This is a genomic window from Ruegeria sp. CE6 (assembly GCF_056537485.1).
Window position 1 is genome coordinate 678,850 of sequence record NZ_JBQFRR010000002.1, and the last position, 56,650, is coordinate 735,499.

The following is a 56,650-nucleotide window of genomic DNA, read 5'->3' on the forward strand; positions in this document are numbered from 1 at the left end:
ATTGCATCTCAAACACCGCGCCACCCTGTTGGCCGTTGCGCGCGGTCAGCCGTCCGCCATGGTCGTTCACGATCCCGGACGAGATGGCAAGCCCCAGACCAACGCCGTCCCCCGGGCGTTTGGTCGTATAAAACGGCTCGAACAGGTTTTCGATATCCTCGATCCCGTGGCCATTGTCCCGCACGGTCAGTACCGCAGTTTCACCTGCAGCGAGAATGATCTCGACATCCGGCTCATCCACAGACTTGGTCGCATCCAGCGCATTGCGCAAGAGATTGACCATAACCTGTTCGATCCGCATCCGATCACCCATCACTATAACAGGTTCTTCGGGCAAAATCTGGGTTATCTTCACATGCCGCTGACGCAGCTGCGGTTCCATCATCGACAGGGACGAGGCCAGCGCTTCGCCAAGATTTACTGGCGAAAACGCATCTGCACCTTTGCGCGCATAGGATTTGAGCTGGCGCGTGATCGCTCCCATCCGCTCGATCAATCCGTCGATCCGCCCAAAGCTGGCCAACGCCTCTTCGGGCCGGTTTCGACGCAAAAGCAGACGCGCGCCGGCCAGATAAGTTTTCATCGCAGCCAGAGGTTGATTTAACTCGTGACTGACTGCCGCAGACATCTCGCCAAGTGCTGCCAGTTTTGAGCTCTGGGCAAGGGTTTGTTCGGCAACTTCCAGCGTCTTTTCAACACGTTCACGCTCAGCGATTTCCCGCTGCAGCCTTACGTTCAATGCGCGAAGCTCCGCCGACTCGCGCTGGAACAAGGTCATGCGCAACGTCGCTCTGCGGCTGAGCGCATAGAAGGTCAGCGCCAGAAGAATCGCAAATGCCATGATCTCAAGCGCCAGAACGCTGTTCACCCGCTCGCGGATCGACGAATAGGTGGTGAACGAGGTCATTTGCCAGCCCCGGAACGGAATGCGGGTCTCCATCCGCATCACAGCCTCGCCCTGAAGATAGGCATCGGGGGGCAAAGCGCTCCAATCGGTTGTGGCCCGGATTGCGCGCTGAATCGCGTTCTGAGGGGGCTGGCGCAACATGGCACCGCTTTCATCTAGACCTCGCCACTGAGGCTCGGTCGAGAGGATGATCGTACCAGTGCTGTCTGTGACCATCACCGCGTCAGAAATACCAGCCCAGGCGCGTTCAAATTTCTGCAAATCAACTTCGACTACGATCACGCCAAGGATCTCTGCATTCGCCTCGATTCGCCGCGAGTAGACAAAGCTGTAACCGCCGGATTCACGTGGAATGACCGAGAATATAGTGGCATTCGACCGGATAGCATCGATGAAGTAAGGCGAGTTCCGGTGGCTTTCCTGCAACCGGTTCCGGTCGGTTGCAGCACGTGTCAGGCCATCCCCATCCAGCAAAACCAGCGAGGCCGCCCCAATTTCTTCAACGAAAGAGATCAGACGCTGGCTAGACAGCGTGTAATCGCTGGATTGCAGGGCCGAAATCAGGGTGGGGTCACGGGCAAGCAACTGCGGCACGATGGCGTTGCGCCGCAACTCACTCAGCAGGTTGCCGGAATACAAGGCTAACCGCAGTTCGGCGCGGTTTCTGGTCGATTCGGTGAAGCGACTGGTTAGCAGACTGTTGGTGATCCACACTGTGGCGACGGTAGCAAGCAGCAACAAAAACACGGCAAGACGCAGCCGCCAGCCCATAGGCGCGCCGCGAAACCGGTTCAGAAACCCTTTGCTGTCTGCTTGATCTTCCGCGCTCATGTACTGACGCTACGCGTCTCGACTGATGACCTCAAGTCACGCGGGCGTCAGCACCCCGGCCAATGCGCGGAAGAGCGCCGTCCCGTCAGTGCCTCCGTGGCCCGAATCCGCCGCTCGTTCTGGGTGGGGCATCATGCCTAACACGCGCCGGTTGTGCGATAAAATCCCTGCAATATCGTCGCGCGAACCATTGGGATTTTCGGCATATGTGAAGGCAATGCGATCCTGATCCTTCAACTCGGCCAAGGTCTCATCGTCTGCGAAATAATTGCCATCGTGATGCGCAATCGGGATATCGATCACATCCCCGGCATTGTATCCTTCAGTAAAGGCGCTATCGCTGGTTTCGACCTTGAGTCCGATCGTTTTGCAGATGTATTTCAGACCGGCATTGCGCAACAGCGCGCCAGGTAGAATTCCGGTTTCGGTCAGAACCTGAAAACCGTTGCAGATGCCGACGGCATAGCCACCACGCTCGGTATGCGCGGCCAGCGCTTTACAAATGGGCGATTGCGCCGCAATCGCGCCGCAGCGCAGATAATCGCCGTAAGAAAACCCACCCGGCACACCGACGATATCTATACCCTCGGGCAGCGCGGCATCCTTGTGCCAGACCATATCGACGGAAAAACCGGCCTGCTCGAAGGCAACAGCAAGATCACGATCGCAGTTGGAACCGGGGAAAACGATGACGGCTGCGCGCATGGCGGACCCTCCTAGGTCAGAAAAACTTAGAGCAGTTCGATCTCAAAGCGTTCGATGACCGTGTTGGCCAACAGCTTTTCGCACATCTTGGTTACGTCCGCCTCGGTCGCGCCGTCTGCCAGTTCCAGATCGATCACCTTGCCCTGACGGACACCTTCGACCTGATCAAAGCCCATCGCACCCAATGCGTGACGCACAGCCTCGCCCTGCGGGTCCAGAACCCCGTTCTTGAGCATCACATGCACACGTGCTTTCATTTTCGAGAACTCCACTGATGGACCGCGCATCGATCCGTTTCGTTGGGCGCGGGATACCCCGCTTGGGCTTGTCGGACAACCCTGTCGATATGAGACAGGATCAGTTGATCAGCGTTGGTTTTGTGACATTGCTTTTGGGCAGAACGCCAAGACGGCGGGCGACCTCAGAATATGCATCAGTCAGACTACCCAGATCACGGCGGAACACATCCTTGTCCAGCTTCTGACCGGTTTCGATATCCCATAGACGGCAGCTATCGGGGCTGATTTCGTCCGCAATGATCAGTCGTTGAAAATCGCCTTCGAACACGCGCCCGATCTCGATTTTGAAATCGACCAGACGAATACCAACCGCCAGCATCACGCCGCTCATGAAATCATTAACGCGCAGTGCAAGGCTCAGGATATCGTCCATATCCTGCTGGCTCGCCCAGCCGAATGCCGCAATGTGCTCTTCGGTCACCAACGGATCACCCAGCGCATCGTCCTTGTAGCAGTATTCAACAATCGGGCGCGGCAGTTGAGTACCCTCGGCGATACCGAGGCGTTTGGACATCGATCCGGCGGCATAGTTGCGGACGATCACTTCCAGTGGAATGATCTCACAATTCCGCACAAGTTGCTCCCGCATGTTCAGACGGCGAATGAAGTGCGTCGGAACTCCGATCTGGGCCAGACCGGTCATGAAGAATTCGCTCAACCGGTTGTTCAGAACGCCCTTTCCATCGATCACGTCTTTCTTCTCGGCGTTGAAAGCTGTGGCGTCATCCTTGAAGTACTGCACGATGGTGCCCGGCTCGGGACCTTCATACAGGATCTTGGCTTTACCTTCGTAAATCTTCTTGCGACGCGCCATGAGCGACCTTTCCAGTCTGGGGAAAGGGAATGAGTCCCTTCACGTTGGCGCCCTCATAGTGCAAGCCCCGCTTTCCCGCAAGTTCGCAACCCCGAGAGGCTTTGACGCAGCGCAAATACCTTGCGCACAGGGCGTCGTATAGTCATATCATCAGAAAAGAACATCTAACCCAAGAGGTCCCCAACCAATGACCACATTCGACGAACGTGAAGCCGCGTTTGAAAACAAATTCGCTCATGACGAAAAGATGCAGTTCATCGCTCGGATGCGCCGCAACCGATTTATGGCTGTATGGGCCTCGGCGCTGAAAGGCGAGACTGTGGAACAGGCGCGTAAATACGGGCAGGAACTTGTCCACACCGACCTGCAAAATGTCAGCGAAGACGATGTTGTCGAGGCGGTCAAAGGGTACCTCGGTGATCTCGCGGATGAGGCTAAAATCCGCGAGAAGATGGTCGAACTTCTGGTCGAAGCCAAAGAGCAGGTGATGGCAGAAGCCGAGTCCTGATGCCTGAGCTGCAAAACTCATGATCTTCATGAGTTTTATGAATTTGATTTGACGCCCCGGTCGTGAGACACGGGGCGTCTCATATTTTTACGGGCTGTGGCCCCAATTTTGGAATACTCCAATGACAAACGCGCTCAGCAACCTTCTGGAAACCGTAGACGTCATTCTGGCGGATGGCGCGACCGGGACGAACCTGTTCAACATGGGCCTGCAATCAGGCGATGCGCCGGAATTGTGGAATGTCGATGCGCCTGACAAGATTCGTGCTCTGTATCAGAGCTCGGTCGATGCCGGCAGTGATCTGTTTTTGACAAACACATTTGGTGGAACAGCCGCGCGTTTGAAGTTACACGACGCCCAGAACCGCGTGGCCGAGCTGAACCGTACTGGCGCTGAACTGGGTCGCGAAGTCGCTGACAAGGCAGGTCGCCCGATCATCGTGGCCGGCTCTGTTGGCCCGACCGGCGAGATCATGGAACCTGTCGGCAGTCTTTCACACGCCGAAGCCGTCGAGATGTTTCATGAACAGGCTGCGGCGCTAAAGGCTGGAGGCGCAGATGTTCTGTGGCTTGAGACCATAAGCGCGCCGGAAGAATTCCGGGCTGCGGCAGAAGCGTTCGCTCTGGCAGATATGCCGTGGTGCGGCACCATGAGTTTTGACACGGCTGGCCGCACAATGATGGGTGTTACATCTTCTGATCTGGCAATGATCGTGGAAACTCTGCCCAATCCTCCGGTTGCGTTCGGGGCGAATTGCGGCACTGGTGCCTCGGATATACTGCGGACGGTGCTTGGGTTCGCTGCCCAAGGAAACGAACGTCCACTGATTTCCAAGGGCAACGCAGGGATCCCGAAATATGTGGACGGTCATATCCATTATGATGGAACGCCTGAACTGATGGGCCAGTACGCCGCCATGGCGCGCGACGCAGGTGCAACGATCATTGGCGGTTGCTGTGGCACCATGCCTGCGCATTTGCGCAAAATGCGCGAGGCGTTAGACAACGGCCCGCGCGGCGAACGCCCGACCCTGGATCAGATCGTATCGGCACTTGGTCCGTTTACCTCAGCCTCAGATGGCACTGGGGACGAGGCCGTTCCCGAACGGCGCACTCGTCGCCGCCGCCGGGCCTGATTGAATGATCAGCGCCCTTCGAATTTCGCAGGGCGCTTTTCCAGAAAGGCTACGACGCCTTCGGCAAAGTCTCGGGTACGTCCGCATTCGCCCTGCAGGTGGGCTTCGGCTGTAAGTTGCTGAGGTAACGTTCTATCGTAAGTTCCCCGGATCGCTTTTTTGATCGCGCGAAACCCAGAGGTTGGGCCATTCGCCAAATACGCAGCTCTCTTGCGCCAATGAGCGTCGAACTCATCATCTGCAACCGCTTCCCAGATCAATCCCCATTCATCCGCCTGTCGCGCACTGATCTTGTCTGCAAACAGCGCTGCACCCATCGCTTTGGCAAACCCCATCTGACGCGGCATGAACCAGGTGCCGCCTGCATCAGGCAGCAGACCGATCCGAGCGAAAGCTTGCAGGAAATAGGCACTCTCGGTTGCTATCACCACATCGGCACAAAGTGCCAGGTTAGCCCCCGCCCCCGCTGCAGGCCCGTTAACAGCCGCTATTGTTGGCACGGGGCAATCATAGACAGCCTCAAGCATCGGTTCATATTCATCGCGAAGCGCGCGTTCGAGGTCGATCTTTCCTGTGCTCGACGCGTCACCCAAATCCTGACCTGAACAAAAGGCAGGACCAGCACCCGTCAGGACAATCGCGCGGGCGTGTTGCGCGGCGTCTTTCATTGCGTAGGTGATCTCGGCCCGCATCTGCGTCGTCAACGCATTCATCTTATCCGGCCGGTTCAATGTCAAAACCGCCAAATTACCAGTAATGTCCAGAAGGACCGCTTCGTATTCCATGCAAAACCTCAGCTGCGCAGCGTTCTGCAAAACACTGACGCAAATGCGGAAAAAGGAAAAGAAGAACCGCGCGTCAGTCTTCCAGAATTCGGCGCAGACGCTCTTGTTCTTCCTCACTAAGGCCTTCTGAATGCGCTACTTCCTGATGCTGCGAACGCTTGCGCAAAAAGTTCCACCCCATGCCGGCCGCTATCAGCAGCATGACAGGAGCCGACAGCCATAACAACAGATTGGCGCCGGTCGCGGTAGGTTTCAGCAGCACATATTCGCCATAGCGATCAACGATGAAGTCCACAACCTCTTGATCAGTATCCCCCGCAACCAGACGTTCTCGCACCAAGATACGCAGATCACGCGCAAGTTCAGCATTGCTTTCGTCAATGCTTTCGTTCCGGCACACCAAGCAGCGCAGACCGGTACTGATATCCCGTGCTCGTGTCTCGAGCGCCGGGTCGTCAAGCACTTCATCCGGCTGAATAGCCATGATCGGGGATGCAATCAGCAGCAGGATAACAAGCAGGCGCTTCATTCGGCAGGAACCCCGCTTGCAGGCGTTTTCCGTGCACCGGCTGCAACACGGAAACGGCGATCCGACAGGCTGAGCACACCGCCCAGAGCCATGAGGATACATCCGCCCCAAATCCAGTTGGCCAGAGGTTTGATATAGGTTCGCATCACCCAGCCGCCATCAGCTTGTTGATCCCCGATCACAACATATAGATCGCGCAGAAAGCGGTAGTCGATCGCAGCCTCAGTTGTCGGCATCCGTGCCACAGGGTAGTCGCGCTTTTCCGGGTTAAGAGTCGCGATATAGCGCCCGTCCTTCTCAACAAGCACATCCGCCATGGTTGAGAAATAGTTCGGCCCCTGTACCTGACGCACATCTTGCAACGTCAACGTAAACTGCCCCACTTCAAAAGGCTGACCCGGTTGAGCGACACGAATATCCTCGACTTCCCAAGCGGTTAAGCCTGCGATGGCAAACATGGTGACACCCAAACCACTATGGGCCACCGCCTTACCCCAGTCTGCGCCGGGCAGTCGAAACAGGCGTCCAAAACTGCCTTTGCGGCCAGTGCGGCTCCAAAGATCGACGATGGCGCCGAAGGTGATCCACGCCCCCAGGAACAAACCTACGGGTCCCAATGCGCTGCGTCCGGTCTGTATCACCCAGACCAGTATCGCGATCGTGACCGCCAGCACAAATGCATAGCGCAAAGACCATGCCGCCCGGCTTAGCTTGCCCCGCTTCCACGGCAGCATCGCGCCGACGGGAAGAACGATTCCGAGGGCGACCATGAATGGGGTAAATGCCGCATTGAAGAACGGCGCGCCCACCGAGAGTTTTCTATCGAACGCCATCTCGGCCACCATTGGCCACATTGTGCCAAAAAACACGACAAAGCAGCTAACTGCCAACAAGATGTTGTTCAGAACCAATGCACTTTCGCGGCTGACCATTCCGAAGACACCCTTCGCCTCCATCGCCTGCGCGCGTGCAGCAAACAGGGTCAACGCACCGCCGGTAAAGATGATCAGGATGAACAGGATAAATACGCCACGCTCAGGATCATTGGCAAAAGCATGGACCGAAGTCAGCAGCCCCGATCTCACGATAAAGGTCCCGATCAGAGAAAACCCAAACGCGATAATCGCAAGCAAGATCGTCCAGCTTTTCAACGCCTCGCGTTTTTCCACCACGATGGAGGAATGCAATAGAGCGGCCGCCAGTAGCCAAGGCATAAAGCTGGCGTTCTCAACAGGATCCCAGAACCAGAACCCGCCCCAGCCCAATTCGTAGTAGGCCCACCAGGATCCAAGCGCGATACCGATCGTCAGGAAGACCCAAGCCGCCAATGTCCAAGGCCGTACCCAACGCCCCCAAGCCGCGTCCACCCGGCCCTCGATCAATGCAGCAACGGCAAAACTGAACGCCATGCTGAGGCCGACATAGCCCAGATACAGGAATGGCGGATGGAAGGCCAAACCGGGGTCCTGCAGCAGCGGGTTCAGGTCCCGTCCATCGAACGGAGGAACAGGCAGTCGGTCAAACGGGTTCGATGTGAAGAGGATAAAGGCATAGAAAGCCACTCCGATCGCGGCCTGAACGGCCAGCACCCGCGCCTTTAAGGTCGGAGGCAAGCCAGCGCCGAATATGGCGGCCATCGCGCCGAATATCGCTACAATCAGGACCCATAACAGCATCGAACCTTCATGGTTTCCCCAGGTCCCGGTAATCTTGTAGAGCATCGGTTTTGCCGAATGGCTATTCTCCACCACGATCCGTAACGAGAAGTCAGACGTGGTAAACGCCCAGACCAGTGCACCGAAGGAAAAGGCGGCCAAAATGAACTGCGTGATGGCGGCCGGTTCAGCGAAAACCATCCACCCGTTCCAACGGTTGGCAGCCCCGATCAACGGCACCACAGTTTGGACGATGGCAACGAGGAAGGCTAAGATAAGTGCGAAATGGCCGAGTTCTGTAATCATGGCCTGCTTATACTGCGGCACCGGTGCAAGTGCCATTCACATTCGCCTCGGATCACCGCACATAATGTCGCGCCTCAGGTCTTTCGAAGCCGCTTCCAGTCCTCCAATGCAGGGTTCGATTCCGGCTGGTTGACTGCTTCGGCCAACGATGCGTCCGAGCCAGTATCGGCGGCACCCGGACTGTCATCGCGCAACCCGCGGATCGTTTCAAGATTGGCGATCACCTCAGGCGCCCTCAGCATTGTCGCGCTGATTTCTCTTTGAAAATCCTGCGCTTTGATCTGATGCCGCGCGCCAAAGTAAAACGACACGATCACCCCTAACAGCCACCACAGTGGCTCTGGCACCAGCGCAATTCCCTGCATACGTGCTGCGAACCACAGCGGATCGATCATGGCGGCCAGAAACAAACCCAATGTTCCCAAAGCCAGCGCCGGTCGCGGAAGGCGATTCAGCCCATCCATGAATCGATCAAACCTGGTTTTGCTTGGAGCTTGGAATTCAGTGCCGAATTGCGCCATGGCCGCACCGCGCAGTTCGACAGAACGCTCGGCACCGCTTTCTACATTTTCGCGAAACACTTCCGCAGTTTCGCGAACCACATTGCGACCTCCGCCAAACAAGAGCGCCAACAAACCCGAGATCAAACCCATCCTGAAACCCTTTTCTGAAACGCGTCCTCGCTCAGATGATACTTGGGCGATAAAAACTCTTCGGCACGCTTGATCCATCCGCCTTTGCCGCCCGCGCGAGTTCTGGCATATTTGCGAAGAGCGATCCGCCGGTCTGCTAAACGGAAGTAATAGTTTCGTCTTGCGACCCCATAGGCATCGCGAAACACCAGAGGCTTTGGACTGGCCGCCTCGCGGCTTGCCTGCGCAGTCTGAGGGCCGATGACCCCGTCAACCGTAACGTCATACTCCATCTGCCGCAGCAGGTTCTGCAGGATTTTCACCGCTTGAGCTCCTGCATTGACGTACATGTCGAACACGGATGCCTGTACGGCTTTCGGCAGCACCTGAAGGCGTGGTTTCTCAAAATAGTGTTCCAGAAAAATATCGACGGCCTGCGCTTTGCTAAGCATGCGCACGTCTTGTTGCGTCACCGAACCATCTCGGTCCAGATCGAGACCCAATCGGCGCATGGTATGGATCGTCACCCCGTATTTCGTGGCACCGCCGGGATCATCGGGGTCATCCACAAAACCACCTTCCCGCGCCACGATCCCTTTTGCAATCTGCCGCACTGTCCGCATTGCCGCCCCCTCTGCCAAACTTTGGTAAACGGTCGGACAATTTCGTTAACACCACTGCAAAACAAAGGGCGCTGCCTACCTCTCGCACGCAACGCCCCGCTTCTTCTGTTTAGAAATTTTAACGCTGATGGCATTCAGCCATCGCCTGATTCCTGATAGACGCCTTGCTCTTTTAATGCGTCCACAACCTCTTTGGGCATGTAGGTTTCATCGTGTTTCGCAAGGATTTCAGTGGCTTCAAAGACTCCATTCACATAACTTCCGGTGCCCACCATACCCTGATTTTCCGAGAATAGATCGGGCAGAACACCGGTAAAAGCGACCTTTACGCTTTCACCGCCGTCGGTCACGACGAAATGCACAGTCTCACCCTGCCCGCGAATGATCGAACCTTCTTCGACCAATCCACCTATACGGAACACCTCGGTCGGTTTCGGCGGTTCTGCAATCACCTGACTGGGTGAGCGGAAAAAGTTGATGCCATCACGCATCGCATATCCGATCAGACCCGTCGCCAGTATCAGGGCCGCAACAGCCACTAGAATGACTTGTACACGACGACGTTTCTTAAGCGTTTTCATACCGTCCTCACGGGAACAAGGGGGCCATCATCAGACCCAGGGTTTCATCCTCACCTAACATCAGGTTGGCGTTCTGCAAGGCTTGCCCACTGCTACCTTTTGTCAGGTTATCCAATGCTGCCGCCACGATTGCACGGCGTTCGATCCGATCTCCAACGACACCGATATGGCAGAAGTTCGACCCCCGCACATGGTGGGTCGAGGGCGTCTCGCCAAATGGCAGCATCTCAATGAAGGGCTCGGCTTCATAGGCCGATTGAAGTGTCTCATACACGCTCTGCGGGTCACCCTTTACATAGGTTGTGGCCAGAATACCCCGGTTGGCTGGGATCAGGTGCGGTGTGAACTGCACATGCACCGTCCGTCCAGCCAGTTCCGTGAATTCCTGATCAAACTCGCCCAGATGCCGGTGCGTCCCGCCAACGGCATATGCGTTCGCCCCTTCACTGAGTTCTGCGTGCAATAGATTCTCTTTCAGCGCCCGACCTGCGCCCGAGACCGCGCATTTCAGGTCCAGAATGATGTCATCCAGATCAATCACACCCGCCGAAATCAGCGGACGCAGCACATACTGACCCGTCGCGGCATTGCATCCGGTCCCGGCAACCAGCCGAGCGCCGCGGATTTCGTCACGGTAGAACTCGGTCAGACCATAAACCGCCTCTTCCTGATGCCCAAGCGCGGCATGTGAATTCCCATACCACTTCTTGTATTCGTCGCCATCGCGAAGTCGAAAATCTGCTGACAGGTCAACAATTTTCAAGGTGTTGGGCAGTTCGCGAATGACTTCCTGACTGGTCTTGTGCGGCAGAGCGCAGAAACACAGGTCGATTTGGCTAAAGTCGATCTCGGAAATCTTGCAAAGCACCGGCAAATCCATATGGCGCAGATGCGGAAATACCTGCGCCATTGTCTGTCCAGCCTTCCGCTCGGCGGCCAGAGCTTTGATTTCCATATTCGGATGCCCGGCGATCAGCCGCACGAGTTCCGCGCCGGTGTAACCAGAAGCGCCAAGAATTGCGATTTTGTGGGTCATGTCAGACCTCTTTCATTCATGTGTCACATGGGGTGACCGCCGCTGTGACGGTCAACGAATTACGGAATCGGAAAAGCGCCGTCCTTGACCTAGGTCAGGCGGCTTCAAAGGTGATTTGTCGTCGGAGGAACTGAGTCGCGCGATCCGTCACAACGCCCGGCGCACCCGTTGTCAGGAAGCCATCAGTGCCCTCACCCAGCATATTCGGATGCCGTTGCAAGTAGTCTGCAAGGCTTTCCGCAACCAGATCACCCTGGCTATAGACTTTCACATCCGGTCCGAGCGCCTGCTGAAACGTCTCTGCCATCAGCGGGTAATGCGTACAGCCCAGAATGGCTGCTTGCGGTTCCGGCATCTTGCGCTTCAGAGCATCCACATGGCTGCGTACCAAGGCCTCGGCCAAGATCATGTCGCCCTCTTCGATGGCGTCCACCACCCCGCCGCAGGCTTGCGCCTCGACATCAACCCCGATCGCCCGAAACGCCAGCTCCCGCTGAAACGCACGGCTCGACACAGTCGCGGGCGTCGCAAACAGCGCAACATGCTGCACCTGAACCTCACGCGGCGGAGAGTTGTCGCCCCATTGCCGTTCAGTCAGCGCCTCAATCAAAGGCACAAATACGCCCAGTACACGCTTTCCTTCTGGCACGCCCGCTTCTTGCATCCGACGCAGGGCGGCGGCGCTTGCGGTATTGCAGGCGAGAATCACCAGATTGCAGCCTCGATCCCAAAGGTCCTGCACAGCGTTTCGTGTCAGGTTAAAGATATCTTCGGCATCGCGCACACCATAAGGCGCATGCGCGCTGTCCGCGAAATAAAGAAAATCAACGTCGGGCAGACGTTTCTGCGCGGCGTTCAGGACGGTCAAACCACCCAATCCGGAATCAAAGATACCTACTGCCATTTGCCCCTTCAGGCGCGATGCCGTTCCTCGAATTCATAGCCATAGTCATAAGACTTCAATGGCTCTGGAGACAGCTCATACGTGGCTTTGCGCAGGAAATCCATCATCTTGCGCGTATCCTTGCCCAGCGGGTCCAGAATGTCGCGCCCAATGGGGTCTCCTACAACTACGCGGACGGGGGTATCGACACGTTTCTTGAACTCTTTGATCAGCAACCCCATCCGCAGAGTGTTGTGCAGATGGCTGGCAATCTGGAACAAACGCGAGGTGTGACCATCGAAGAAAACCGGCACAACGGTCGCATTGGATTTGGCAACCATCCGCGCTGTAAATCCGCGCCACCCTGGATCCATCGGATGAGAAAATGGCTTGGCCGCAGTGCTGACGGTGCCACCCGGGAAGATCCCGATTGCACCACCATCGCTTAGGTAGTTCAGAGCGGTTTTGCGGGTCGCAAGATTCAGCTTCATCGCATCTTTTGTGGCATCAAACGAAATTGGCAGCACGATGCTGTTCAGGTCTTCAGCTTTGCGAAAAACATGATTGGCGAGAATGCGAAAGTCTGTCCGAGTCTGAGACAGGATGTGTCCCATCATTAGCCCGTCTAGAATGCCGTAAGGATGGTTCGCAATCAGGATCAATGGCCCATCTTTTGGGATGTTCGACAACGCACCGCCAACCACGTCTAATGTCAGCCCATATCGATCCACCATTACGGACCAAAAATCACGCCCCTGTGCGACCTCCTGCTCATACCCGTCAGCGCGGCGGATAAGACGCAGACGACCGGTCGTGTTTTCCATCAGCTTGATCACTATACGCCCGCTCCGCGTTTCTGCGGAATGGGCGTAAGAGATGTCACGAGCGACGTGATGGCGCGAGGGCATAGGCTACTCCGGTTTGCTGCCGCTGAGATAAGGCCGGGTAGACATTTTGCATAGGTTTGATGACAAGCTTGTAAAGCCTCACTCTGCCGCAGCTTTCATCTGAGGCCCGCCATCGCGAATAACAGCCAACAATTCCTCGCGCCGTTTCGCAGCCTTAGCCTCATTGGCGACCAAAACCGGACCGAAACCGCGAATGTCCAATGGCAGAGCCGCAAGGGCCGCGATCGCATCACTGGTTTCGGGCGTCAGACTGGGCAAAACCTCTTTCATGTCCTTTTCATACTGGCGGATCAGAGCACGCTCCATTTTGCGCTCTGTCGTGTAGCCAAAGATATCCAGCGGAGTGCCGCGCAAACCTTTCAGCTTGGCTAGAACCTTCAACGGACCAAGAAACCACTCTCCGAACGCTTTCTTGGCCGGGCGTCCATTGTCGCCCTTCGTCCCCAGGGTTGGCGGCGCAAGATGGAAGGTCATCTTAAAGTCACCATCAAACTCGGCCTCCGCCTTCTGGCGACTGTCGAGCAGCAATCGGGCGACTTCATATTCATCCTTATATGACAAAAGCTTATGGTAGCCTTTGGCAATAGCCTCACGAACGTGTTGATCTGCAACGCTGTCGACCAGCTTGCGATAACGTTTCGCCAACCGCTTGTTCTGATAGTCGATCAGGTGCGCAGCGCGGAAATCGATCACTTGATCGAGGGTCTTTGGTAACTCTGCTACGTTGGGGCGCAAAATATTGGCCACGTCGTCGGGGTGGGTCACCGCCCAGCGACCAACTTCAAAGGCGCGTTTGTTGCGCTCGACCGCCGCACCATTCAACTCAATAGCACCCATTATCGCTTGGTGACTGATCGGTAGCAGACCACGCTGCCAGGCTGCGCCAAAGACCATCATATTGGAATAGATCGAGTCGCCCATCACGGCTCGCGCCAGATCGGTGGCATCGAAAAGGGCCACCCCATCTTTCAACCGCGCCTGCAGCGCAAGCTGCAATTGATCGCTGGGGATTGTGAATTCTGTATCGCGCGTGAAGTCACCGGTGATAATCTCATGACTGTTCACAACGGCGCCGGTCTGGCCGGTTTGCGTGAGGCCAAGCGTCTTGGCCCCGGCCGATACCACCAGATCACCGCCGATCAGCGCATGCGCCTCGCCAGTGGCAACACGGATCGCGCTGATATCTTCGGGCCGGTTGGCCAGACGGCAATGGATATGTACGGCGCCACCCTTCTGTGCGAGGCCGGCCATTTCCATCATACCGGCACCCTTGCCGTCGATTTGTGCGGCTTGCGCCAGAACCGCCCCGATGGTGACAACGCCTGTGCCACCAACGCCGGTGATCACGACATTATGGGTGCCGTTGATCTGTGGCAAAACGGGGTCCGGTAGGTCGGGCAAGTCGAGGTCGGTCGTCGCCTCTTTGCGGATTTTCGCCCCTTCAACGGTTACAAAAGACGGGCAGAACCCGTTCAAGCAGGAAAAATCCTTGTTGCAGCTTGACTGATCAATCGCACGCTTGCGGCCAAGTTCGGTCTCTTTCGGTACGATGGAAACGCAGTTCGACTGAACGCCGCAATCTCCGCAACCCTCACAGATATCGGTATTTATGAACACTCGCTTATCGGGGTCGGGGAACGTGCCGCGCTTGCGTCTCCTGCGCTTTTCAGCTGCGCAAGTCTGAACATAAACAATGACCGATACACCCTCGATTTCGCGGAATCTTTCCTGAACCTGCATCAGTTTTGAACGCTCGAACGTCTCAACGCCCGAAGGCAACGCACCAAAATTCACATCTTCTTTTTCGTCGTAAACGACGGCAACGTTGCTGACTCCCATCGCGCGGACCTCGGCGACGATGCGTTCGGCACTTAGCCCACCTTCGTTCTCCTGACCTCCGGTCATCGCAACGGCGTCGTTATAGAGGATCTTAAAGGTGATATTTGTGCCCGCAGCCAGTGCCGCCCGGATCGCCTGCACGCCGGAATGGTTATAGGTGCCATCGCCGAGGTTTTGGAAAACATGTTGTGTGGTCGAAAACGGAGCCTCGCCAATCCAGTTCGCCCCTTCGCCGCCCATCTGGGTGAAACCGGTGGTTTCGCGATCCATCCACTGCACCATGTAGTGACAGCCAATCCCGGCATAGGCTCGGCTGCCATCAGGCAGCTTGGTTGAACTGTTATGCGGACATCCTGAACAAAAGTATGGTAAACGCGCCGCGATTTCCTGCGCATTGTCAGCCCGGCGCGCTTCGGACAGCGCCTCCAGTCCGGCACGAACGCCATCTGTATCGCGCCCCTCTTCGATTAGGATCTCACCCAGCTTCTCGGCAATCATGATCGGGTCAAGCGCCCCTCGGGTCGGGAACAGTTCTTCGCGGTGCAGCGTCCCCGCGCCGCCTTTGTACCAGCCATAAACACGGCGCCCACGACGGTCGTCAAAGATCGCTTCTTTAACCTGAACTTCGATCAGCTTGCGCTTTTCCTCGACGATCACGATCAGATCCAGCCCCTCAGCCCAATCGTGGAAGCCCTTCATATCCAAAGGGAAAGTCTGACCGATCTTATAGGTGGTAATGCCTAGCCGTTCGGCCTCATCCGCGTTGATGTTCAGCAGCGACATGGCATGAGTCAGATCAAGCCAGTTCTTACCCGCCGCCACAAACCCAATCTTGGCGCCCGGTTTTCCCCAGACCCGCTTGTCCAACTTGTTGGCGTGCGAAAAGACCTCTGCCGCAAAGCGCTTGTGGTCGATTACGCGCGCTTCCTGCAGATGCGGCGTATCACCCAGCCGAATATTCAGCCCACCCTCTGGCATATCGAATTGAGGGGTGACCAGCTGCATTCGGTCAGGGCGGCCATCTACGACGGAAGTCACTTCGATCGTGTCTTTCATCGTTTTCAGCCCGACCCAGACCCCGGCGAACCGGCTGAGCGCGAATCCGTAAATGCCATAGTCCAGAATTTCTTGCACACCTGCCGGGCTGACCACGGGCATATACATGTCCACCAGTGACCATTCCGACTGATGTAAAACGGTCGAGCTTTCACCCGTGTGATCATCGCCCATGGCCATCAATACACCGCCATGTTGCGCCGTGCCCGCCATATTGGCATGGCGCATCACATCACCGGATCGATCTACGCCCGGCCCCTTGCCATACCAGAGCCCAAAAACACCATCGAATTTTCCGTCGCCACGCAGCCCCGCCTGTTGGCTGCCCCATAATGCGGTTGCGGCCAGATCTTCGTTCAATCCGAATTGAAAGGTGACATCCTTTTCGGCGAGTTGCTTTTCTGCACGAGACATCTGAAGGTCTACAGCCCCAAGCGGAGACCCCCGATAGCCTGTGACCAGACCCGCTGTGTTCAATTCCGCCGCAGTGTCTCGTACTTTTTGCATCAGCATCAAACGCACCAGTGCCTGCGTTCCGTTCAAAAGAACCGGGCTTTTGGACAGGTCGAACCGGTCGTTGAGTGAAATTTTCGGCTGACTCATCTGACGTCTCCCCTCGTCGGATTAGTGTGCTTTATTCTCGTGCATATTAGGTCATAAATACTGACCTGTATAGTGATTTTACTCTATTCCGTAACGATTTCCGGGTTTCATTGTGGAATTTGTTACCTGTTTCATATAGGGCTGCGCGAGGATAACGAAAGTTGCGGCGATGGATTGGGACAAGCTTAGAATATTTCACGCGGTTGCAGACGCTGGCAGCCTCACACACGCGGGAGACAAGCTCAATTTATCTCAATCCGCGGTGAGCCGTCAGATCCGCGCGCTTGAAGAATCACTCGATGCAACTTTGTTCCACCGCCATGCACGCGGTCTGATTCTGACAGAACAAGGCGAATTGCTGTTCGATGCCACGACGGCCATGCTGAAACGTCTGGATGCCGCTGCAGCGCGTATCCGGGATAGTGAAGATGAGGTCTTTGGCGTACTGAGGGTGACCACCACCTTCGGGTTCGGCACGCTGTGGCTCGCACCGCGCCTACCAAAGCTCTATGAACAGTATCCCGACCTTAATATCGACCTCATGCTTGAAGAGCGGGTATTGGATCTGCCAATGCGTGAAGCCGATGTGGCCATCCGCATGAAAGAGCCCAGCCAGGCCGATCTCGTGCGCAAACGTCTGATGACAGTGCAGATGCTGCTCTATGCAACGCGCAGCTATTTGGATGCTCATGGTGGGGCGCCTGAAACGCTGGAAGACATTTCCAAGCACCGATTGATCTGCCAAACGCCCGCAGCCCCTCAGGTTGGGGCAAGCGCGTCGATGGTTCGTCACCTTATGACATACAATCCCGGCTCGTTGCTGACCGTGAACAACTATTTCGGCGTTCTTCAGGGCGTGCTGCATGATCTGGGTATCGGAGTACTTCCTGATTATGTGACTGAGGACTTCCCGGATCTGGTCCCCGTCATGTCAGACATCGAAAGTGCTGATGTCCCGGTTTACCTCGCCTACCCCGAAGAATTGCGTCATTCCAAACGGATAGCGGCATTTCGGGACTTTGTGCAGGATGAGATAATCGCCCATCGCAAACAGCTGAGGCAATTGGGCAAGCTATAGCCATGCACTCAGAGCATAGCGGGCATGACGCCGGGGTCTGTTAATAGACCTTGATCGTTAGTAAACTGATCCCTAAATGAGCACATGAAGGCGGTGATGCTGAAACGCTCATCATCTTCATACCTCCCTGTTGGACTACGGCCGAGCTTAGTGCTCGGCCTTTTTTTTTCGCCAGGCTGATGCAATTCAGTGGAAAGCACTGGGAAAATCCAACGCGTAGGCCTATGATCCCGAAAAAACACCTAAATTTCGTGTTCGAGGGCTAATTCATGTTCCACTCATTCCGCCTATTGTTGGCGATGATTTCAGTCTTGTTCCTGGCCGTGCCACTTCATGCACAAGACACAAGCACAACCGCTACAGTTGAAATTCCCGAAGATCTGACGCCAGAACAGGTTGATGATCTGGTTGCGCGCATGTCTGACGACCAGGTACGGGCAATCCTTCTGGAACGCCTTGACGCTGTTGCCGAAAAGCAAGCGGCGGAAAAGGAAGGTCAGGAAGACCCGCTGACCGAGCTCAATGAGATCTGGGCAGAAATGGTCGCATCCTGGACACATGTTCTGACCACAGTTCCCAATATCATCAGTGCGCAAATCACTGCATTTAGCAATTTCTCTGACAAATTGGGGGGCGCTGGTGTTCTGACGCTAATGGGGCTGGTGCTCTCGGTCTTGATAGTCGGCTTCATTGCGGAGAAGCTATTTATTTTTCTGACCCGCCGCTGGCATGAGGCAACCGAGCCCTCGGGTGACGCTGATCTCAGAGGCGCTGTGAACTACCTGTTCCGCCGATTTTGCCGCGAAATTGCCGGGCTTATCGTATTCTACGTCGTCATTCGGGCGATTGGCCGAGGATTGCTGAGCCCCGAGCAGATCATCTATGCAGCCCCATTTGTATTCTACCTAATCTGGGTGCCGCGTCTGGGGGCAGCAGTCTCGCGCTTTGTTCTTGCGCCGCAAAAGCCACAATTCCGATTGGTAAACATTGACGACCACTGGGCAAAATACCTGCATCGCAACCTGATCGGTCTGCTGATCCTGATCGGCTTTACCTTGTTCGTACTAAGGTTCAATGCGCTGAACGGGGTTACCGGCGATCAGACGCGCATCGGTTTCTGGCTGAACGCAGCAATCCACGTCTATATTGGCATAATCGCCTGGACAGCGCGCGAAGGTTTGTCACAGATGATGCTGGGTACCGACCCGGACCACACCAAGTTCGACGAAGAAGTCGCGCGGTATTACCCGTATTTTGCAATCGGCGTTTCTGTCGTGATTTGGCTGCTGGTCGAATTCCTAGTGGCACAACGCAACCCGGCGCTGATCCGCGTGCTGTCCGGTGGAGCGCATTTCACAACCATGTTCTGGCTGTTGATTGCACCTGCACTTGATACATTAATACGTGGTTTGGTGCGCCACCTGCAGCCGCCAATGTCGGGCGAAGGGCCATTAGCAGAACGCGCCTATCGATCGGCCAAGCGCAGCTATATTCGCATCGGTCGGGTGATTGCTGGCCTCTTCGTCGTCTTCATGATTTCCCGTGTTTGGCAGCTAGATCTGCGCCATGTTGCGTCCGCAGGTATCGGTGCCGAAGTTGGCGGCGCAATCATCGAGTTCCTGCTGATCATCGCTGTCGGCTACATCCTGAACGAGATCGTCTCGCTATGGATTAACCGTCGTCTGGCCAAGGAACAGACAGCGGCCGAGGAGCTGGATGAAGAAGCCGGCGGAGAAGGTGGCGGCGCGGGTGGTTCGCGTCTGGCGACCGTCCTGCCCTTGTTGCGGATTACCGCACAAGTCACAATCTCGGTGATCTTCGGCCTACTTGCCCTGAGCGCCTTGGGCATCAACATCACGCCGCTGCTGGCTGGTGCTGGTGTTTTGGGTCTGGCCATCGGCTTTGGTGCGCAGAAACTGGTGGCCGATATCGTAGGCGGCATCTTCTTCCTGATCGATGACGCATTCCGCGTCGGCGAATATGTCGATGTCGGCGGGACCATGGGAACGGTCGAGAAAATTTCGATCCGCTCAATGCAGCTTCGCCACCATCGTGGTCCGGTGCACACTATACCTTATGGCGAGATTCAAAAGCTCACCAACTTCAGCCGTGACTGGGTGATCATGAAGTTGAAATTTACTGTGCCGTTCGACACCGACCCCAACAAGGTCAAGAAGATCTTCAAGAAGATCGGTGCCGAGATGATGCAGGACGAGGTTCACAAAGATGGCTTCCTGCAGCCCTTCAAATCTCAGGGTGTGTTCGACTTCGACGATGTCGGTATGATCATCCGAGGCAAGTTCATGGCCAAGCCCGGCAAGCAATTCACACTGCGTAAGGAAATCTTTAACCGTGTGAAGGCCGAATTCAACGCAAATGGTATCGACTTCGCCCGCCGCGAGGTGCGCGTCGCCATCCCGGGGTTGGATGAGGCTGAGAACATAACTGAAGAACAAAAAGCTGCCGCCGGCGCAGCCGCCGCAGATGCGGTCAACAAAGGGCAAAACCCCGCCTGACACTTAGGCTTCGACACGTTTCAGCCGCTGGCTGAACCAAATCAGCACGCCTCTGAAATCGGAACCGGTCTTATGGCCGGTTCCGTTTTTTATTGCCCGATGACCCCTGTGCGGGTTTGGCTCTTTCCTCAAGCGGCCCATTGCCCTAAAAGGCCCGCAATCTCGGCCCACTTGGACACAGGACAGAAGATGCAAGAGCCCGCCATCACACCCGATCTGATTGCCGCACATGGGCTCAAGCCCGAGGAATACGACATGATCCTTGAGATCATCGGGCGTGAGCCGACCTTTACCGAGCTTGGCATCTTTTCAGCGATGTGGAACGAGCATTGTTCTTATAAGTCATCCAAGAAATGGTTGCGCACCCTTCCGACCTCTGGCCCTCAGGTTATCTGCGGCCCAGGCGAGAATGCGGGTGTCGTCGATATCGGCGACGGTCAGGCCGTGGTGTTCAAGATGGAAAGTCACAACCACCCCTCGTATATCGAACCCTATCAGGGCGCGGCGACCGGTGTGGGCGGCATCCTGCGGGATGTCTTCACCATGGGCGCACGGCCCATCGCCTCGATGAACGCACTGTCCTTTGGCGAGCCGGGCCACCATAAGACGCGCCAATTGGTGAACGGAGTGGTCGAGGGGATTGGCGGCTACGGCAACTGCTTCGGCGTGCCTTGCGTGGGTGGCGAAGTTCGGTTCCACCCGGCCTATAACGGCAACTGCCTTGTGAACGCGTTTGCCGCTGGTTTGGCTGACAGTGACAAGATTTTCTACTCGGCCGCTTCGGGCGTTGGGATGCCCGTCGTCTATCTGGGCGCAAAAACCGGTCGTGACGGTGTGGGCGGAGCAACCATGGCATCGGCCGAATTCGATGACACCATCGAAGAAAAACGCCCCACCGTTCAGGTCGGCGACCCCTTCACCGAAAAGCGCCTTATGGAAGCAACGCTGGAACTGATGCAGACCGGTGCCGTGATCTCGATCCAGGACATGGGCGCAGCGGGCTTGACCTGCTCGGCTGTAGAGATGGGCGACAAAGGTGGTCTGGGCGTGCGTTTGGACCTCGAGAATGTCCCGCAGCGCGAAGAGAACATGACAGCCTATGAAATGATGCTGTCGGAATCTCAGGAACGGATGCTGATGGTCCTCAAACCTGAGCTTGAGGCCGAGGCCCGCGCCGTGTTCGAAAAATGGGACCTCGATTTTGCCATCGTAGGCGAAACCATTGCCGAAGACCGTTTCCTGATCATGCACAATGGTGAGATCAAAGCCGATCTGGTCCTGTCTAAACTGTCCTCGACCGCGCCTGAATACGACCGCCCGTGGGAACCGACCCCTGAGTCCGCGCCACTGGAAGACGTACCACAGATCGATCCGATCGACGGTCTGCGCGCCCTGCTCTCTTCACCCAATTACGCAGGCAAACAATGGGTCTATGAGCAATACGACACCATGGTCATGGCGGATTCAACTCGCACGCCGGGTCTGGGCGCTGGCATGGTCCGCGTACATGGCACCGACAAGGTGCTAGCCTTTACCAGCGACGTAACCCCACGCTATGTCCGTGCAAACCCGGTGGAAGGCGGCAAACAAGCGGTGGCCGAGGCCTATCGCAACCTGACCGCCGTGGGGGCCAAACCACTTGCCACCACAGACAACCTGAACTTCGGGAACCCCGAAAAGCCCGAGATCATGGGTCAGTTCGTCGGCGCGATCCAAGGTATCGGTGCCGCCGTTGGTGCGCTGGATATGCCAATCGTGTCGGGCAACGTCTCGCTTTATAACGAGACTGACGGCCAGGCGATCCTGCCAACCCCCACCATCGGCGCGGTTGGTCTTCTTGCTCATAGCGACGAGATAATCGGAAACGAAGTTCGGGATGGCCATGTTGCGCTGGTCATCGGCGAAACCAACGGCCATATGGGTCAGTCCGCCCTGCTGGCCGAGGTATTCAACCGCGAGGACGGAGACGCGCCGCATGTTGATCTGGCTGCAGAGGCGCGCAACGGGGAATTCATCCGGGCCAATCGCGAGATGATCAAAGCATGTACTGATCTTAGCGATGGCGGCCTTGCACTGGCTGCGTTTGAACTTGCTGAAGCTGCAGGCGTCGGCGTTTGCCTGGATGATGCATCATCCGAGTTCCTATTCGGCGAAGACCAGGCCCGTTATCTTGTGGCATGCAACTTCGATCAAGCCGAGGCGCTGATGATCGCTGCCGGTCAGGCTGGTGTCCCGCTGGTCTCGGTTGGTCGATTTACCGGTGACAGCGTGAAGATCGGCAATTCCGAAGCTCCTTTGGCGGAACTGACCGAGACCTTCCGCCAGAGCTTTGCCGCCGCGGTCGCCTGATAAATCGTCTCTTCCGAATTCCAGAATTCCCGCGTCTTCCATAGGCGCGGGATTCGCGTATCTGAAAGATGCTCGACATCTTGCACGCCCGCTCCCATCACTCTACATCTTGGGAAAGACCTACAGGAGTGAACCTACATGCCGATGAGCGCCCACGAGATTGAAACCCTGCTGCGCGAAAGCTTTCCCAATGCGGAAATTCAGGTTGGTGGCAGCGATGGCGTGCACATGTCCGCCATGGTCGTGGACGAAAGCTTTCGCGGCAAAAACCGCGTTCAGCAACAGCGTGCGGTTTACGCTGCGCTGAAAGGCAAGATGGATGGATCTGATGGGGAATTGCACGCGCTGGCGTTGACGACGAAGGTACCTGAATGACACAGCACTACTTTCAAAAAAGCGCCTAAGTGGCTTTGAAAAGATGAGTGGCTGGCCCTTCTGGATATCTCTTCTTGGTGCATTGATAGTTGTCGCCGCCCTCATCGAAGCCTATGTCAAACGCAACAGAAAACGAAAACTGTCGGATATGCGCCCTGACCCCGATACGCTTAGCAAGGTTGGGGGAATTGAACGATACGGGCTTGATCCGGTGACGCTTGCACAAGCAGAACACCGGCGGCTTGAAGAAGAAGGATGGGCACCTGAACCGCCCGATAACCGAACGACCGCCGCGCAAGCGGATGAAAAGGAAAAGCAAGATGAGCGACGTTAAGACCCAGATCGACGAAACCGTCAAAGCCAACGATGTGGTGCTTTACATGAAAGGCACCAAAGAGATGCCGCAGTGCGGGTTCTCATCCCGGGTGGCCGGTGTTCTGAATTACATGGGTGTCGAATACACCGATGTGAACGTTCTGGCTGACGAAGCTGTGCGCCAGGGCATCAAGGACTACTCCGACTGGCCAACCGTGCCTCAGCTTTATGTCAAAGGCGAGTTTGTCGGCGGTTGCGACATTATCACTGAAATGACGCTGTCGGGTGAGCTAGACACACTGTTCGATGAAAACAGTGTGGGCTATAACAAAGACGCTGCGGACAAAATCCGCGAAGCAAACGCGTAAGCTATCGGCTGCTACAGTCCTTGAACAATACGAGTTCCGGGGCTGTGTCGCCTTCGGCCTGATGGCTGATCGTGGCATCCCACCCCTTGGAGCGCAGGGTGTATGTCCCTGCCCCTCCGACGGATTCATACCGGATGCCCGAGCCGCTTGGAACCTGTTTCATAGGGATCAACTGATCATCGATCATCATCGCAGCCGCCCCATCGCCATTTGAGGCGTTAAAGTAGGACACCGGCACTTGCGTGTTGTTCTCACAGGTAAACGTCACGGACAGAATGTCGATATCGGCCTTTGCCATCGTGCCAGTCAGCGAGACGACGGCCGCGCAATAGGCCATTCGGGCGATCGGCATTAGGCCGTCCTTTCTTCAATGACTGCCGCCAGGGCTTCGGCGCGCGCCGCCATTTCAGCCAGCGTATCCGTGACAGATGGCGGCACTACCGCGACCTCGATCCGTTCAGGTTCCGGCTGTGGTTGGCTGCGGAGCCGCTTCAATTCGGTCTCCAATTCAACCAGCTTGGCCTCGGCCAGTTTCATGCGATCTTCATGCGCGGCTGCCTTGTCTGCCAACATGAGTCCCGCCATCAGCAGCATCCGCGATTCCGGCATACGTCCGATCTGGTCCGACAAAACCTGAGCCTCATCATCCAGCAGTCTGGCTGCCGCTTGCAGAAACGGTTCTTCACCGTCCTGGCACGAGACATCAAAGCCGCGGCCACCGATATGAATGGTTACTTCGGGCATTATTCCACCTCTCCCTCGGCCAGATTGGCATGACTTAGCAATGGCTCAAGCCGAGCCAGGACCGCATGCGCTTCGGCTGCGTCCGACGCGCGCGCGGCACGTATGGCTTCTAATTCGGCTGTCGTGGCCCGGTTCAGCATGTCAGCATCCGTGACACCGTCCTCTGCGGCGGCGCGTAATTCATCGACAGCGCTCCGGAGCTGATCGTTTGCATTGCGAAGCCGTTGCAAATCATCATCCAACCGGGACATCGCGGCCCCATGGCTAGCCCGTTCCGCGCGCAGCATCTCAAGCTCGGCATTGAGTTCGGTTAACCGCTCGCTATCGACCAGTTCAGCCCGCAGACGCGCCAATTCGGCCTCCATCTCTTCCGCGCGATCCGCGATTGGGGTCAGTTTCTCGACCTGCGCGCGCAACGTATTGGCCTCTTCTGCGGCGCCCTGATGTGATCGCAGAGTCTCAATCTCAGCCTTCAAGCCCTCGACTTCGTCCGTGTTTTCAAGCGCAGCCTTGGCATCCGCCAACTCGGCCCGCGCAGCCTCAACCGTGGCGAGCTGAAAGGTCGCCTCGGCCAATTGCGCACGCAGCGCATCCACTTCCGAACTCGGTGCCGGTTGCGCACGCAGCGCGTCAATCTCTTGCGCGTGTCTCTCTTTGATCGTTTTCAGCCGTTCCTCAAGCTGGGCATTGGCCACCCGCTCTTCTTCAAGCGCCGTTCGCAGCGACGTGTCATCACCGGCTGCGGATCCAGCATCGTGCAAGGCCTCGACACCATTACCGATCCGCTCCATCGCGGTGATAATACGGCGTTGTAGTTCTTCGATCTGACTCATGCCTGTGTCACCTCTTTATCAAGGTTCGTTCTGATATTCGCCTACCCGAATCAAAAGCGGCGGCGCTCAGCCCTAGTCTAACGGAATGCGACAGAAAATACCCACTGTTTGGTTTCAACCACTTGCACACCGCTCTTGAAGCGCCAATTCGGTGTGCCACGCGGTTCTGCTTGCACTTTGACAATCGGATGGTATTCAGCGCCCATCTGCCCGTAAACCAAAGGAACTACGCCCGTGGACCTGACTGCGCTGCGCAATGCCAACCCCGAACACTGGGACAAGGCTGCGGCCATCCGCACCCTGACCCTCGACGCTGTCGCCGCCGCCAATTCCGGCCATTCCGGTATGCCGATGGGCATGGCCGATGTTGCGACCGTATTGTTCGAAAAGCACCTCAAATTCGACGCCACTGCCCCGAACTGGCCGGACCGCGATCGGTTCATCCTATCGGCGGGTCACGGTTCGATGCTGGTCTATTCGCTGCTGTATCTCACCGGTCATGGCGATGTTACGCTGGAAGAGATCAAGAACTTCCGTCAATTGGGCGCCAAAACTGCCGGGCACCCCGAGAACTTCCTGATCGATGGTGTCGAAACCACTACCGGACCTTTGGGTCAGGGCATTTCGAATGCCGTTGGCTTTGCGATGGCCGAGGAAATTCAGCGTGCGCATTATGGCAAGAAGATCGTTGATCACTATACCTACGTGATTGCGGGCGACGGCTGCCTGATGGAAGGCGTCAGCCAAGAGGCGATCACTTTGGCCGGTCGCCACGAGCTAAGCAAACTGATCGTCTTCTGGGATAACAACAACATCACCATCGACGGCACAGTCGACATCGCCGACCGCACCGATCAGGTACGCCGTTTTGCGGCCTCGGGCTGGCATGTGCTTGAGATTGACGGCCACGACCCCAAGGCCATCGATGCGGCCATCGTGCAGGCGAAGAAGTCGAACAAACCGACGATGATTGCTTGTGAAAGCCACATTGCACTGGGTCACGCGGCGCAGGACACTTCAAAAGGCCATGGCGCTCTGACCGATCAGGATCAGTTGAACGCCGCCAAAGAAGCATATGACTGGCCGCATGATGCGTTCGTCATCCCTGCTGAGGTCAAAGCCGCTTGGGAGGCCATTGGTGCACGTGGCAAAGCCGAGCGCGCAGCGTGGGAGGAGCGTTTTGCGCAAGTCTCCGAACGTAAACAAGCCGAATTCAACCGCGCCTATGCGTTTGAGGCACCAAAGAAGCTGGCCGGCGCCATCCGGTCGTTCAAGAAACAGATGTCGGAAGACCAGCCAAAGCTGGCCACACGCGCCTCTTCAGAGAAGGTGTTGAATGTCGTTAACCCGATCATGCCCGAAACCATTGGCGGCTCGGCTGACCTGACTGGATCGAACAACACCAAATCGGCTGATATGGGCGTGTTCCTTCCGGAAAACCGCAATGGTCGGTATATCCATTACGGCATTCGTGAACACGGTATGGCCGCTGCTATGAACGGTATGGCGCTGCATGGTGGCATTCGCCCGTATGGCGGTACGTTCATGGCCTTCACCGACTATGCGCGGCCCTCGATGCGTTTGGCTGCACTTATGAAGATCCCGACGGTGTTCGTGATGACCCACGACTCGATTGGTCTGGGCGAAGACGGTCCGACGCACCAACCGGTGGAACATCTGGCGATCTCGCGCGCGACGCCGAACACTTATGTGTTCCGCCCCGCGGATACGGTTGAGACCGCCGAAGCCTGGGAATTGGCGCTGACCTTCAAGGACAGCCCCTCGGTTTTGTCGCTGACCCGTCAAGGCGTGCCAACTGTTCGGACCCAGCACAAAGCCAAAAACCTGACCGCGCAAGGCGCCTATGTATTGGCTGACGCAGAAAACAAGCGTCAGGCGATTCTGATTGCCACAGGTTCCGAGGTTTCGCTGGCGATGGAAGCTAAAGCAATACTTGAGGCCGAAGGCATCGGCACTCGGGTCGTTTCCATGCCCTGTATGGAGCTGTTTGCCGAACAAGACGAAGCCTACCGCAAGCGCGTATTGCCTGCGGGAGCCGTCCGCGTCGGTATCGAGGCTGCGGTTCGCGCCGGAGGCTGGGACCGTTGGCTTCTGGGCGAGCGTGGTCGCGAGGCCAAGGCTGGGTTCATCGGCATGTCCAGCTTTGGTGCGTCGGCACCCGCCGGAGAGCTCTACAAGCATTTTGGCATCACGACCGAGGCAACAGTCGCCAAGGTCAAAGAACTGCTGGGTTGAACCTACCCAAATTAGTCAAAAGGCCTCGGTTAAAACCGGGGCCTTTTTTGTTAGACGAAAATTATTACTGACTGCATACCATCGACAATTAGATCACCATCGGTGTTCCACATCCGCATGACCTGAGAGCTGTAGCCGTCATGTCCAGCTGTCAATTGATGTTCCATCAACCACCATCCATCGCGAGTATGAATATCCTCGGACAGCACGTTGAAAATCCAGTTCATTGATGAGTTGTTTCCCGGCTTCTTCAATGTCGGGAATATGGCCGGTGGCAACAGGTCCGCAATTGCGATCAACCCTTCGATCCTATCGCGCATATCGGCATCATTATGGCGCGCCCAAACCTTCACATAGCCACGCTCTGCACCAGCAAATGGCCGCGCCCCGTCGATCAACCGAACGTCGAAGTTCTCAAGAAATGCGATGGGAAGTTTTGGCAAATCTGGCGGGAAATAGTGTTCTGTGATCTCTGGCTGTATCTCTGCCTTAGCCGGATGTTCGAACGCCACATGGCTGTCCTGTGCCTTGCCAAACGTAAATGTCCCAAGTGCGGCTGTATTCCCCTCAATCCTTGCTCGTGTATTGATCGTCGTGACATTCCGCCCATTGCGAAGCACCTCGGTTTCGATCAGCGGAGGTGAACCGATGGGCGCGGTAAAATTGATCAGGGCCGAGCGTAATGGAGGCAGAGCATCGACCGCATTTCTCGCAGCAGCCAGCAGCAAGGCAGACGAGAAGCCGCCATATGTTGTGCGGCCTTGCATCCAGTTTGGCGGCACCGGAAACTGCAGCATCCCGTTCAACCGATCTAAACTGGCAAGGACTTGGGAAAGGCTGAGTTTAGTCATCGATCTCACACCGGATATGCTTCGATTGGAACTTACCCCGCTCTTACCGTTGTGCCAGATGAAACCTCACGTCACATGATCCTGATTTCAGTGTTTATTCGCAGATCCCGAAATCGCGCTGATCGCGGGGGACAGAAGCTTGGTTGCCACCGGTATCAGCGCCAGCCCATAGGCCAGACCGAATACACCATCCATCGTCGCCTTCGCGATCCACTTTACCGCGCCTGCCCATTGTTCAGACACAGCATGACTCGCAGCATTTGCCCAGTCGTAAATGTGATGGCCCAGCCAGCCAAAGCCTAGGACCTCCATACCGTGGATCATGATCGACCCGCCGACCCACAGCATCGCAGCAGTACCAACGATAGACAGAACTTTCATAACAACGGGCATCGCTTTGACGAGGCCCCTTCCCGTTCCGCGCCCTATCGGCGTCGGCGCGTTTTGCGCCAAATACAGGCCGACATCATCCATTTTCACGATCAGAGCGACCGAGCCATAAACGGCGACGGTGACCCCAAGGCCCACCACGGCCAGCGTCGCGGCTTGCATCCACACATTCGGCGCTTCAATGGCCGCCAAAGCGATGGTCATGATTTCAGCAGACAGAATAAAGTCAGTCTTGATCGCACCCTTCACCTTCTTTTCTTCCAGATGGCCAGGATCAGGATTTTTCATATCTTCGTCTATCGCATGGCTCCCATGCGGAAACAGGACGTGAAAAATCTTCTCGGCCCCCTCGAAACACAGATATGAACCACCGAGCATAAGCAGCGGTGTGATCAACCAAGGCGCAAAATTGGCTAGTAGCAATGCCACTGGCAACAACAGAATGATCTTGTTGAAAATCGACCCGCGCGCGATGCGCCAGATGATCGGCAGTTCCCGCGCCGGGGCAAAACCCTGAACGTATTTGGGCGTCACGGCCGCGTCGTCAATGATCACACCCGCAGTCTTAGCCCCAGCCTTGCCGGCAGCGGCCACCACATCGTCCACCGAGGCCGCCGCAACCTTTGCAATGCCCGCCACGTCGTCCAACAGGGCCAACAGACCACTCATCGCGCTTCCTTTCCATTCATCTGTTCGATCGGACCCTACCTGATCCAACGGCTAGCGCAAGCGTTAGCGCAATCGGCGCAGGTTTGCGCTAACACCTTAAAAATATGCCATTTTTGCCCTTTTGAGATTCAATATTCGCGGCTATATGGCCTGCAACGCAAGCGCATTTTTGGAGACGTCGGATGACCATCAAGGTCGGTATCAATGGTTTTGGCCGCATCGGCCGCTGTACTCTGTCGCACATCGCCGCATCGGCGCGCAACGACATCGAAGTGATCAAGGTCAACGCCACCGGCCCGCTGGAAACCTCGGCGCATCTGTTGAAATACGACAGCATCCATGGACGTTTCCCACGCGACGTCTCGGTCGAAGGCAACACCATGGATCTGGGTCGCGGCCCGATGGAGATGTTCTCGACCTACGATATGAACGAGCTGGACTGGGAAGGCTGCGATGTCGTTCTGGAATGCACCGGTAAATTCAACGACGGCCTGAAGGCTAAAACCCATCTTGAGCGCGGCGCAGGCAAGGTTCTGCTATCGGCCCCTGGCAAGAATGTCGACAAGACCATCGTATTTGGTGTGAACCACAACAGCCTGACTGCAAACGACAACATGGTGTCGAACGGTTCTTGCACCACCAACTGCCTTGCTCCGCTTGCCAAAGTTCTGGACGAAGGTATCGGCATCGAGCATGGCATCATGACCACGATTCACGCCTATACCGGCGACCAACCGACGCTGGACCGTCGCCACAGCGATCTTTATCGCGCCCGCGCTGCCGCCATGTCGATGATCCCGACGTCCACTGGCGCCGCTGCAGCACTGGGAGAGGTTCTGCCGAACCTCAAAGGGCGCCTGGACGGCTCGGCCATCCGCGTGCCCACTCCAAACGTCTCGGCCGTTGATCTATCATTCCGCGCCTCGCGCGACGTCACTGTCGAAGAGGTCAACGCCATCGTCGAAGAGGCAGCGAAAGGCCCGATGCAGCGCGTTCTAGGGTATGAGCCTGCGCCGCTGGTTTCGACCGATTTCAACCACACCGAAGAAAGCTCGATCTTTGCGCCGGATCAGACCCGAGTTGTCGACAACCGAATGGTGCGCGTATTGGCATGGTATGACAACGAATGGGGATTCTCGGTGCGTATGGCGGATGTCGCCGTCGCGATGGGCCGCCTTAACTGACCCTTCGCACATCGCTTGTACCTTTATGCCCGCTCAGGTTATCTGAGCGGGCATTTACGTTCAGGGCGCAGAAATGACAAATCAAATCGCCATCTGGCTTGGAATCCTAATTCTGGGCGGTCTGATGCTGGACGTGGCACTATTCGGCACCGAACACCTGCTGTTCCTGGGCAAGAAGCTCTACGATTTCCTGGATTGGCTCGCCTTCTGGCGCTGACAGAGGTTTTTCTTGACTTTCGCGCCAATCTGGCTTTGTTAGCGCTAACCATCTATGGACCATGTTCTGACGGAGCGCATTATGACACTCAAGCTGGCAATCAATGGATTTGGACGGATCGGGCGCGGCGTTCTTCGGGCCGTCATGGAATCCGGACGTACTGATGTTGAAATCATCGCAATCAACGATCTGGCAAAGCCCGAAATGAACGCACATCTGTTCGAGTTCGACAGCGTGCATGGACGCTATTCCAATCCCGTAACTCTGACTGATGCAGGTCTGGACGTGGGTGCTGGGCCCATCCGGCTGACCAGCGAGCGTGATCCCGAAGCACTGGACTGGTCTGATGTGGATGTGGTTCTGGAATGCACCGGTGTTTTCCGGACCCGTGAAGCAGCTGAGCGGCACCTGAAAAACGGATCAAAGAAAGTATTGATCTCGGCCCCTGCCCGTGGCGACGGCGGCGTGAAGACAGTCGTGTTCGGCGTGAACGATCATGAGCTAACCGCCGACGATATCGTTGTTTCCAATGCCTCCTGCACCACCAACTGCCTCTCGCCGGTCGCGGCGGCTTTGGACGCAGGACTGGGCATCAAACACGGCAACATGACCACAGTTCATGCATACACGGCCAGCCAACCGGTTCACGACACTGCGGGTAAAGACCCCTATCTGTCGCGCGCAGCAGCGCTGTCGATGATTCCGACGACAACTGGCGCGGCATCGGCTGTTGGTCTGGTTCTGCCGCAGCTTGCTGGTAAGTTGACCGGGCAAGCCATTCGTGTCCCCACGCCCAATGTCTCAGTCGTTGATCTGGTTGCTGAGGTTTCGCGACCGACGACCGAAGAAGAGGTCAATGCCCTCTTTGTAGAAGCTGCCGCCAAAATCCCCGGTGTGCTGGCGGCCGAGAATCGCCCCTTGATCTCGATCGATTTCAACCACGACTCGCATAGCTCGACGGTTTCACTGGCTGAAACCAAAGTAACTGACGGCACATTGGTTCGTGTGCTTGCATGGTACGACAACGAATGGGGCTTCTCGAACCGGATGCTGGACACAGCCGCCGCGATGGGCGCGCTATCCTAACCGCTCTTTCAAGGCGGAATTGACGCGGGGCGTGACGAATTTTGACACGTCCCCGTTCAATCTGGCGATTTCTTTGACCAGTTTCGACGCAATGGCTTGATGCCGTGCCTCCGCCATCAAGAACACGGTCTCAATCGAGTCGTCCAACGCGCGATTCATCCCAACCATCTGGAATTCATACTCGAAATCCGCAACCGCACGCAGTCCGCGCACGATGATCTGAGCGCCTACATCGCGGGCGCAATCGATCAGCAGGTTTTCAAACGGATGCGCGACAATCTCGGTGCCAGTCTGCTCGGTTAGATGGGCGCATTCGGCCTCGATCATCGCGACACGTTCTTCCAAAGAAAACAGCGGGCCCTTGTCCCGGTTGATAGCAACACCAATGACGAGCTTATCCACCAGCGCAGCCGCGCGGCGAATAATGTCTATATGACCCATGGTGATAGGGTCGAAAGTACCGGGATATAATCCAACCCGCATTGGGCTCTCCAGCGCAACAATATTTCTGCGCAAGCAAACATAACTTTGCCGCAGGTGCAAGAGGCTGAAACAGCCCCCGCGTTCAGTGCCCCATGATCATGCCCTCAAGCGCGTCTTTTTCCATAGCAAGTTCAGCCAGTTGCGCCTTGACCGCATCACCCAGCGTAACGATGCCGACCAGTTTGCCATCTTCCAATACAGGCATGTGGCGAAATCGTCCTTCGGTCATCTGGGACAGGATAGACTCAACAGTATCCTGCTGGCTGGCGGTCACAAGTTGCTTGGTCATATAGTTGCTAACGGGTTTATCCAAGCATCCGCTGCCGCTGGCAGCCAACTCGCGAACAATGTCTCGTTCGGATAAAATGCCCGCTGCCGTCTGCCCCCCATCCTCGGAAATGACCACAGTACCAATCCGCTTTTCCGCAAGAATCTCGGCAGCCTGAGAAACGGATGCCGTTGGCTCGACCGTCTCCACACCGCCGCTGGCCTTGGATTTGAGAATGGCCTGTACAAGCATAAGCGAAAACCTCCGGAATTACGTACTGTTTTCCAAAGCGTTGCCGGAATGTGTGAATGTGTCAAGGTGAAGCTTCGCGCTCAAGCCGCGCTACTTCGTCCCGTATTCCGCGCGTCAACGCCTCGGCAAAGCGGTTCAACCGCTCATTGCGCTGATCGCCCTGATGGCGGACCAGATAGAACCCCCGGGTCAGACTGACCTGATCCGTCAGGATTTTCTGCAATCCCCGATGGAACGGCAATGTGAAATCATGTGCCACGCAGACCCCTGTTCCCAGCGAAACTTGTCGCAGCTGAACGGAAACAGAGTTTGATGCAAGCGCGACACGTTCAACACCAATGTCGTTGAGATAGTCCAGCTCGCGGTCGAAAATCATGTCCGGAATATAGCCTATCATCCGATGCCCTTTTAGATCCTCGATGGATCGAATTTCGGCGTGACGACTCAGGTATTCCTTCGTTGCGACCATATGCAGCCGATAGTCGGATATCTTCTGCACCAGCAGTTTCCCTGCGGTGGGCGCACTGACTGTTACCGCCATGTCGGCCTCTCGCCGGGATAGGTTGATGATGCGCGGCAACGCCAGGATCTGAATGTCGAGATCAGGATTGGCATCGCTGATCTTGGCGCAGACCTGTGGCAACAGGTAATTGGCACTACCATCCGGGGCACCAATTCGGATCTGACCGCTTAGCGATTTGGCAGAGCCTGACATGACACCAGTCGCTGCGCGCATAGCTTCTTCCGCCTGCAGCCCATGCTCCATCAGGCGTTGTCCTGCAGTCGTCAACACATAGCCCTGCTGTGATTTCGTGAACAACACCGCGTCCAATGCCGCTTCGAGCCGCGCGATTCTGCGCCCGACTGTCGCCGGGTCGATCTTGAGAACCCGCCCCGCACCCGAAAGGCTTTCATCGCGCGCGACCGCCAGGAAAACCCGCAAATCATCCCAATTCGGCGTCATGTTCTACCCTTTGCATTTTTGCAAAACTGATTTGAAATATTGCCTCTGTTCAGGTGATTTTCGCAAGTCTATTCTTCGCGCAACTTAATCCGGAGGAGTTTGCAATGCAGAACCTGACCCATTTCATCAACGGCGAAAATGTCGCTGGCACATCTGGCCGCTTTGACAATGTATTCAACCCAGCAACGGGTGAAGTGCAGTACCAATGCCCGATGGCCAGTGTCGCCGAGACCACCGCTGCGATCGAAGACGCTGCAGCAGCTCAGGTCGCTTGGGGCGCAACCAACCCGCAGAAGCGCGCGCGCGTTATGATGGCGATGGTTGGTTTGATGAACCGCAACATGGACAAGCTGGCCGAGGCTCTCAGCCGCGAGCACGGTAAAACCATCCCGGACGCCAAGGGTGATCTGCAGCGTGGTCTGGAAGTGATAGAATACTGCATCGGCGCGCCCCAGATGCTGAAAGGTGAGTTCACCGACAGCGCGGGCCCGGGCATCGACATGTATTCGATGCGTCAGCCGCTGGGCGTGGTCGCTTCGATCATGCCATTCAACTTCCCCGCAATGATGCCGCTTTGGCACGTTGGCCCGGCACTGGCCTGCGGCAACGCAGTTGTTCTGAAACCGTCCGAGCGCGACCCCTCTGTTCCATTGATGCTGGCAGAGCTGTTTGTCGAAGCTGGTCTGCCCAAGGGTGTGTTCCAAGTCGTAAACGGTGACAAAGAGGCCGTGGACACCCTGCTGGACAGCGAAATCATTCAGGGCGTGTCGTTCGTGGGTTCAACCCCGATCGCGCAGTACATCTATGCTCGTGCAACCGCCAACGGCAAACGCGCGCAGTGTTTCGGTGGCGCTAAGAACCACATGATCGTTATGCCTGACGCCGATCTGGATCAGGCTGCTGATGCGCTGGTCGGTGCAGGTTTCGGCGCGGCTGGCGAACGCTGCATGGCAATCTCGGTGGCCGTGCCTGTGGGCGAAGAAACCGCAGACGCACTGATCGAAAAACTGATCCCTCGCGTGGAGAAGCTGAAAGTCGGCCCCTACACAGCGGGCGACGACGTAGACATGGGTCCGGTTGTTACTGCTGCCGCGAAAGAGCGCATCCTTGGCCTGATCAACTCGGGCGTTGAGCAGGGCGCGAAGCTGGTTGTCGACAACCGCGACTTCAGCCTGCAGGGCTATGAGGATGGCTTCTTTGTCGGCCCGCACCTGTTCGACAACGTCACTCCCGACATGGATATCTACAAGCAAGAGATCTTTGGCCCGGTCCTGTCGACCGTCCGCGCGGGTTCTTATGAAGAGGCGCTGAAACTGGCGATGGATCATGAATACGGCAACGGCACTGCGATCTTCACCCGCGACGGTGATACGGCGCGTGACTTTGCCAGCCGTGTGAACATCGGCATGGTCGGCATCAACGTTCCGATCCCGGTTCCGCTGGCCTACCACACTTTTGGCGGCTGGAAGAAATCGATGTTCGGCGACCTGAACCAGCACGGTCCGGACAGCTTCAAGTTCTACACCCGCACCAAAACAGTGACATCGCGCTGGCCGTCGGGCATCAAGGAAGGTGGCGAGTTCAACTTCAAAGCGATGGACTGATCATTCAGCTTACAAATCAGGAAACCCGGCCCTACATGGGTCGGGTTTTTTCGTGCATGCGCCAGTTGCTGCCTGATCGCGTACCTCACAAGAAATTCAGAGGTCGCCCTCTGGAAAAAGCAGGCAATCACTAATATTTTATCGGTAATTCAACTATCCGAGCAGCTCATAACTCCCTGGAGGCAACCTTGTCCCAAAATCGTTTTACCCGTCGTCACGCCCTTTTGGGCGCTGCATCGCTGATTGCGGCCCCTGCTATCGTGCGTGCTCAAAGCACTGATGCTTTCCCACAGACCGAGGAAGCAATCAGCACGCAGCTTCCAGTACGTCGTAACATTTCATCGTTCTCGCAGCAGAATTGGCAGGATCACTTTGACGAGTTGGGCGTCGGCGCATTGTTGGCCGATATCACCAGCCGGGCTGTTCATTACTGGGGGCCGGATGGAACCTACAAGCTGTACCCCAGTTCTGTCCCGATGAGCGAAGAGCTGACCAAGCGCGGCTATACCAAAGTCACACGCAAGGCGGAGAACCCAAGCTGGACACCAACCCCATCAATGCGCGAGCGCGATCCCTCGTTGCCAATTCGCATGGAGGGTGGTGAACCTGGAAACCCATTGGGAACTCGCGCTATGTATCTTGGCTGGCCTGCCTACTTGGTTCACGGCACCTATGATACTCGCAAGATTGGACGTCAGAGCTCGTCCGGCTGTATCGGTCTTTATAACCAGCACGTTGAAGAGCTGTATCCGCTGGTAAAGGTCGGCACTCAGGTACGTTTGGTCTAAACGGCGAGTTTCTACACGAAACACAAAAAAGCCCCGTCCATCAGGAACGGGGCTTTTGTTTTCGTGAAGGTGGTAGATTTATTCGGGAATGATCACTTCGTCGACAACGTGAATGACGCCGTTGCTGGCTTCGATGTCGGCCTGCACAACTTTGGCACCATTAACTTTCACGCCATTTTTTGCGTTCACGCTTAGTCGGTCGCCTTGCACGGTCAAAACCTTCGCGCGCTTCCCTGCAATGTCGCCGGACATCACTTTGGCTGGCACGACATGGTAGGTCAGGATCGACACCAACTGGTCCTTGTTTTCTGGCAGAAGTAGGGTTTCAACAGTGCCTTCAGGCAGAGCTGCAAAAGCTTCATCCGTGGGTGCAAAGACGGTGAAGGGCCCATCGCCTTTCAGCGTATCGACCAGGCCCGCGGCCTGAACGGCAGCAACCAGGGTGTTGAATGACCCGGCAGCAACTGCGGTATCTACGATATCAGCGGCCTGCGCTTTGACGGGCAGTGCAAGTGCAAATGCGGCGGCAGCGCCCATGAATGTGCGGCGGAACATGGCTGTTAACTCCTCTCCAGCTTGTTATGGAAAGGGTTACGGGCCTGGGTTCGAAGCGGATCACACAGAATTCAATTTTCTTTGAGCTGAACCCAGATGCTCTGCGCACGGCCCTCTTCTAGAAACGGCAGCGCTGCGACGGCGTCGGGGCGATCCTGCTGCAGGTAATATCCGGGCCAAAGCATTGAATAGAAACCGGATTGCAGCAAGGCGTGCAACATGTACTGCTCACCCCATCCTGGGCAGTCATAGAAGAACCGTTTGGGATATTCATAAGGCAGAAAAACATCGTGGACATGAATGACAACGCCGGGTTTCAGCGCCGGAATGATCCGACAGAATAGATGGGCGACATCGTTGCTCATCCGAACCACATGGCTTGAATCGATGAACAGAACATCCCCAGCCTCAAGCTGATCGAACAGCGCGGGATCTACTTCTTCCAGTCGCTTCTGCTCAAACTGATCGACGACATGGGCGATATCTGCGCGCGGGTACGGATCAATTGCCGTGATCGTCGTATCCAAACCACCATCTATGATCGCCTGCCGCGTCACGCGGGTAGAGTTCCCACAACCGACCTCGATCACGCGCTTGGGCTGAAAGCGGCGGATCATCAGGTAAAGCGCATCCGCATCCGGGCTATCGTAGTATCCATTTCCGGTGTGATACCCAGTCTGGTTTCGCGCCGGGTCCTTCAAAGCTGCAAGCGCATCGGCATGGCGCGTATACTCTTCGACAAGTTGCGCGATATCGAATCCGTCCATTCCCGGCGACAGGGCATAAGCGGGCCTGGTCAATCCCCCTGCCCGTTCGAACGCTTCCAGCCGCGCCCGTTCATCCTGTTCCGTAACCTTGTCGATCAGCTTGACGCCCAACTCATCCAGGGCTGCATTGATCTGCGGAAATTTTCTGGGTTTCACGAGGACGGCTCCACATTGCGTTGCGCCCGCTCTTTACCTGTGCACGCAGGACTTCCGCAAGAACCGACAGGCCAAACCCTTGGCAAAACGCTAATTTCCGTATTCACTGATGTGAATTGACCAACGAGGACCGCCATGCAGCAGGAATTCACGATCGGCATTGAAGAGGAATACCTGCTGGTCGATCAAGACAGTCTGCAGCTCGCCGAGGCGCCCGCAGCATTGATGGAAGCTTGTCAGGCAGATTTCGAAGGCCAGGTCAGCCCGGAATTTCTGCAGTGCCAGATCGAAGTCGGGACCCGCCCACATGCTACGATCAGATCGGCGCGCGAAGATCTAAAGCGCCTGCGTTCTTGTGTTTCAAAACGTGCAGCCGAGTATAATTTGGCTCCGATCGCTGTCTCTTGCCACCCGTTTGCGAACTGGAAAGATCAACACCATACACGGAAAGAACGCTATGACGCCCTGCAGCATGCTTTGGGCGGCGTGGCGCGGCGGATGCTGATCTGCGGAATGCATGTGCATGTGGGCGTCGAAGATCAAGCCTTGCGCGCCGACCTGGTACCCCAGCTTTCTTACTTTCTGCCCCATCTGCTGGCGTTGTCGACCTCGTCTCCTTATTGGAACGGCGAAGATACCGGGCTTTCCTCCTATAGGCTCACCGTGTTCGACAATCTGCCCCGGACCGGTCTGCCCCCGGTGTTCAGCAGTTGGGGCGAATACGAACGCACCACCGGCGTGCTGGTCGAACTCGGCGTGATCGAGGACACCTCTAAAATCTGGTGGGACCTACGTCCATCTCACCGGTTCCCCACCCTAGAAACACGCATCATGGACGTGCAGCCAAGGCTTGAACATACGCTGTCGCTGGCCGCCCTTGTGCAGGCGCTGACACGGATGCTGTGCCGCCTGAAAGACCGCAATCTTAGGTGGCGGCAATATGATAAGTTTCTAATCGGCGAAAACCGTTGGCGCGCGCAGCGTTATGGTGTGGGCGAAGGCATGATCGATTTCGGCGATCGCGCGATTAAGCCGATGGCCGAACTGATCGGAGAGCTGATGGGCATGTTGGCCGAAGACACCGAGGCATTGGGCACCATGACCGAGCTCGCCCGCCTGCGACAGATCGCCGAAAATGGTACCTCCGCCACCCGCCAACGCAGTGTTCACGCCGAAGCCGTCGCACGCGGGGATGATCCGGGCATGGCCGTCGTCAGGCACCTGATCGAGGAATTCCACGCCGACCTGTAAGCTTAGACCGCCGCCAAAATCTCTTTGATCCGGTCCGCTACGGGTTCGTACAAATCGCGATCCGTCCAGTATCCGTTATGCGACAGCGGATTCCACGACGTAAAGATTTTGCCCGCATTGATCGGCTTGTCCTTCAAGGCCCCACTTTGAGCCAGCTGTTCATAGCTTGGGGCGCTTTTGCCCAATGGGAAACCCAAGACATCATGCTTGTCATAGTAGTTTCGCCACCATGTCGAAAACTGCAACGCAGGTGGCAGTGCGCGGTTCGGGGCCATGATCGGAAAAATCTCATTCTCGGGATATGCGAACAGAAAAATAGGAATATTGCACCCGAATGTCACAAGTCCTGCGACGGTTTTCATGTTCTCAACATCTGTCGGATGAACCGGTGAACCACCCTGGCGCAGGTGCCTTTGCATGTCATAGATATAGTTCGACATGATATGCCCGCCCAACGAATGCGCCAGGATCAATACAGGGCCCTGTGGCCCGACCTGATATTTGACGACCCCCATCACATTCTCGATCTTCTTGTGGATCGCCTCATAAATCTTGTCACCATCATCCGGCGTTGGTCGGTAAGAGGCCGCATCCGAGAGGTTGCACACCACAAACTCGCGCAGCCTGTCATATCCAAGGCTGCGGTTGACCTTGCGCAGATATGCCTTTTGCCGTCCCTGCAGGATCTGCGCCCAAACCACCTCGTGCCAGATTACATCATCCATATCCGCGCCCACCCGGCTCGAAACCCGTCGTTTCAGCCCTTTGGAAAACGTTGGGGTCGTGGATGGGGGCTGGTTCTGAGGATTGTATTGGCTGCCCATTCCGTGAATCACGATAACGGCGAGTTTGTGCGATGCCATGAGAATACTCCGTAATAATAATCGAAATGCTTAATTCCCGCAGTATACCCCACCGACCGGAATTCCCCCAAATCGCCAAGTTTGCTGTCGTTGAAAAATTTCTGTAAGGATTGAAGAATAAAACGCTCGTTCAATTCTATAGCCAACAGGAAACACACGTCATGGATTTCGCGCTGACCGAAGAACAAACGGCCATTTTCGACATGGCCTACGCCTTTGGCCAAGACCACATCGCCCCCTTTGCGCGTCAGTGGGAAGCAGACGGAACCATCCCTAAAGAGCTTTGGCCGAAAATCGGCGAGCTTGGATTTGGTGGCCTCTATGTCTCGGAAGAGGCTGGCGGTTCGGGGCTGACGCGGCTGGATGCAACGCTGGTGTTCGAAGCGCTGTCGATGGCCTGCCCCTCGGTCGCGGCATTCCTGTCGATTCACAACATGTGCGCAAAAATGCTGGACAGCTTTGGCAGCGACGATCTGAAGTCCCGCATCATGCCAAGTATCCTCAGCCTCGAAACCGTCCTCAGCTACTGCCTGACGGAACCCGGATCGGGATCAGACGCCGCAGCGTTGAAAACGCGCGCTGAACGGACCAATGAAGGCTACACGCTCAATGGCACAAAAGCGTTCATTTCCGGCGGCGGCTATTCGGATGCCTATGTCTGCATGGTGCGCACGGGTGAAGACGGCCCTAAGGGGATCTCGACTGTCTATGTCGAAGACGGCACGCCGGGTCTGAGCTTTGGTGGTCTGGAACTGAAAATGGGCTGGAAAAGCCAGCCAACCGCGCAGGTTCAGTTTGACGATTGCAAAATCCCGTCCGGCAACCTGGTCGGGGCTGAGGGCGACGGCTTCAAATACGCGATGAAGGGGCTGGACGGTGGCCGCCTGAACATCGCCTCCTGCTCGCTGGGGGCTGCTCAGAACGGTCTGGACATGACATTGCAGTATATGTCCGAGCGCAAAGCCTTTGGACAATCGATCGATCAGTTTCAAGCGCTGCAGTTCCGACTGGCAGATATGGAGATCGAACTGCACGCAGCGCGCACATTCCTGCGTCAGGCAGCGTGGAAACTTGATCAGGGTGCACCGGACGCCACAAAATTCTGTGCGATGGCCAAGAAGTTCGTAACCGAAACCGGATCGAAAGTCGTGGATCAGTGTCTGCAATTGCACGGTGGATATGGCTATCTGGCGGATTATGGAATCGAGAAACTGGTGCGGGATCTGCGCGTGCACCAGATACTGGAAGGCACGAACGAGATCATGCGCGTGATCGTTGCACGCCAGATGCTCTCCAATCGCTGAGGTCTTTGATGTCCGATATCGACATTCGCACCACAGGCCGTGCCGGGCGAATCACGCTGACACGACCACACGCCCTGAACGCCCTTAGCTATGAGATGTGCATGGCCATTGATACCGCTCTGCGTAACTGGCGTGAGGATGATCAAGTCGATCTGATCATTCTCGATGCCGAAGGCGACAAAGCCTTTTGCGCTGGCGGAGATATTGCCGAGCTTTATGCGACCGGCACCAAGGCGGACTATGCTTATGGCCAAACGTTTTGGCGCGACGAATACCGCCTGAATGCCTTGATTTTTGAGTACTCAAAACCAGTGATCAGCTTCCTGCAAGGTTTCACCATGGGTGGCGGGGTTGGCATCGGGTGCCATGGCAGCCATCGAGTGGTTGGAGAAAGCTCAAAGATCGCGATGCCGGAATGCTCAATCGGGCTGGTTCCTGATGTGGGCGGATCGCTGATGTTGGCGCTGGCGCCGGGGCGATTGGGCGAGTATCTGGGCACCACCGGCCACCGCATGGGGCCCGGAGATGCGATCTATGCCGGGTTTGCCGACCATTTCATTCCCCAAGAGCATTGGGCGGGGCTGATAGACCAGTTGGAAGCCTCTGGACGGGCGGAACTGGTGGATGAGCATGCAGTGCCCGCACCGGATAGCCCCTTGGCTGAAATGCAGGGCGAGATCGACAGGCTATTCAGCGGAGAAAGCCTTAGCGATATCCTGAACAGCTTGCGCAACGATGACACAGAATTTTCGACGAAAATTCTCGGCACACTGCAGCGAAACTCTCCTATCTCCATGGCTTGTGCTGTCGAGATTTTGCATCGGCTGCGCGGAACCAACCTGACATTGCAAAAAGCGCTGGATCTGGAGTACCGGTTTACCTATCGCGCGATGGAGCATGGCGATTTTCTGGAAGGCATTCGCGCCCAGATCATCGACAAGGATCGCAACCCGAATTGGCAGTTTGCTGATTTGGATGTGCCTGCAGTCGCGGTGTCCAAGATGCTGCAACCGCTCGGTGCGGATGCACTAAGCTTTTCAGAGGAGTAAGGGATGAAAATCGCATTCATAGGGCTTGGCAACATGGGCGGCCCGATGGCGGCCAATCTGGCGCGCGCGGGCCATGACGTCATCGGCTTTGATCAAGTTGATGTCGCCATCGAAGGCGTTTCCATGGCGCCCTCTGGCGCCGCTGCAGCTGCGGAAGCCGACGTGGTTATCACCATGCTTCCCAACGGGCAAATTCTGCGCGCTGTGGCCGATGAAGTTGTCCCTGAAATGCAAGACGGCGCGGTTCTGATTGACTGCTCTACGGTCGATGTCGACAGCGCCCGCGCGGTGGCGCAGCAAGCTGCTCAGGCTGGTCTGCTATCAGTCGATGCACCTGTATCCGGCGGGATTGGTGGGGCCGCTGCAGGCACTTTGACCTTTATGGCCGGTGGATCTGAACCAGCTTTTGCCAAGGCGGCTCCGTTATTTGAAATCATGGGGCAAAAAGCGGTTCACTGCGGTGAAGCTGGCGCGGGTCAGGCCGCCAAAATCTGCAACAACATGATCCTCGGCGTGACGATGATCGCGACCTGCGAGGCATTTGCGCTTGCTGATAAATTGGGATTGGATCGACAAAAGATGTTCGATGTAGTCAGCACGTCCTCAGGGTACAGCTGGACAATGAACGCCTATTGCCCTGCCCCCGGCGTTGGACCCGAAAGCCCATCCGACAATGACTATACCCCCGGTTTCGCCGCCGAGCTGATGTTGAAAGATCTACGTCTCAGCCAACAGGCTGCCGAGAGTGCGGACGCTGATACGCCCATGGGACAGGTTGCGACAAAGCTATATGAACAGTTTGTCGAACAAGAAGATGGCTTGGGTCGCGATTTCAGCGCCATGTTACCGCGATTTGAGAAGCGGTCCAGAGACTGAACAACCTCAGAACGCAGCGCTCTACGAAGCACCAGAGAAGAAAATTCGCAGCATTTTCTTCTCTCGCTCTGTTCCTATTCGGCAGCTACGGCTTGCCCATCCAGCATTGGCTTCAGATAACGCCCAGTGTGGCTACGCTCACATTCAGCGACGTCTTCGGGCGTACCCTCAGCCACAATCTGACCTCCGCCATCGCCACCTTCCGGGCCAATGTCGATTATCCAGTCGGCGGTTTTTACGACATCAAGATTATGTTCGATGACAACAACAGTATTTCCTTGGTCGACCAGTTCGTGCAGGACTTCCAACAGTTTACGTACGTCCTCGAAATGCAGACCCGTTGTGGGTTCGTCCAGAATATACAGTGTTCGACCCGTTGATCGCTTGCTCAGTTCTTTAGAGAGCTTTACACGCTGCGCCTCACCACCGGAGAGCGTGGTCGCCTGTTGACCAACTTTGATGTAGCCGAGCCCAACGCGAGCCAAGGCATCCATCTTGTCACGGATCGATGGCACCGCTTTAAAAAACTCCTGCGCATCTTCCACTGTCATATCAAGTACATCCGCGATGGACTTACCCTTGAATTTGATCTCAAGCGTCTCACGGTTGTATCGCGCGCCTTTACAGGTTTCGCAGGTGACATAAACATCAGGCAGAAAGTGCATCTCGATCTTGATGACGCCATCACCCTGACACGCTTCGCACCGGCCGCCTTTGACGTTAAAGCTGAACCGCCCGGGCTTGTATCCACGCGCTTTGGCTTCTGGCAACCCGGCAAACCAGTCTCGGATCGGGGTGAAAGCCCCGGTGTAAGTCGCTGGATTTGAACGTGGAGTCCGGCCAATGGGTCGCTGATCTATGTCGATCACCTTGTCCAGATGCTCTAGCCCTTTGATCGTTTCACAGGGCGCCGGTGTCTGGCGAGCGCCGTTCAACCGCATCGAAGCGGTTTTGAACAAAGTCTCAATCGTCAGCGTCGATTTTCCACCGCCAGACACACCGGTCACACAAACAAATTTTCCCAGCGGAAATTCGGCCGTAACGTTCTTGAGGTTGTTTCCCGTCGCCTTAACAACGACTACTTTTTGCTTCTTACCCTTTCGCCGCTCAACCGGCACCGGGATCTCGCGCGTGCCCGAAAGATATTGACCGGTGATCGAGGCCGCATCGCCGGCGATATGCTCGGGCGTACCGTGGCTGACCACCTGTCCCCCATGCACTCCTGCACCGGGACCGATATCAAACACATAATCCGCCTCGCGAATGGCCTCTTCGTCATGTTCAACGACGATGACCGTGTTGCCCTGGTCACGCAAATTCTTAAGCGTTCCCAGCAGACGATCATTGTCGCGTTGGTGCAGACCAATCGATGGCTCGTCGAGTACATACAATACCCCGGTCAGGCCCGAGCCGATCTGGCTCGCCAGACGGATACGCTGACTTTCACCTCCGGACAGGGTACCACTTGAACGAGACATCGTAAGATACTCTAATCCAACATTATTCAAAAAACCCAACCGCTCGCGAATTTCCTTGAGAATTGCGCGCGCGATCTCGTTCTTTTGTGCGCTCAGATGATTTGGGGCATCCTCGACCCAGGCCAACGCCTCGCGGATCGACATTTCGACGACCTGTCCAACGTGCAAACCCGCAATTTTGACGGCCAGCGCCTCAGCACGTAGACGGTAGCCTTCGCACGTGCCGCAGGGTCGGTTGTTTTGATAGCGTTCGAATTCTTCGCGAATCCAGGCGCTGTCAGTCTCGCGATAGCGGCGCTCCATGTTGGGAATGACGCCTTCAAAGCTTCGGGTAACCTGATAGACGCGGCCACCTTCATCATAACGGAACTGGATCTCTTCATCACCAGACCCGCGCAGAAACACTTGCTGGACTTTCTTGGGCAAGTCCTTCCAGGGAGTGTTCTTGTCAAACTCGTAATGTCGCGCGATTGCTTCGATCGTTTGCAGAAAATACGGTGATTTACCCTTCCGCCAGGGCGCAAGTGCCCCGTCATAGAGTTTCAATGTCTGGTCCGGCACGACCAGACGTTCATCAAAGAACAGTTCGACCCCAAGCCCGTCGCAATCGGGGCAAGCCCCAAAGGGCGCGTTGAATGAGAACAGGCGCGGCTCGATCTCGGGGATGGTGAACCCACTGACCGGGCAGGCAAAATTCTCACTGAATGTGATGCGTTCGGGGTCGCCCTCTTTCGGTGCGGTTTCGAGGATTGCGATCCCGTCCGCCAGATCCAGTGCGGTCCTTAGGCTGTCGGCCAGGCGTGTTTCCATGCCCTCTCGTACCACCAGACGATCGACAACGACGTCGATATCGTGGCGGAACTTCTTGTCCAGTGTCGGCGGCTCATCCAATTCATAGAACTCACCATCTACCTTGACGCGTTGAAAACCCTGCTTGCGCAGCTCAAGGAACTCTTTCCGATATTCACCCTTCCGATCACGAACGATGGGGGCCAGCAGATAGCCGCGCGTGCCCTCCTCCATCGTCATGATCCGGTCGACCATGTCCTGCACCTGCTGCGCCTCAATCGGCAATCCTGTGGCCGGGCTGTAAGGCGTACCTGCACGGGCAAAAAGCAAGCGCAGATAGTCGTAGATCTCGGTTACGGTGCCCACGGTCGAACGCGGGTTTTTTGAGGTCGTCTTCTGCTCGATCGAAATCGCGGGGCTTAGTCCGCTGATGTGATCCACATCGGGCTTCTCCATCATGTCTAGGAACTGGCGCGCATAGGCCGACAGGCTTTCGACATAGCGGCGCTGCCCTTCGGCATAGATCGTATCAAATGCCAAAGAAGACTTACCCGAGCCCGACAGGCCAGTGATCACCACCAGCTGATCCCGTGGGATGTCGACATCAATGCTCTTGAGGTTATGCTCGCGCGCACCGCGCACCTCGATATTCTTCAGCTCAGCCATTCAGGCCCCCAACAACCAACGTCACTCAGAGATAGGCGAGAGCGGCTGAGTCTCCAACCAAAAAATTAGAACAAAGTAAGAACAGGCGATTTTTCGACACTCGGCTTAAGCACTGGTTTTCTTAGCCAGAGCCCATGCGCAGATTGGAAAATCGGGATCGTTCTCCAAATTGTCTGTCTCAGGGTCATAAACAGGAGGCCATTCAAGTTCGAGATTGCGCAAAGCGGCGTGCCGATTGCCCCACTGTTCGGCCCGGATGAGATCCGGGTCGAACCCACACTCAGTGAGCAGGTTTTTCAATCCGCGCGCAGACCAACGCGAACAGTCATGCGGAGCGGCGTGAAACGGAATGAAGAACGGGACGGCAAGCCAGAAATACCCGCCGGGCCTTAGCATCTCTAGCACGTTCAGCGTGGCTTCGACCGGGCGATTCAAGTGCTCCCACACCTGATTGGCCAAAACCAGATCGACCTTTCGCACCTGCTGCTGTTTGTTCAGAACGGGTCCGGTGCAGATATCATGTTGCTTATGCCAAATCTGTTCATAGCTACAAAATCCAAATTGCTTACCCCACGAACCAGAAATCTCAATGACATCAAGTGTTTCCGGATTCAGGCCGCGGATCCACTGCCGGCTGCGCCGTGCCATGATAACTCGATTTAGACTGGTCACTGCTTGCCCCTGATGTTTTGCAGGCAATAAACCATAAGATCAGTAAGATGTCGGCACAAAAAAACGCCCACAAGGGCGTATGACTTTCTAAATCGAAGGAAAATGGCGCGGTTGACGGGGCTCGAACCCGCGACCCCCGGCGTGACAGGCCGGTACTCTAACCAACTGAGCTACAACCGCGCATTTAGGGTCTATGTGCGATCCGTTTGCCCGGATCAAAGGCTGGCAGCGATGGCGCGGTTGACGGGGCTCGAACCCGCGACCCCCGGCGTGACAGGCCGGTACTCTAACCAACTGAGCTACAACCGCCCACTGCCCGTTCATCTCTGAACGTTGGGGTGTATTATGGCTACACCCCGGCATCGTCAAGCGGCGTTTTCAAGTTTTTTGCTCGAACCTGATTTTTTCCGATCTATCCGACTTGGCGGGCAATGTGTGAAAACCGGATTTCGTCTGACGCGCTGCAATTTGAACGCTTTGAACTTGCGGCAAAACACAAGCCGCTGTATCAAACGCCGCTATGGGTGATTAGCTCAGTGGTAGAGCGCTTCGTTCACATCGAAGATGTCAGGAGTTCAAATCTCTTATCACCCACCATATTATTCAAATGCTTATGCGGCATAGTTGAAGCGTTTTGGAGCCATTTGGTTCAACGCTGCGAGCACAATGCTGTCATCCTCCGACATACACGCCGGATTTAGGACGATAAAAAACCTTTTGGTCATGCAGACGCCCCAGAAGGTCGTGTGCCTTGCGCACAAAGTCTTCACGGGTTTCCCTTTCTTCCACCCTCTCGTCAACTGGGACATTCGATCTGGAAGCTATGGCATGACGCATGGCCTCTTCGATTATATCCATATCTTCGACCGAAAGCTCGAACATATCATTGTACAGAGGCATCCTGGGTTCTCCTACCTTGGCACAGACGACCAGCGTGCCTCATGTTCCGAGTCGATTCCACTTCAAATACCTATTGCCGGAGATCGCGTTTCGAAGAACACGCCCAGCAGGATTTAGAAGATGAATCGGGCAGACCTCGTTCTCGCGAATTTTCTGCATGATATGTGGTGCTTGCCATGTTTCCCGTGGCCTGCTTATCCTGATGTCATAGCCACCAATAAGGCACCCCTCTTTGGGCGAGAAATAACATGGCGAAACTGAAGCGGGAAATTGGCCTGGTCGGCCTGACCTTCATTTCGGTTGGAGGAATCATTGGGTCAGGCTGGCTTTTCGGCCCCCTGCTCGCCGTGCAACACGCAGGCCCCGCCGCGGTTCTTTCTTGGATTATTGGCGCCGTTGCGATGTTCATACTGGCAATAACATTCGCCGAGATTTCAGCGATGTTACCTATCCCAGGCGGAATCGCACGCGTCCCTCAGTTCTCACACGGCAACATCGTGTCGATGGCGATGGGATGGACGGCCTGGATTGGCTACAACACCACCGCTCCGATCGAAGTTGAAGCCATGCTTAAATACCTCGCGCCCTACGCGTCATGGCTCCACGCCGCAGATACCGGCGAACTGACCGGCGCTGGTGTTTCGGTCGCCTTGCTGTTCATGTTGCTGTTCGTCGCTGTGAACGCACTAGGCGTGAAATTTTTTGCACAGGTAAATGCAACGCTGACCTGGGCCAAGATTGCCATTCCGATAGTTTTGTCCGTGTTGTTGATCGCGACCCGCTTTGACGTGCAGAATTTCTCCGCACCTGACGGTTTCGCCCCCTACGGCCTGAAAGGCATCATGGCCGCAGTATCAACCGGTGGGGTGATCTTTTCCTTTATAGGTTTCCGGCATGTTGTTGATATGGCAGGAGAAGTTCGAAACCCAAAATTCGACATCCCGGCTGCTCTGGTTCTGTCCATTGTACTATGTGCCTTGATCTACCTTGGATTACAGGTGGCCTTTATCGGCGCGCTTGATCCCATGTTGATCCGCGATGGTTGGGCGAGTCTCAGCTTCGGTGGGCAAGGCCCTTTGGATGGCGTCATAATGTCTGTCGGAATATTGTGGTTCCTCAGCTTGCTGAACGTCGGGTCAGTCATCGGCCCGTTTGGCAATGGGTTGGTTGCAACAGGATCGAACGCCCGTATCGCTCTGGCCCTGTCGCAAAACGGGTTCCTGCCGAAACGTTTGCAGATCTTGTCATCGTTCGGAGTACCGCTTTGGGCTTTGGCTCTCAACTTTCTGATTGGCACTCTGTTTTTACTGACGGTCCCGTTCGCAACCGTAATCGCCCTGAACGGGGCCGCCATTGTACTTTCATTCGCGGTCGGCCCAATCGCCGTGGTGTGCTTACGCGATCTGATGCCTGACCGCCCGCGCTCAATCCGTATTCCCGCCGTCAAACTTGTCGGGCTCACGGCCTTCGCGATATCAACCCTGATCGTCTACTGGAGCGGATGGGACACGGTCTGGAGGCTGGGAATTGCACTGCTCATCGGCATGGCGCTGCTGCTGATCCGCTTTCACAATCGGCTCGATGAAATGGACGCAACCGAGGCGCTTTGGCTGATGCCCTATTTCTGTGGTTTGGGGCTGATCTCTTACATGGGTCAGTTTGGAGAAGGCGCGCAAAAGCAGATCCCGTTTGGTTGGGACATTGTGCTGTGTGCGGCATTTTCGGCGGTGATTTTTGCGCTCGCCGTACGCTCGGCGCTGTCAGACAAAAAATTCCAGGCTTACATCGAAAACGAAGAGGTGCTGGACCCGGCCAAACCTGTCATTGGACTTTGAACAAAAAAAGGCGGGGAATGACCCCGCCTTTCTAATTAATCTGTTTCGGGCTTAGTGGGCTGTTGCCGACGGTCCTGCCCCTTCGGCCGCCTTGGCGGCAGCGGCAGCGGCCTCTTCAGCGGCCTCATCCCACTCAATTGACTCGGGCTTACGTATCAACGCTTGCTCCAGTACTTCCGAGACGTGTTTGACCGCGATGATCTCCAGCCCTTCTTTCACGTTGTCGGGAATATCTGCCAGATCCTTTTCATTCTCTTCGGGAATGAGGACGGTCTTGATCCCGCCACGCAGGGCAGCCAGCAGTTTTTCTTTCAGCCCGCCAATCGGCATCGCGTTGCCGCGCAGCGAAACCTCGCCTGTCATGGCGATGTCCTTGCGCACAGGAATACCGGTCAGGACCGAAACAATCGAGGTCACCATAGCCAAGCCCGCAGACGGACCATCCTTTGGCGTCGCACCATCGGGCACGTGCACGTGGATATCGATTTTGTCGAACTGCGGCGGTTTAACCCCGATCTGAGGCGAAATTGATCGGACGTAAGACGACGCCGCGTCGATCGATTCCTTCATCACATCGCCCAGCTTACCAGTGGTCTTCATCCGCCCTTTGCCGGGCAGTTTCAGAGCCTCGATATGCAGCAGATCACCACCGACCGAAGTCCAGGCCAAGCCAGTGACTACACCAACCTGATCGTCCTGTTCAGCCAAGCCATAACGGAACTTGGGCACTCCAAGAAAATCATCCAGATTGTCGGGCGTCACCTTTACGGTCTCCGCCTCTTTCTTGATGATCTTGGTCAGCGATTTCCGCGCCACTTTGGCGATTTCGCGTTCGAGGTTCCGCACACCCGCCTCGCGGGTATAGGTGCGGATGATCGATTGCAGCGCCTCATCGGTCAGCTCAAACTCCTTGGCTTTCAGACCATGGTTTTTGACCTGTTTGTCGATCAGGTGTTGCTTGGCGATCTCGCTCTTTTCCTCTTCGGTGTAACCGGCCAGCGGGATGATCTCCATCCGGTCTAGCAGAGGCCCAGGCATGTTGTAGCTGTTAGACGTGGTCAGGAACATCACGTTGGACAGGTCATATTCGACCTCAAGATAATGATCCATGAACGTGTTGTTCTGTTCCGGGTCCAACACCTCCAGCATCGCCGAGGCTGGATCGCCACGGAAATCCTGCCCCATCTTGTCGATTTCATCGAGCAGGATGAGAGGGTTTGTGGTTTTCGCCTTCTTCAGCGCCTGAATGATCTTGCCGGGCATCGACCCGATATAAGTCCGACGGTGGCCACGAATCTCAGATTCGTCGCGCACACCACCCAGCGAGATGCGAATGAATTCGCGCCCCGTGGCTTTTGCGACCGATTTACCCAGCGAGGTTTTACCCACACCCGGAGGGCCAACAAGGCACAGGATCGGGCCTTTCAGCTTTTTCGAGCGCTGCTGAACCGCCAGATATTCGACGATCCGCTCTTTGACTTTCTCAAGTCCATAATGATCGGCGTCCAGAATGTCCTGCGCGCGACCCAGATCCTTTTTAACGCGAGATTTGGTGCCCCACGGCAGTGACAGGATCCAGTCCAGATAGTTGCGCACAACGGTCGCTTCAGCCGACATGGGCGACATGTTCTTAAGCTTTTTCAGCTCACCTTCGGCCTTTTCGCGCGCCTCTTTCGACAGCTTGGTCTCGTTGATCTTGGCTTCCAGTTCGGCAACTTCGTTGCTGCCGTCCTCCCCATCGCCAAGCTCCTTCTGAATCGCTTTCATCTGCTCATTCAGATAGTACTCGCGCTGCGTCTTCTCCATCTGGGATTTGACGCGGGTCTTGATCTTTTTCTCGACCTGCAGGACCGACATCTCGCCCTGCATCAGGCCATAGACCTTCTCAAGCCGCTCGCTCACCGAGAGCGTCTCAAGCAGTTCCTGTTTCTGTTCAACCTCGATGCCCAGATGACCTGACACAAGGTCGGCCAACTTTGCAGGCTCGGTGGTTTCACCGACGGCGGCCAGCGCCTCTTCGGGGATATTCTTGCGCACTTTTGCATAGCGCTCAAACTCGTCCGCGACGGTGCGCAACAGCGCTTCGGTCGTGGTGACATCGCCCGGAATCTCGGTCAGATACTCGGCGCGCGCTTCGAAAAACTGATCGTTTTCAAGGAATTCTGTGATCTGCACCCGCGCCTGCCCCTCGACAAGCACCTTCACGGTGCCATCGGGCAGTTTCAGCAGTTGCAGCACGTTGGCCAGAACGCCCGAGCGGTAGATACCGTCGATTTCCGGATCATCCTCACCAGGATCAATCTGGCTGGACAACAGAATTTGCTTGTCATCCTGCATCACCTCTTCCAGGGCGCGGACCGATTTGTCACGGCCCACGAACAGCGGCACGATCATATGTGGGAAGACCACGATATCGCGCAGCGGCAGGACGGGGTATGAGGAATTCAGAGGCTCTTGCATGCTCTATCCTTATCATTGGCAAGACGGCGCTGGTCCCTGATTCAGGCAACCTTTGGCCATCTCCTGTCTTGGACGATAAAGGTGGGGCACCTGTTCCCCCATTTCAACCTCATCGTCATTTGTCGTGATGCAGCATGACCCGATGATTTGGGGACTTCAAGGCATCCGACAGACATATCCACCGATTTTAGCGAACCCAGCATTAAAACGGGCAACAAATCATCCAGCGTGGATCAGAACACCCTCTGCTTAGCTCGCGACAAAAAGAAGCCATGACCGACTTCGTTTCTACATTCCAAGCCCTTTTTCGAGGAATGGCAGACGAACCCGCCAAACTCTCCGGTTACGCCGTAGTCTGCACGGTCAAATCCGTCCCGGTTATGGCTGACTGGTTGGCACAGCATGCGGACGGCGCCCGTATTGGTCATGAAAAAGTCATGTCCCCAGTCCGACTGGCAATCCGCCGGGCGCGGGAACGCAGGCGCTCCGTTGCGCTCAATTATGGTGCAAGACAGGTCCGAAACACTCGCCCCCTGCCCGACGACACACTGAATATTCTCGGACGGGGTTTCGAAGGTCCAGACATCCGCAAGAGATGTCGATGCGCAAAGAACGATTGCGATAGAAACAATAAAGCGAGGCATTGAATCTTCCTGAACAAAACAAATGAAAATGGTAAATAATGCGCGAACAGTATAGCAAAAAATACCGCGTTTGTCACCGCAATGGCCACAATCTACAGCGGTTCAATATCGCCTTGCTCCCGAAGCGCGTGGAATTGCGATTGCCACTCTGCGAATGTGCCCTGTGAAATCGCGTCCCGCATTCCCTGCATGATTTCCTGAAAGTAATGCAGATTGTGCCAAGTCAGCAGCATGCCCGAGATCATCTCATTCGAGCGGAACACGTGATGCAAGTAGGCCCGAGAATAACTTGAACACGCGGGGCATGTGCAGTTCTCATCCAGCGGGCGTGGGTCGTCAGCATGGCGGGCGTTCTTGATATTGACCACACCGTAACGCGTGAACACCTGCCCGGTGCGACCCGACCGCGAAGGTAGAACGCAATCCATCATATCTATCCCGCGTGCAACGGCACCTACGATATCATCAGGCTTGCCTACGCCCATCAGATAACGCGGTTTATCCTGGGGCAAGAAGTCGGGCGCATAGTCAAGGCAGCTGAACATGGCCTCCTGCCCCTCACCCACGGCAAGGCCGCCGACGGCGTAGCCTTCAAAACCGACCTGCTTAAGTGCCTCGGCACTTTCTTCCCGAAGATCTTGTTCCAGCCCGCCCTGCATGATCCCAAACAGGGCATGTCCGGGGCGGTCTCCAAACGCTTCGCGCGACCGCGCAGCCCACCGCATCGAAAGGCGCATGGAATCGGCGATACGGTCGCGATCGGCGGGCAGCGCAGGGCATTCATCAAAGCACATGACGATGTCCGAGCCCAAAAGCCGCTGGATTTCCATCGACCGTTCCGGCGTCAATTCGTGCTTCGAGCCATCGACGTGAGATTTAAAGGTCACGCCCTTCTCGGTCAGTTTGCGCAGACCGGCCAGCGACATCACCTGAAATCCGCCAGAATCCGTCAGGATGGGCCGGTCCCAGTTCATGAACTTGTGCAGGCCTCCCAAACGATCGATCCGCTCGGCCGTTGGGCGCAGCATCAGATGATAGGTGTTGCCCAACAGAATATCGGCACCCGTGGCGCGCACACTTTCCGGCATCATCGCCTTGACGGTCGCGGCTGTGCCCACAGGCATGAACGCCGGCGTCCGCACCTCACCGCGCGGCGTGTTGATCACGCCTGTGCGGGCCTTGCCATCGGTGGATTTCAGGTCGAAAGAAAATCGCTGGGTCATGGTAACGCCTTGGATCGCTGAACCGGGCAGGCTTTGCCCGATCTGCAAGGGCATTGCAACCCGTCAGGGCAGCGAGGCTACACGGTCCGTAAACAGGCGCACCACCCCTGCCCCATCGACATCCCGGCACACTCGCACTGGTGGCCGTGCAGGGTCAGGACGAGTCGCACCGATCTCAGCCCCGTCCAACGCCACCTGCAAACCCGTTTCGACCATTTCGAACATCGGTTCATGGGTGCAGGCGATAACGGCAGTCGAGTCATGCAATCCGCACCCTTCAAGCCCACCGATCTCTTTGTAGAACTTTAAATAGAAGCGCGAGATATCACGCAGAAAACCACCCATGTCAGGGGAACGTTCAGCGAGCGCATCAAAATCAGCGGTCTCGTAGAGCGTTTTCAGAGTCACATCCAATCCCACCAGAATCGTAGGCGGCGGCGCGGCAAAGACTTCGTCTGCAGCTTTGGCATCGTGATAGATATTCGCCTCGGCATGTTCGGTGATGTTGCCCGGGCAGAATACAGCACCACCCATGATAACGAGCTTGCCAAGATTGTCTGCAAACTCGGGGTCCAATCGCATTGCATCAGCGATATTGGTCAATGGCCCAACTGCACATACAACCAGTTCACCGCGATGGGTGCGCGCCATGTCGACCAGAAACTCTGCGGCGGACAGGGCGTGGTTTTCACCGATCTCATCAATCTTGGTCAGGTCACCAAAACCTTCGGGGCCATGCACATGTTCCGAAGGTGAATGCGTGGTCTCTCCCAAAGCGAATGGCGCGCCTTGGGCCACGGGAATGCCCAGCCCTAGTTTGTCCACCAGAAACCGCGCATTGCGGCTGGATTGATGCACATGGGTGTTGCCGAACACGGTGGTCAGGCCGATCAGGTCAATTTCGGAGGCAGCGGCGGCATAGGCAATGGCCATTGCGTCGTCGATGCCGGGGTCCGTATCTATTATTAGTTTCATCCTCGTCCGATAACGCAAACACCAGTGGGATGCAAAGCTGCCACAAAAGGGAATTTCTGGCCGGTATGAACGCTTTCACAGATTTGCATTCCAGCCTGTACAATCCATACCAGAGTTGAAATTGAGCGATTCAATCCCAATATGTATACCATAGTACACAATAAATGAGGACAGTATGATAGAAGACCAGATTATCGGACTGATTACTTCGAACATTATCTACCTGCTGGCAGCGGCGCTTATTGCCATTGTCATCTTCAAGGGCATCAAGATCGTGCCTCAATCCGAGAAATACGTTGTTGAACGGTTTGGCCGCCTGCATTCGGTGCTTGGGCCCGGGATCAATTTTATCGTTCCTTTTCTAGATGTTGCCCGCCACAAGATATCCATCCTTGAGCGTCAGTTGCCAAACGCAACGCAAGACGCAATTACCAAGGACAATGTTCTGGTGCAGATCGATACCTCGGTGTTCTACCGCATTCTCGAGCCGGAAAAGACGGTCTATCGCATCCGCGATGTCGACGGTGCGATTGCAACGACTGTAGCCGGTATCGTCCGCGCCGAGATCGGTAAGATGGACCTGGATGAAGTGCAATCGAACCGGGCGCAACTGATTGAACGTATTCAGGAAAGTGTCGAAACCGCTGTTGACGATTGGGGGATCGAAGTAACCCGCGCCGAGATTCTGGACGTGAACCTCGATCAGGCCACTCGTGACGCGATGTTGCAGCAATTGAACGCCGAACGTGCCCGCCGCGCACAGGTGACCGAGGCCGAGGGCCAAAAGCGTGCCGTTGAGCTGCAGGCAGATGCCGAACTTTATGCGGCAGAGCAGACCGCCAAGGCCCGCCGAATCTCGGCTGAGGCCGAAGCTTATGCGACTCAGGTCGTGGCAAAGGCCATTCAAGACAACGGGCTGGAAGCGGCACAGTATCAGGTTGCGTTGAAACAGGTGGAATCGCTGAACGCCCTAGGCAACGGCACCGGCTCGCAGACCATCGTTGTGCCTGCAAACGCCCTTGAAGCCTTCGGCAATGCCTTTAACATGCTTAAAGGAGGAAAATGATGGCCGATCCATTCTGGCTGACGTGGTGGATTTGGTTGGCCGGAGCGCTTGCTCTGGGCATCCTTGAGGTCGCGCTGCCCGGCTTCATTTTCCTGGGTTTTGCCATCGGTGCAGCCATTACCGGAGTGGTTTTGCTGATCCCTGGCCTCACGCCATCCCTGCCTGTTCTGCTGTTGATATTTGCCGTTCTGTCACTGGTCGCATGGCTGGTTCTGCGCCGTATGTTTGCCTTGCCGCACGGCCAAGTCAAAACCTTCAAGCACGACATCAACGACTGATCTGTAGTGGCGCCCAAATCAGGCGCCACGGCACCTCTGGACGCTGCCCGACACTTTCCCTATATAATTTCTCAGGTAACAGACCCGAGGCATCAATGACCCACCCCAGTGAACAGTTCGAAGGCAGCCCTCTGATCGCTCCCTCGACCATCGATCACCCGCTCTACGAACCCGTGGTCGAAGCTTGCCGGACGGTGTTTGACCCAGAAATACCGGTCAATATCTACGATCTCGGTCTGATCTATACGATCGACATCACCGGAGAAAACGCGGTCAAGGTGATCATGACCCTCACTGCGCCAGGTTGTCCTGTCGCAGGCGAAATGCCCGGTTGGATCGTGGAAGCAATCGAACCCGTTGCTGGCGTCAAAGAGGTCGACGTCGAACTGACTTGGGAGCCACCTTGGGGCATGGAAATGATGTCAGATGAAGCCCGGCTTGAGCTGGGTTTCATGTAACTCTCGACTTACTCACAAAAAACATGGCGATGTTACAAAACGGTGTACTGCGTGTTACTTAACCGTTTTCATGTTGTCACAATGCTGGGTCACAAGGTCCTCAGGTACTGACCCAGTGATTAAGCATGCGTTTTTCGATCTGCTGGACGTGCTGGCGCAG

Annotated in this window: 54 protein-coding genes and 3 tRNA genes (1 of these 57 cut by a window edge); 23 read left to right on the plus strand and 34 right to left on the minus strand. The window is 56.0% G+C overall.

The genetic code is table 11. From position 1 onward, the window contains the following. From ACR0DK_RS11865 to purC, 4 genes are all read right to left on the minus strand, one after another. Positions 1-1,738, minus strand: partial view of a sensor histidine kinase gene (locus tag ACR0DK_RS11865; protein ID WP_370644429.1) — the 5' portion only. 41 nt of this gene lie to the left of the window's left edge; 1,738 of the gene's 1,779 nt are visible here — the first part of the coding sequence; the start codon lies at positions 1,736-1,738; its stop codon lies off the left edge, out of view. Positions 1,739-1,774: 36 nt separating this feature from the next. Further along, complete coding sequence (gene purQ / locus ACR0DK_RS11870; protein WP_170393163.1) at positions 1,775-2,443, minus strand: phosphoribosylformylglycinamidine synthase subunit PurQ; 669 nt, start codon at positions 2,441-2,443, stop codon at positions 1,775-1,777. A gap of 26 nt (positions 2,444-2,469) precedes the next feature. After that, positions 2,470-2,700 carry a phosphoribosylformylglycinamidine synthase subunit PurS gene (purS, locus tag ACR0DK_RS11875; RefSeq protein WP_010439914.1) on the minus strand — a complete coding sequence of 77 codons (231 nt, stop codon included), beginning with the start codon at positions 2,698-2,700 and terminating at the stop codon, positions 2,470-2,472. A 100-nt stretch (positions 2,701-2,800) separates the two neighbouring features. Beyond that, entirely contained in the window at positions 2,801-3,556 is a 756-nt protein-coding gene (gene purC, locus ACR0DK_RS11880; RefSeq protein ID WP_170393164.1) for a phosphoribosylaminoimidazolesuccinocarboxamide synthase, read from the minus strand. Between the two features lie 187 nt (positions 3,557-3,743). Here purC and ACR0DK_RS11885 point away from each other — a divergent pair, with 187 nt between their 5' ends. Beyond that, the gene (locus tag ACR0DK_RS11885) at positions 3,744-4,064 is read left to right on the plus strand and encodes a DUF1476 domain-containing protein (protein ID WP_170393165.1); all 321 of its coding nucleotides are present in this window, start codon (positions 3,744-3,746) and stop codon (positions 4,062-4,064) included. Positions 4,065-4,185: 121 nt separating this feature from the next. Then, the gene (gene bmt, locus ACR0DK_RS11890; protein WP_480736286.1) at positions 4,186-5,199 is read left to right on the plus strand and encodes a betaine--homocysteine S-methyltransferase; all 1,014 of its coding nucleotides are present in this window, start codon (positions 4,186-4,188) and stop codon (positions 5,197-5,199) included. An 8-nt stretch (positions 5,200-5,207) separates the two neighbouring features. Here bmt and ACR0DK_RS11895 read toward each other — a convergent pair whose 3' ends face one another. From ACR0DK_RS11895 to ACR0DK_RS11940, 10 genes are all read right to left on the minus strand, one after another. After that, positions 5,208-5,984, minus strand: coding sequence for an enoyl-CoA hydratase-related protein (locus ACR0DK_RS11895; RefSeq protein WP_480736288.1), 777 nt, complete (start codon positions 5,982-5,984; stop codon positions 5,208-5,210). A gap of 73 nt (positions 5,985-6,057) precedes the next feature. Further along, a complete protein-coding gene (locus ACR0DK_RS11900; protein ID WP_170393168.1) occupies positions 6,058-6,513 on the minus strand; it encodes a cytochrome c-type biogenesis protein in 456 nt (151 codons plus the stop codon). Beyond that, the gene (locus ACR0DK_RS11905; protein WP_170635722.1) at positions 6,510-8,474 is read right to left on the minus strand and encodes a heme lyase CcmF/NrfE family subunit; all 1,965 of its coding nucleotides are present in this window, start codon (positions 8,472-8,474) and stop codon (positions 6,510-6,512) included. Before ACR0DK_RS11905 ends, ACR0DK_RS11900 begins: the two co-directional genes overlap by 4 nt. Positions 8,475-8,548: 74 nt before the next feature. Further along, on the minus strand, positions 8,549-9,127 hold the full coding sequence (locus ACR0DK_RS11910) for a holin family protein (RefSeq protein ID WP_170625952.1): 579 nt from the start codon (positions 9,125-9,127) through the stop codon (positions 8,549-8,551). After that, positions 9,118-9,729 (minus strand): holin-associated N-acetylmuramidase, encoded by a 612-nt coding sequence (locus ACR0DK_RS11915; protein WP_480736291.1) that lies wholly within the window; start codon positions 9,727-9,729, stop codon positions 9,118-9,120. The genes ACR0DK_RS11910 and ACR0DK_RS11915 overlap by 10 nt, the downstream gene beginning before the upstream one ends. Before the next feature lie 134 nt (positions 9,730-9,863). After that, positions 9,864-10,310: a cytochrome c maturation protein CcmE gene (ccmE, locus tag ACR0DK_RS11920; RefSeq protein WP_480736292.1), complete on the minus strand. Its 447-nt coding sequence runs from the start codon at positions 10,308-10,310 to the stop codon at positions 9,864-9,866. 7 nt (positions 10,311-10,317) lie between these two features. After that, a complete protein-coding gene (argC, locus tag ACR0DK_RS11925; protein ID WP_480736294.1) occupies positions 10,318-11,346 on the minus strand; it encodes an N-acetyl-gamma-glutamyl-phosphate reductase in 1,029 nt (342 codons plus the stop codon). Positions 11,347-11,440: 94 nt separating this feature from the next. Continuing rightward, on the minus strand, positions 11,441-12,250 hold the full coding sequence (gene murI / locus ACR0DK_RS11930; protein ID WP_223118093.1) for a glutamate racemase: 810 nt from the start codon (positions 12,248-12,250) through the stop codon (positions 11,441-11,443). A gap of 8 nt (positions 12,251-12,258) precedes the next feature. Next, positions 12,259-13,137 (minus strand): lysophospholipid acyltransferase family protein, encoded by an 879-nt coding sequence (locus ACR0DK_RS11935; RefSeq protein WP_170393174.1) that lies wholly within the window; start codon positions 13,135-13,137, stop codon positions 12,259-12,261. Between the two features lie 78 nt (positions 13,138-13,215). Continuing rightward, the gene (locus ACR0DK_RS11940; RefSeq protein ID WP_223118094.1) at positions 13,216-16,635 is read right to left on the minus strand and encodes an indolepyruvate ferredoxin oxidoreductase family protein; all 3,420 of its coding nucleotides are present in this window, start codon (positions 16,633-16,635) and stop codon (positions 13,216-13,218) included. Between the two features lie 169 nt (positions 16,636-16,804). Here ACR0DK_RS11940 and ACR0DK_RS11945 point away from each other — a divergent pair, with 169 nt between their 5' ends. The 6 genes from ACR0DK_RS11945 to grxD all read left to right on the plus strand — a co-directional run bounded on the left by ACR0DK_RS11945 (position 16,805) and on the right by grxD (position 23,636). Next, positions 16,805-17,713: a LysR family transcriptional regulator gene (locus ACR0DK_RS11945; RefSeq protein ID WP_170393176.1), complete on the plus strand. Its 909-nt coding sequence runs from the start codon at positions 16,805-16,807 to the stop codon at positions 17,711-17,713. A gap of 269 nt (positions 17,714-17,982) precedes the next feature. Beyond that, positions 17,983-20,229, plus strand: a complete 2,247-nt coding sequence (locus ACR0DK_RS11950) for a mechanosensitive ion channel family protein (protein ID WP_170393177.1) — start codon at positions 17,983-17,985, stop codon at positions 20,227-20,229. A gap of 189 nt (positions 20,230-20,418) precedes the next feature. After that, positions 20,419-22,578, plus strand: coding sequence for a phosphoribosylformylglycinamidine synthase subunit PurL (gene purL / locus ACR0DK_RS11955; RefSeq protein WP_170393178.1), 2,160 nt, complete (start codon positions 20,419-20,421; stop codon positions 22,576-22,578). Between the two features lie 138 nt (positions 22,579-22,716). Then, positions 22,717-22,953 carry a BolA/IbaG family iron-sulfur metabolism protein gene (locus tag ACR0DK_RS11960; RefSeq protein WP_170393179.1) on the plus strand — a complete coding sequence of 79 codons (237 nt, stop codon included), beginning with the start codon at positions 22,717-22,719 and terminating at the stop codon, positions 22,951-22,953. A 43-nt stretch (positions 22,954-22,996) separates the two neighbouring features. After that, positions 22,997-23,287, plus strand: a complete 291-nt coding sequence (locus tag ACR0DK_RS11965) for a hypothetical protein (protein ID WP_170510095.1) — start codon at positions 22,997-22,999, stop codon at positions 23,285-23,287. Then, on the plus strand, positions 23,274-23,636 hold the full coding sequence (gene grxD, locus ACR0DK_RS11970) for a Grx4 family monothiol glutaredoxin (RefSeq protein WP_170393181.1): 363 nt from the start codon (positions 23,274-23,276) through the stop codon (positions 23,634-23,636). Before ACR0DK_RS11965 ends, grxD begins: the two co-directional genes overlap by 14 nt. 1 nt (position 23,637) lies before the next feature. Here grxD and ACR0DK_RS11975 read toward each other — a convergent pair whose 3' ends face one another. From ACR0DK_RS11975 to ACR0DK_RS11985, 3 genes are read right to left on the minus strand one after another with little or no spacing between them, the layout of a single operon-like run. Then, positions 23,638-23,988, minus strand: coding sequence for an MliC family protein (locus tag ACR0DK_RS11975; protein ID WP_480436914.1), 351 nt, complete (start codon positions 23,986-23,988; stop codon positions 23,638-23,640). Beyond that, entirely contained in the window at positions 23,988-24,380 is a 393-nt protein-coding gene (locus tag ACR0DK_RS11980; RefSeq protein WP_170393183.1) for a cell division protein ZapA, read from the minus strand. Before ACR0DK_RS11980 ends, ACR0DK_RS11975 begins: the two co-directional genes overlap by 1 nt. Then, positions 24,380-25,213 (minus strand): hypothetical protein, encoded by an 834-nt coding sequence (locus ACR0DK_RS11985; RefSeq protein ID WP_480736301.1) that lies wholly within the window; start codon positions 25,211-25,213, stop codon positions 24,380-24,382. Before ACR0DK_RS11985 ends, ACR0DK_RS11980 begins: the two co-directional genes overlap by 1 nt. Positions 25,214-25,447: 234 nt before the next feature. Here ACR0DK_RS11985 and tkt point away from each other — a divergent pair, with 234 nt between their 5' ends. Continuing rightward, positions 25,448-27,469, plus strand: coding sequence for a transketolase (tkt, locus tag ACR0DK_RS11990; protein WP_480736303.1), 2,022 nt, complete (start codon positions 25,448-25,450; stop codon positions 27,467-27,469). 50 nt (positions 27,470-27,519) lie between these two features. Here the strand turns inward: tkt and ACR0DK_RS11995 are convergent, their stop codons facing one another. After that, the gene (locus ACR0DK_RS11995; protein WP_480736305.1) at positions 27,520-28,320 is read right to left on the minus strand and encodes a thioesterase family protein; all 801 of its coding nucleotides are present in this window, start codon (positions 28,318-28,320) and stop codon (positions 27,520-27,522) included. A gap of 87 nt (positions 28,321-28,407) precedes the next feature. Continuing rightward, positions 28,408-29,379, minus strand: a complete 972-nt coding sequence (locus tag ACR0DK_RS12000) for a DUF808 domain-containing protein (RefSeq protein ID WP_480736308.1) — start codon at positions 29,377-29,379, stop codon at positions 28,408-28,410. 182 nt (positions 29,380-29,561) lie between these two features. Between ACR0DK_RS12000 and gap (ACR0DK_RS12005) the strand changes: the two genes are divergently transcribed. From gap (ACR0DK_RS12005) to gap (ACR0DK_RS12015), 3 genes are all read left to right on the plus strand, one after another. Then, complete coding sequence (gene gap / locus ACR0DK_RS12005) at positions 29,562-30,563, plus strand: type I glyceraldehyde-3-phosphate dehydrogenase (RefSeq protein WP_170393188.1); 1,002 nt, start codon at positions 29,562-29,564, stop codon at positions 30,561-30,563. Between the two features lie 73 nt (positions 30,564-30,636). Continuing rightward, positions 30,637-30,780, plus strand: coding sequence for a hypothetical protein (locus ACR0DK_RS12010; RefSeq protein WP_010439846.1), 144 nt, complete (start codon positions 30,637-30,639; stop codon positions 30,778-30,780). A gap of 81 nt (positions 30,781-30,861) precedes the next feature. Next, complete coding sequence (gene gap / locus ACR0DK_RS12015) at positions 30,862-31,866, plus strand: type I glyceraldehyde-3-phosphate dehydrogenase (protein ID WP_170393189.1); 1,005 nt, start codon at positions 30,862-30,864, stop codon at positions 31,864-31,866. On the opposite strand, the gene coaD is transcribed toward gap (ACR0DK_RS12015), so the two are convergent. The 3 genes from coaD to ACR0DK_RS12030 all read right to left on the minus strand — a co-directional run bounded on the left by coaD (position 31,858) and on the right by ACR0DK_RS12030 (position 33,833). After that, positions 31,858-32,349 carry a pantetheine-phosphate adenylyltransferase gene (coaD, locus tag ACR0DK_RS12020; protein ID WP_170393190.1) on the minus strand — a complete coding sequence of 164 codons (492 nt, stop codon included), beginning with the start codon at positions 32,347-32,349 and terminating at the stop codon, positions 31,858-31,860. The genes gap (ACR0DK_RS12015) and coaD overlap by 9 nt on opposite strands. 82 nt (positions 32,350-32,431) lie before the next feature. After that, positions 32,432-32,869, minus strand: a complete 438-nt coding sequence (locus ACR0DK_RS12025; protein WP_170405529.1) for a CBS domain-containing protein — start codon at positions 32,867-32,869, stop codon at positions 32,432-32,434. Between the two features lie 61 nt (positions 32,870-32,930). After that, a complete protein-coding gene (locus ACR0DK_RS12030; protein ID WP_170405527.1) occupies positions 32,931-33,833 on the minus strand; it encodes a LysR family transcriptional regulator in 903 nt (300 codons plus the stop codon). Positions 33,834-33,937: 104 nt separating this feature from the next. Here ACR0DK_RS12030 and ACR0DK_RS12035 point away from each other — a divergent pair, with 104 nt between their 5' ends. Together ACR0DK_RS12035 and ACR0DK_RS12040 are read left to right on the plus strand one after the other, a co-directional pair. Continuing rightward, positions 33,938-35,437: a CoA-acylating methylmalonate-semialdehyde dehydrogenase gene (locus tag ACR0DK_RS12035; RefSeq protein WP_170393193.1), complete on the plus strand. Its 1,500-nt coding sequence runs from the start codon at positions 33,938-33,940 to the stop codon at positions 35,435-35,437. Positions 35,438-35,625: 188 nt separating this feature from the next. Next, a complete protein-coding gene (locus ACR0DK_RS12040; RefSeq protein ID WP_170610467.1) occupies positions 35,626-36,225 on the plus strand; it encodes a L,D-transpeptidase in 600 nt (199 codons plus the stop codon). A 78-nt stretch (positions 36,226-36,303) separates the two neighbouring features. Here ACR0DK_RS12040 and ACR0DK_RS12045 read toward each other — a convergent pair whose 3' ends face one another. After that, a complete protein-coding gene (locus ACR0DK_RS12045) occupies positions 36,304-36,780 on the minus strand; it encodes a fasciclin domain-containing protein (RefSeq protein ID WP_170393195.1) in 477 nt (158 codons plus the stop codon). A gap of 71 nt (positions 36,781-36,851) precedes the next feature. Beyond that, positions 36,852-37,703, minus strand: a complete 852-nt coding sequence (locus tag ACR0DK_RS12050) for a class I SAM-dependent methyltransferase (protein ID WP_170562887.1) — start codon at positions 37,701-37,703, stop codon at positions 36,852-36,854. A gap of 135 nt (positions 37,704-37,838) precedes the next feature. On the opposite strand from ACR0DK_RS12050, the gene ACR0DK_RS12055 reads away from it, so the two are divergent. Continuing rightward, positions 37,839-38,954 carry a carboxylate-amine ligase gene (locus ACR0DK_RS12055; RefSeq protein ID WP_480736312.1) on the plus strand — a complete coding sequence of 372 codons (1,116 nt, stop codon included), beginning with the start codon at positions 37,839-37,841 and terminating at the stop codon, positions 38,952-38,954. 2 nt (positions 38,955-38,956) lie between these two features. Here ACR0DK_RS12055 and ACR0DK_RS12060 read toward each other — a convergent pair whose 3' ends face one another. Further along, complete coding sequence (locus tag ACR0DK_RS12060; RefSeq protein ID WP_480736314.1) at positions 38,957-39,817, minus strand: hypothetical protein; 861 nt, start codon at positions 39,815-39,817, stop codon at positions 38,957-38,959. Between the two features lie 161 nt (positions 39,818-39,978). Between ACR0DK_RS12060 and ACR0DK_RS12065 the strand changes: the two genes are divergently transcribed. Genes ACR0DK_RS12065 through mmsB form a run of 3 tightly spaced genes read left to right on the plus strand, consistent with a single transcriptional unit; the run spans position 39,979 to position 43,046 of the window. Continuing rightward, entirely contained in the window at positions 39,979-41,121 is a 1,143-nt protein-coding gene (locus ACR0DK_RS12065) for an acyl-CoA dehydrogenase family protein (RefSeq protein ID WP_480736316.1), read from the plus strand. Between the two features lie 8 nt (positions 41,122-41,129). Continuing rightward, positions 41,130-42,170 (plus strand): enoyl-CoA hydratase/isomerase family protein, encoded by a 1,041-nt coding sequence (locus ACR0DK_RS12070; RefSeq protein ID WP_480736318.1) that lies wholly within the window; start codon positions 41,130-41,132, stop codon positions 42,168-42,170. A 3-nt stretch (positions 42,171-42,173) separates the two neighbouring features. Beyond that, a complete protein-coding gene (mmsB, locus tag ACR0DK_RS12075) occupies positions 42,174-43,046 on the plus strand; it encodes a 3-hydroxyisobutyrate dehydrogenase (RefSeq protein WP_480736319.1) in 873 nt (290 codons plus the stop codon). 74 nt (positions 43,047-43,120) lie between these two features. Here mmsB and uvrA read toward each other — a convergent pair whose 3' ends face one another. The 4 genes from uvrA to ACR0DK_RS12095 all read right to left on the minus strand — a co-directional run bounded on the left by uvrA (position 43,121) and on the right by ACR0DK_RS12095 (position 46,960). Then, positions 43,121-45,979: an excinuclease ABC subunit UvrA gene (uvrA, locus tag ACR0DK_RS12080; protein ID WP_480736320.1), complete on the minus strand. Its 2,859-nt coding sequence runs from the start codon at positions 45,977-45,979 to the stop codon at positions 43,121-43,123. A 105-nt stretch (positions 45,980-46,084) separates the two neighbouring features. After that, a complete protein-coding gene (locus ACR0DK_RS12085) occupies positions 46,085-46,627 on the minus strand; it encodes a methyltransferase domain-containing protein (RefSeq protein ID WP_480736322.1) in 543 nt (180 codons plus the stop codon). A 127-nt stretch (positions 46,628-46,754) separates the two neighbouring features. Beyond that, positions 46,755-46,831 (minus strand) — tRNA-Asp (locus ACR0DK_RS12090). A gap of 52 nt (positions 46,832-46,883) precedes the next feature. Further along, a tRNA-Asp gene (locus tag ACR0DK_RS12095) sits at positions 46,884-46,960 on the minus strand. Between the two features lie 213 nt (positions 46,961-47,173). Here ACR0DK_RS12095 and ACR0DK_RS12100 point away from each other — a divergent pair. Continuing rightward, positions 47,174-47,248: transfer RNA gene (locus tag ACR0DK_RS12100), tRNA-Val, on the plus strand. Positions 47,249-47,323: 75 nt separating this feature from the next. Here the strand turns inward: ACR0DK_RS12100 and ACR0DK_RS12105 are convergent. Continuing rightward, the gene (locus ACR0DK_RS12105; protein WP_170405503.1) at positions 47,324-47,551 is read right to left on the minus strand and encodes a hypothetical protein; all 228 of its coding nucleotides are present in this window, start codon (positions 47,549-47,551) and stop codon (positions 47,324-47,326) included. Between the two features lie 248 nt (positions 47,552-47,799). Here ACR0DK_RS12105 and ACR0DK_RS12110 point away from each other — a divergent pair, with 248 nt between their 5' ends. Then, positions 47,800-49,386, plus strand: a complete 1,587-nt coding sequence (locus ACR0DK_RS12110) for an APC family permease (RefSeq protein WP_480736325.1) — start codon at positions 47,800-47,802, stop codon at positions 49,384-49,386. Positions 49,387-49,437: 51 nt separating this feature from the next. Here the strand turns inward: ACR0DK_RS12110 and lon are convergent, their stop codons facing one another. From lon to ACR0DK_RS12130, 4 genes are all read right to left on the minus strand, one after another. Continuing rightward, the gene (gene lon, locus ACR0DK_RS12115; RefSeq protein WP_170393206.1) at positions 49,438-51,846 is read right to left on the minus strand and encodes an endopeptidase La; all 2,409 of its coding nucleotides are present in this window, start codon (positions 51,844-51,846) and stop codon (positions 49,438-49,440) included. 233 nt (positions 51,847-52,079) lie between these two features. Continuing rightward, a complete protein-coding gene (locus tag ACR0DK_RS12120; protein WP_480613625.1) occupies positions 52,080-52,490 on the minus strand; it encodes a DUF6636 domain-containing protein in 411 nt (136 codons plus the stop codon). Positions 52,491-52,582: 92 nt separating this feature from the next. Continuing rightward, entirely contained in the window at positions 52,583-53,713 is a 1,131-nt protein-coding gene (gene tgt / locus ACR0DK_RS12125; RefSeq protein ID WP_170563488.1) for a tRNA guanosine(34) transglycosylase Tgt, read from the minus strand. A gap of 63 nt (positions 53,714-53,776) precedes the next feature. Then, positions 53,777-54,688 carry a nucleoside hydrolase gene (locus tag ACR0DK_RS12130; protein WP_480736327.1) on the minus strand — a complete coding sequence of 304 codons (912 nt, stop codon included), beginning with the start codon at positions 54,686-54,688 and terminating at the stop codon, positions 53,777-53,779. Positions 54,689-54,863: 175 nt separating this feature from the next. Here ACR0DK_RS12130 and ACR0DK_RS12135 point away from each other — a divergent pair, with 175 nt between their 5' ends. From ACR0DK_RS12135 to ACR0DK_RS12145, 3 genes are all read left to right on the plus strand, one after another. After that, positions 54,864-55,754: an SPFH domain-containing protein gene (locus tag ACR0DK_RS12135; protein WP_170393209.1), complete on the plus strand. Its 891-nt coding sequence runs from the start codon at positions 54,864-54,866 to the stop codon at positions 55,752-55,754. Then, complete coding sequence (locus ACR0DK_RS12140; protein ID WP_170405488.1) at positions 55,754-56,032, plus strand: NfeD family protein; 279 nt, start codon at positions 55,754-55,756, stop codon at positions 56,030-56,032. The genes ACR0DK_RS12135 and ACR0DK_RS12140 overlap by 1 nt, the downstream gene beginning before the upstream one ends. A 95-nt stretch (positions 56,033-56,127) precedes the next feature. Further along, the gene (locus tag ACR0DK_RS12145; RefSeq protein WP_170393211.1) at positions 56,128-56,490 is read left to right on the plus strand and encodes an SUF system Fe-S cluster assembly protein; all 363 of its coding nucleotides are present in this window, start codon (positions 56,128-56,130) and stop codon (positions 56,488-56,490) included. Positions 56,491-56,650: the final 160 nt, after the last annotated feature.

Bases quoted from the DNA above. Each gene is read 5' to 3' on its own strand.
- purQ (WP_170393163.1), bottom strand. From the start codon at position 2,443: ATGCGCGCAGCCGTCATCGTTTTCCCCGGTTCCAACTGCGATCGTGAT.
- purS (WP_010439914.1), bottom strand. From the start codon at position 2,700: ATGAAAGCACGTGTGCATGTGATGCTCAAGAACGGGGTTCTGGACCCG.
- purC (WP_170393164.1), bottom strand. From the start codon at position 3,556: ATGGCGCGTCGCAAGAAGATTTACGAAGGTAAAGCCAAGATCCTGTAT.
- ACR0DK_RS11885 (WP_170393165.1), top strand. From the start codon at position 3,744: ATGACCACATTCGACGAACGTGAAGCCGCGTTTGAAAACAAATTCGCT.
- bmt (WP_480736286.1), top strand. From the start codon at position 4,186: ATGACAAACGCGCTCAGCAACCTTCTGGAAACCGTAGACGTCATTCTG.
- ACR0DK_RS11895 (WP_480736288.1), bottom strand. From the start codon at position 5,984: ATGGAATACGAAGCGGTCCTTCTGGACATTACTGGTAATTTGGCGGTT.
- ACR0DK_RS11900 (WP_170393168.1), bottom strand. From the start codon at position 6,513: ATGAAGCGCCTGCTTGTTATCCTGCTGCTGATTGCATCCCCGATCATG.
- ACR0DK_RS11905 (WP_170635722.1), bottom strand. From the start codon at position 8,474: ATGATTACAGAACTCGGCCATTTCGCACTTATCTTAGCCTTCCTCGTT.
- ACR0DK_RS11910 (WP_170625952.1), bottom strand. From the start codon at position 9,127: ATGGGTTTGATCTCGGGTTTGTTGGCGCTCTTGTTTGGCGGAGGTCGC.
- ACR0DK_RS11915 (WP_480736291.1), bottom strand. From the start codon at position 9,729: ATGCGGACAGTGCGGCAGATTGCAAAAGGGATCGTGGCGCGGGAAGGT.
- ccmE (WP_480736292.1), bottom strand. From the start codon at position 10,310: ATGAAAACGCTTAAGAAACGTCGTCGTGTACAAGTCATTCTAGTGGCT.
- argC (WP_480736294.1), bottom strand. From the start codon at position 11,346: ATGACCCACAAAATCGCAATTCTTGGCGCTTCTGGTTACACCGGCGCG.
- murI (WP_223118093.1), bottom strand. From the start codon at position 12,250: ATGGCAGTAGGTATCTTTGATTCCGGATTGGGTGGTTTGACCGTCCTG.
- ACR0DK_RS11935 (WP_170393174.1), bottom strand. From the start codon at position 13,137: ATGCCCTCGCGCCATCACGTCGCTCGTGACATCTCTTACGCCCATTCC.
- ACR0DK_RS11940 (WP_223118094.1), bottom strand. From the start codon at position 16,635: ATGAGTCAGCCGAAAATTTCACTCAACGACCGGTTCGACCTGTCCAAA.
- ACR0DK_RS11945 (WP_170393176.1), top strand. From the start codon at position 16,805: ATGGATTGGGACAAGCTTAGAATATTTCACGCGGTTGCAGACGCTGGC.
- ACR0DK_RS11950 (WP_170393177.1), top strand. From the start codon at position 17,983: ATGTTCCACTCATTCCGCCTATTGTTGGCGATGATTTCAGTCTTGTTC.
- purL (WP_170393178.1), top strand. From the start codon at position 20,419: ATGCAAGAGCCCGCCATCACACCCGATCTGATTGCCGCACATGGGCTC.
- ACR0DK_RS11960 (WP_170393179.1), top strand. From the start codon at position 22,717: ATGCCGATGAGCGCCCACGAGATTGAAACCCTGCTGCGCGAAAGCTTT.
- ACR0DK_RS11965 (WP_170510095.1), top strand. From the start codon at position 22,997: ATGAGTGGCTGGCCCTTCTGGATATCTCTTCTTGGTGCATTGATAGTT.
- grxD (WP_170393181.1), top strand. From the start codon at position 23,274: ATGAGCGACGTTAAGACCCAGATCGACGAAACCGTCAAAGCCAACGAT.
- ACR0DK_RS11975 (WP_480436914.1), bottom strand. From the start codon at position 23,988: ATGCCGATCGCCCGAATGGCCTATTGCGCGGCCGTCGTCTCGCTGACT.
- ACR0DK_RS11980 (WP_170393183.1), bottom strand. From the start codon at position 24,380: ATGCCCGAAGTAACCATTCATATCGGTGGCCGCGGCTTTGATGTCTCG.
- ACR0DK_RS11985 (WP_480736301.1), bottom strand. From the start codon at position 25,213: ATGAGTCAGATCGAAGAACTACAACGCCGTATTATCACCGCGATGGAG.
- ACR0DK_RS11995 (WP_480736305.1), bottom strand. From the start codon at position 28,320: ATGACTAAACTCAGCCTTTCCCAAGTCCTTGCCAGTTTAGATCGGTTG.
- ACR0DK_RS12000 (WP_480736308.1), bottom strand. From the start codon at position 29,379: ATGAGTGGTCTGTTGGCCCTGTTGGACGACGTGGCGGGCATTGCAAAG.
- gap (WP_170393188.1), top strand. From the start codon at position 29,562: ATGACCATCAAGGTCGGTATCAATGGTTTTGGCCGCATCGGCCGCTGT.
- ACR0DK_RS12010 (WP_010439846.1), top strand. From the start codon at position 30,637: ATGACAAATCAAATCGCCATCTGGCTTGGAATCCTAATTCTGGGCGGT.
- gap (WP_170393189.1), top strand. From the start codon at position 30,862: ATGACACTCAAGCTGGCAATCAATGGATTTGGACGGATCGGGCGCGGC.
- coaD (WP_170393190.1), bottom strand. From the start codon at position 32,349: ATGCGGGTTGGATTATATCCCGGTACTTTCGACCCTATCACCATGGGT.
- ACR0DK_RS12025 (WP_170405529.1), bottom strand. From the start codon at position 32,869: ATGCTTGTACAGGCCATTCTCAAATCCAAGGCCAGCGGCGGTGTGGAG.
- ACR0DK_RS12030 (WP_170405527.1), bottom strand. From the start codon at position 33,833: ATGACGCCGAATTGGGATGATTTGCGGGTTTTCCTGGCGGTCGCGCGC.
- ACR0DK_RS12035 (WP_170393193.1), top strand. From the start codon at position 33,938: ATGCAGAACCTGACCCATTTCATCAACGGCGAAAATGTCGCTGGCACA.
- ACR0DK_RS12045 (WP_170393195.1), bottom strand. From the start codon at position 36,780: ATGTTCCGCCGCACATTCATGGGCGCTGCCGCCGCATTTGCACTTGCA.
- ACR0DK_RS12055 (WP_480736312.1), top strand. From the start codon at position 37,839: ATGCAGCAGGAATTCACGATCGGCATTGAAGAGGAATACCTGCTGGTC.
- ACR0DK_RS12060 (WP_480736314.1), bottom strand. From the start codon at position 39,817: ATGGCATCGCACAAACTCGCCGTTATCGTGATTCACGGAATGGGCAGC.
- ACR0DK_RS12065 (WP_480736316.1), top strand. From the start codon at position 39,979: ATGGATTTCGCGCTGACCGAAGAACAAACGGCCATTTTCGACATGGCC.
- ACR0DK_RS12070 (WP_480736318.1), top strand. From the start codon at position 41,130: ATGTCCGATATCGACATTCGCACCACAGGCCGTGCCGGGCGAATCACG.
- mmsB (WP_480736319.1), top strand. From the start codon at position 42,174: ATGAAAATCGCATTCATAGGGCTTGGCAACATGGGCGGCCCGATGGCG.
- uvrA (WP_480736320.1), bottom strand. From the start codon at position 45,979: ATGGCTGAGCTGAAGAATATCGAGGTGCGCGGTGCGCGCGAGCATAAC.
- ACR0DK_RS12085 (WP_480736322.1), bottom strand. From the start codon at position 46,627: ATGGCACGGCGCAGCCGGCAGTGGATCCGCGGCCTGAATCCGGAAACA.
- ACR0DK_RS12105 (WP_170405503.1), bottom strand. From the start codon at position 47,551: ATGCCTCTGTACAATGATATGTTCGAGCTTTCGGTCGAAGATATGGAT.
- ACR0DK_RS12110 (WP_480736325.1), top strand. From the start codon at position 47,800: ATGGCGAAACTGAAGCGGGAAATTGGCCTGGTCGGCCTGACCTTCATT.
- lon (WP_170393206.1), bottom strand. From the start codon at position 51,846: ATGCAAGAGCCTCTGAATTCCTCATACCCCGTCCTGCCGCTGCGCGAT.
- ACR0DK_RS12120 (WP_480613625.1), bottom strand. From the start codon at position 52,490: ATGCCTCGCTTTATTGTTTCTATCGCAATCGTTCTTTGCGCATCGACA.
- tgt (WP_170563488.1), bottom strand. From the start codon at position 53,713: ATGACCCAGCGATTTTCTTTCGACCTGAAATCCACCGATGGCAAGGCC.
- ACR0DK_RS12130 (WP_480736327.1), bottom strand. From the start codon at position 54,688: ATGAAACTAATAATAGATACGGACCCCGGCATCGACGACGCAATGGCC.
- ACR0DK_RS12135 (WP_170393209.1), top strand. From the start codon at position 54,864: ATGATAGAAGACCAGATTATCGGACTGATTACTTCGAACATTATCTAC.
- ACR0DK_RS12140 (WP_170405488.1), top strand. From the start codon at position 55,754: ATGGCCGATCCATTCTGGCTGACGTGGTGGATTTGGTTGGCCGGAGCG.
- ACR0DK_RS12145 (WP_170393211.1), top strand. From the start codon at position 56,128: ATGACCCACCCCAGTGAACAGTTCGAAGGCAGCCCTCTGATCGCTCCC.